The 55111-nt window shown below is 67.6% G+C and carries 56 protein-coding genes, 1 tRNA gene and 1 other RNA gene (1 of these 58 only partly in view); 33 read left to right on the top strand and 25 right to left on the bottom strand.

Annotation, left to right across the window (positions count from 1 at the left end):
- The 5 genes from recG to gmk form a co-directional block, all read right to left on the bottom strand.
- A protein-coding gene (gene recG, locus ACMZPQ_RS09670; RefSeq protein ID WP_197584466.1) for an ATP-dependent DNA helicase RecG crosses the window boundary here: on the bottom strand, nt 1-907 show its start. 1205 nt of this gene lie to the left of the window's left edge; only the first 907 of its 2112 coding nucleotides appear in the window; its start codon is at nt 905-907; the stop codon falls past the left edge of the window.
- Between the two features lie 7 nt (nt 908-914).
- Nucleotides 915-1301 (bottom strand): RidA family protein, encoded by a 387-nt coding sequence (locus ACMZPQ_RS09665; protein ID WP_005410875.1) that lies wholly within the window; start codon nt 1299-1301, stop codon nt 915-917.
- Nucleotides 1302-1520: 219 nt separating this feature from the next.
- A complete protein-coding gene (locus tag ACMZPQ_RS09660) occupies nt 1521-3683 on the bottom strand; it encodes a RelA/SpoT family protein (RefSeq protein ID WP_197583956.1) in 2163 nt (720 codons plus the stop codon).
- A 105-nt stretch (nt 3684-3788) separates the two neighbouring features.
- Entirely contained in the window at nt 3789-4088 is a 300-nt protein-coding gene (gene rpoZ / locus ACMZPQ_RS09655; RefSeq protein WP_005410877.1) for a DNA-directed RNA polymerase subunit omega, read from the bottom strand.
- A gap of 110 nt (nt 4089-4198) precedes the next feature.
- Nucleotides 4199-4864: a guanylate kinase gene (gene gmk / locus ACMZPQ_RS09650; RefSeq protein WP_014038334.1), complete on the bottom strand. Its 666-nt coding sequence runs from the start codon at nt 4862-4864 to the stop codon at nt 4199-4201.
- Between the two features lie 292 nt (nt 4865-5156).
- Here gmk and fdnG point away from each other — a divergent pair, with 292 nt between their 5' ends.
- From fdnG to selD, 8 genes are all read left to right on the top strand, one after another.
- A complete protein-coding gene (gene fdnG / locus ACMZPQ_RS09645) occupies nt 5157-8225 on the top strand; it encodes a formate dehydrogenase-N subunit alpha (RefSeq protein WP_197583954.1) in 3069 nt (1022 codons plus the stop codon).
- A 10-nt stretch (nt 8226-8235) separates the two neighbouring features.
- The gene (gene fdxH, locus ACMZPQ_RS09640) at nt 8236-9153 is read left to right on the top strand and encodes a formate dehydrogenase subunit beta (protein ID WP_053450686.1); all 918 of its coding nucleotides are present in this window, start codon (nt 8236-8238) and stop codon (nt 9151-9153) included.
- Complete coding sequence (locus ACMZPQ_RS09635; protein ID WP_197583953.1) at nt 9150-9797, top strand: formate dehydrogenase subunit gamma; 648 nt, start codon at nt 9150-9152, stop codon at nt 9795-9797. The genes fdxH and ACMZPQ_RS09635 overlap by 4 nt, the downstream gene beginning before the upstream one ends.
- A gap of 375 nt (nt 9798-10172) precedes the next feature.
- A complete protein-coding gene (gene fdhE, locus ACMZPQ_RS09630; protein ID WP_197583745.1) occupies nt 10173-11156 on the top strand; it encodes a formate dehydrogenase accessory protein FdhE in 984 nt (327 codons plus the stop codon).
- Nucleotides 11157-11160: 4 nt separating this feature from the next.
- On the top strand, nt 11161-12585 hold the full coding sequence (selA, locus tag ACMZPQ_RS09625) for an L-seryl-tRNA(Sec) selenium transferase (protein WP_197583741.1): 1425 nt from the start codon (nt 11161-11163) through the stop codon (nt 12583-12585).
- Entirely contained in the window at nt 12582-14519 is a 1938-nt protein-coding gene (gene selB, locus ACMZPQ_RS09620) for a selenocysteine-specific translation elongation factor (protein WP_197583739.1), read from the top strand. The genes selA and selB overlap by 4 nt, the downstream gene beginning before the upstream one ends.
- 24 nt (nt 14520-14543) lie before the next feature.
- Nucleotides 14544-14639, top strand: a tRNA-Sec gene (locus tag ACMZPQ_RS09615).
- 26 nt (nt 14640-14665) lie between these two features.
- Nucleotides 14666-15745: a selenide, water dikinase SelD gene (gene selD / locus ACMZPQ_RS09610; RefSeq protein WP_197583738.1), complete on the top strand. Its 1080-nt coding sequence runs from the start codon at nt 14666-14668 to the stop codon at nt 15743-15745.
- 41 nt (nt 15746-15786) lie between these two features.
- Here selD and ACMZPQ_RS09605 read toward each other — a convergent pair whose 3' ends face one another.
- A complete protein-coding gene (locus ACMZPQ_RS09605; protein WP_197583737.1) occupies nt 15787-16647 on the bottom strand; it encodes a YicC/YloC family endoribonuclease in 861 nt (286 codons plus the stop codon).
- Nucleotides 16648-16771: 124 nt separating this feature from the next.
- Here ACMZPQ_RS09605 and rph point away from each other — a divergent pair, with 124 nt between their 5' ends.
- From rph to pepQ, 7 genes are all read left to right on the top strand, one after another.
- Nucleotides 16772-17497 carry a ribonuclease PH gene (rph, locus tag ACMZPQ_RS09600; RefSeq protein ID WP_010484035.1) on the top strand — a complete coding sequence of 242 codons (726 nt, stop codon included), beginning with the start codon at nt 16772-16774 and terminating at the stop codon, nt 17495-17497.
- Nucleotides 17494-17883, top strand: a complete 390-nt coding sequence (locus ACMZPQ_RS09595; protein WP_197583735.1) for a VOC family protein — start codon at nt 17494-17496, stop codon at nt 17881-17883. Before rph ends, ACMZPQ_RS09595 begins: the two co-directional genes overlap by 4 nt.
- Nucleotides 17880-18476, top strand: coding sequence for an RdgB/HAM1 family non-canonical purine NTP pyrophosphatase (gene rdgB, locus ACMZPQ_RS09590; RefSeq protein ID WP_414486176.1), 597 nt, complete (start codon nt 17880-17882; stop codon nt 18474-18476). Before ACMZPQ_RS09595 ends, rdgB begins: the two co-directional genes overlap by 4 nt.
- 57 nt (nt 18477-18533) lie before the next feature.
- Nucleotides 18534-19760, top strand: coding sequence for a radical SAM family heme chaperone HemW (gene hemW, locus ACMZPQ_RS09585; protein ID WP_312647201.1), 1227 nt, complete (start codon nt 18534-18536; stop codon nt 19758-19760).
- 199 nt (nt 19761-19959) lie between these two features.
- Entirely contained in the window at nt 19960-22236 is a 2277-nt protein-coding gene (locus ACMZPQ_RS09580; protein ID WP_197584328.1) for a DUF1631 family protein, read from the top strand.
- Nucleotides 22233-22607, top strand: a complete 375-nt coding sequence (locus tag ACMZPQ_RS09575) for a PilZ domain-containing protein (protein ID WP_197584331.1) — start codon at nt 22233-22235, stop codon at nt 22605-22607. The genes ACMZPQ_RS09580 and ACMZPQ_RS09575 overlap by 4 nt, the downstream gene beginning before the upstream one ends.
- Nucleotides 22608-22682: 75 nt before the next feature.
- Complete coding sequence (gene pepQ / locus ACMZPQ_RS09570; protein WP_197584332.1) at nt 22683-24014, top strand: Xaa-Pro dipeptidase; 1332 nt, start codon at nt 22683-22685, stop codon at nt 24012-24014.
- Nucleotides 24015-24642: 628 nt separating this feature from the next.
- On the opposite strand, the gene ACMZPQ_RS09565 is transcribed toward pepQ, so the two are convergent.
- Both ACMZPQ_RS09565 and ACMZPQ_RS09560 read right to left on the bottom strand, forming a co-directional pair.
- Complete coding sequence (locus tag ACMZPQ_RS09565) at nt 24643-25965, bottom strand: aminopeptidase P N-terminal domain-containing protein (protein WP_197582401.1); 1323 nt, start codon at nt 25963-25965, stop codon at nt 24643-24645.
- 5 nt (nt 25966-25970) lie between these two features.
- Nucleotides 25971-26519: a YecA/YgfB family protein gene (locus ACMZPQ_RS09560; protein ID WP_197582372.1), complete on the bottom strand. Its 549-nt coding sequence runs from the start codon at nt 26517-26519 to the stop codon at nt 25971-25973.
- Between the two features lie 154 nt (nt 26520-26673).
- On the opposite strand from ACMZPQ_RS09560, the gene ACMZPQ_RS09555 reads away from it, so the two are divergent.
- The 8 genes from ACMZPQ_RS09555 (at nt 26674) to ACMZPQ_RS09520 (ending at nt 30787) form a co-directional block, all read left to right on the top strand.
- Nucleotides 26674-26895, top strand: a complete 222-nt coding sequence (locus ACMZPQ_RS09555; RefSeq protein ID WP_058980528.1) for a TIGR02449 family protein — start codon at nt 26674-26676, stop codon at nt 26893-26895.
- The gene (locus ACMZPQ_RS09550) at nt 26892-27188 is read left to right on the top strand and encodes a cell division protein ZapA (RefSeq protein WP_006467013.1); all 297 of its coding nucleotides are present in this window, start codon (nt 26892-26894) and stop codon (nt 27186-27188) included. The genes ACMZPQ_RS09555 and ACMZPQ_RS09550 overlap by 4 nt, the downstream gene beginning before the upstream one ends.
- 97 nt (nt 27189-27285) lie before the next feature.
- Nucleotides 27286-27471, top strand: a non-coding RNA gene (gene ssrS / locus ACMZPQ_RS09545) — 6S RNA.
- Between the two features lie 83 nt (nt 27472-27554).
- Complete coding sequence (locus ACMZPQ_RS09540) at nt 27555-28148, top strand: 5-formyltetrahydrofolate cyclo-ligase (RefSeq protein ID WP_197582373.1); 594 nt, start codon at nt 27555-27557, stop codon at nt 28146-28148.
- A complete protein-coding gene (locus ACMZPQ_RS09535; RefSeq protein WP_057497626.1) occupies nt 28145-28624 on the top strand; it encodes an EVE domain-containing protein in 480 nt (159 codons plus the stop codon). The genes ACMZPQ_RS09540 and ACMZPQ_RS09535 overlap by 4 nt, the downstream gene beginning before the upstream one ends.
- Before the next feature lie 22 nt (nt 28625-28646).
- The gene (rpiA, locus tag ACMZPQ_RS09530; RefSeq protein ID WP_197582375.1) at nt 28647-29294 is read left to right on the top strand and encodes a ribose-5-phosphate isomerase RpiA; all 648 of its coding nucleotides are present in this window, start codon (nt 28647-28649) and stop codon (nt 29292-29294) included.
- Nucleotides 29295-29315: 21 nt separating this feature from the next.
- Complete coding sequence (locus ACMZPQ_RS09525) at nt 29316-29759, top strand: DUF192 domain-containing protein (protein WP_197582376.1); 444 nt, start codon at nt 29316-29318, stop codon at nt 29757-29759.
- A gap of 182 nt (nt 29760-29941) precedes the next feature.
- Nucleotides 29942-30787, top strand: a complete 846-nt coding sequence (locus ACMZPQ_RS09520) for a SirB1 family protein (RefSeq protein ID WP_197582377.1) — start codon at nt 29942-29944, stop codon at nt 30785-30787.
- A 71-nt stretch (nt 30788-30858) separates the two neighbouring features.
- Here ACMZPQ_RS09520 and ACMZPQ_RS09515 read toward each other — a convergent pair whose 3' ends face one another.
- Nucleotides 30859-31083, bottom strand: a complete 225-nt coding sequence (locus ACMZPQ_RS09515; protein ID WP_197582378.1) for a rubredoxin — start codon at nt 31081-31083, stop codon at nt 30859-30861.
- Between the two features lie 34 nt (nt 31084-31117).
- On the opposite strand from ACMZPQ_RS09515, the gene thiE reads away from it, so the two are divergent.
- Both thiE and hemL read left to right on the top strand, forming a co-directional pair.
- Entirely contained in the window at nt 31118-31744 is a 627-nt protein-coding gene (gene thiE, locus ACMZPQ_RS09510) for a thiamine phosphate synthase (RefSeq protein WP_197582379.1), read from the top strand.
- A gap of 16 nt (nt 31745-31760) precedes the next feature.
- Nucleotides 31761-33050, top strand: coding sequence for a glutamate-1-semialdehyde 2,1-aminomutase (gene hemL / locus ACMZPQ_RS09505; RefSeq protein WP_197582380.1), 1290 nt, complete (start codon nt 31761-31763; stop codon nt 33048-33050).
- 236 nt (nt 33051-33286) lie between these two features.
- On the opposite strand, the gene azu is transcribed toward hemL, so the two are convergent.
- A complete protein-coding gene (azu, locus tag ACMZPQ_RS09500) occupies nt 33287-33736 on the bottom strand; it encodes an azurin (RefSeq protein ID WP_053450701.1) in 450 nt (149 codons plus the stop codon).
- Nucleotides 33737-33859: 123 nt separating this feature from the next.
- On the opposite strand from azu, the gene ACMZPQ_RS09495 reads away from it, so the two are divergent.
- The gene (locus ACMZPQ_RS09495) at nt 33860-34462 is read left to right on the top strand and encodes an HAD-IA family hydrolase (RefSeq protein WP_197582381.1); all 603 of its coding nucleotides are present in this window, start codon (nt 33860-33862) and stop codon (nt 34460-34462) included.
- Between the two features lie 88 nt (nt 34463-34550).
- Here the strand turns inward: ACMZPQ_RS09495 and ACMZPQ_RS09490 are convergent, their stop codons facing one another.
- Nucleotides 34551-35777, bottom strand: coding sequence for an acetylornithine transaminase (locus ACMZPQ_RS09490; protein ID WP_197582382.1), 1227 nt, complete (start codon nt 35775-35777; stop codon nt 34551-34553).
- Nucleotides 35778-35840: 63 nt separating this feature from the next.
- On the opposite strand from ACMZPQ_RS09490, the gene ACMZPQ_RS09485 reads away from it, so the two are divergent.
- Nucleotides 35841-36713: an ion transporter gene (locus ACMZPQ_RS09485; protein ID WP_197582383.1), complete on the top strand. Its 873-nt coding sequence runs from the start codon at nt 35841-35843 to the stop codon at nt 36711-36713.
- 69 nt (nt 36714-36782) lie between these two features.
- On the opposite strand, the gene ACMZPQ_RS09480 is transcribed toward ACMZPQ_RS09485, so the two are convergent.
- The 3 genes from ACMZPQ_RS09480 to ACMZPQ_RS09470 all read right to left on the bottom strand — a co-directional run bounded on the left by ACMZPQ_RS09480 (nt 36783) and on the right by ACMZPQ_RS09470 (nt 39797).
- A complete protein-coding gene (locus ACMZPQ_RS09480; protein WP_197582384.1) occupies nt 36783-37733 on the bottom strand; it encodes a YiiG family protein in 951 nt (316 codons plus the stop codon).
- A 159-nt stretch (nt 37734-37892) separates the two neighbouring features.
- Complete coding sequence (locus ACMZPQ_RS09475; RefSeq protein ID WP_197582385.1) at nt 37893-38885, bottom strand: YiiG family protein; 993 nt, start codon at nt 38883-38885, stop codon at nt 37893-37895.
- A 93-nt stretch (nt 38886-38978) separates the two neighbouring features.
- Entirely contained in the window at nt 38979-39797 is an 819-nt protein-coding gene (locus ACMZPQ_RS09470; RefSeq protein WP_197582386.1) for an SDR family oxidoreductase, read from the bottom strand.
- Nucleotides 39798-39905: 108 nt separating this feature from the next.
- Between ACMZPQ_RS09470 and ACMZPQ_RS09465 the strand changes: the two genes are divergently transcribed.
- Nucleotides 39906-40589, top strand: a complete 684-nt coding sequence (locus ACMZPQ_RS09465) for a hypothetical protein (RefSeq protein ID WP_197582387.1) — start codon at nt 39906-39908, stop codon at nt 40587-40589.
- A 56-nt stretch (nt 40590-40645) separates the two neighbouring features.
- Here the strand turns inward: ACMZPQ_RS09465 and ACMZPQ_RS09460 are convergent, their stop codons facing one another.
- Entirely contained in the window at nt 40646-41152 is a 507-nt protein-coding gene (locus ACMZPQ_RS09460; RefSeq protein WP_197582388.1) for a DUF2867 domain-containing protein, read from the bottom strand.
- Nucleotides 41149-41811, bottom strand: a complete 663-nt coding sequence (locus ACMZPQ_RS09455) for a serine/threonine-protein kinase (RefSeq protein ID WP_197582390.1) — start codon at nt 41809-41811, stop codon at nt 41149-41151. Before ACMZPQ_RS09455 ends, ACMZPQ_RS09460 begins: the two co-directional genes overlap by 4 nt.
- Nucleotides 41812-41896: 85 nt before the next feature.
- Between ACMZPQ_RS09455 and ACMZPQ_RS09450 the strand changes: the two genes are divergently transcribed.
- Complete coding sequence (locus ACMZPQ_RS09450; RefSeq protein ID WP_197582391.1) at nt 41897-43894, top strand: VTT domain-containing protein; 1998 nt, start codon at nt 41897-41899, stop codon at nt 43892-43894.
- Nucleotides 43895-44031: 137 nt separating this feature from the next.
- Here ACMZPQ_RS09450 and ACMZPQ_RS09445 read toward each other — a convergent pair whose 3' ends face one another.
- From ACMZPQ_RS09445 to ACMZPQ_RS09435, 3 genes are all read right to left on the bottom strand, one after another.
- Nucleotides 44032-44610: an LON peptidase substrate-binding domain-containing protein gene (locus ACMZPQ_RS09445; RefSeq protein WP_197582392.1), complete on the bottom strand. Its 579-nt coding sequence runs from the start codon at nt 44608-44610 to the stop codon at nt 44032-44034.
- Nucleotides 44607-45971, bottom strand: a complete 1365-nt coding sequence (gene mpl / locus ACMZPQ_RS09440) for a UDP-N-acetylmuramate:L-alanyl-gamma-D-glutamyl-meso-diaminopimelate ligase (RefSeq protein ID WP_197582393.1) — start codon at nt 45969-45971, stop codon at nt 44607-44609. The genes ACMZPQ_RS09445 and mpl overlap by 4 nt, the downstream gene beginning before the upstream one ends.
- A gap of 329 nt (nt 45972-46300) precedes the next feature.
- On the bottom strand, nt 46301-46864 hold the full coding sequence (locus ACMZPQ_RS09435) for an adenylate kinase (protein WP_197582394.1): 564 nt from the start codon (nt 46862-46864) through the stop codon (nt 46301-46303).
- 136 nt (nt 46865-47000) lie between these two features.
- Between ACMZPQ_RS09435 and ACMZPQ_RS09430 the strand changes: the two genes are divergently transcribed.
- Together ACMZPQ_RS09430 and ACMZPQ_RS09425 are read left to right on the top strand one after the other, a co-directional pair.
- Nucleotides 47001-48257, top strand: coding sequence for a 6-phosphofructokinase (locus tag ACMZPQ_RS09430; protein WP_197582395.1), 1257 nt, complete (start codon nt 47001-47003; stop codon nt 48255-48257).
- 114 nt (nt 48258-48371) lie between these two features.
- Nucleotides 48372-48761, top strand: a complete 390-nt coding sequence (locus tag ACMZPQ_RS09425) for a DUF488 domain-containing protein (RefSeq protein ID WP_197582396.1) — start codon at nt 48372-48374, stop codon at nt 48759-48761.
- A gap of 131 nt (nt 48762-48892) precedes the next feature.
- Here the strand turns inward: ACMZPQ_RS09425 and ACMZPQ_RS09420 are convergent, their stop codons facing one another.
- Entirely contained in the window at nt 48893-49396 is a 504-nt protein-coding gene (locus ACMZPQ_RS09420) for a hypothetical protein (protein WP_197582397.1), read from the bottom strand.
- A gap of 276 nt (nt 49397-49672) precedes the next feature.
- Between ACMZPQ_RS09420 and ACMZPQ_RS09415 the strand changes: the two genes are divergently transcribed.
- Nucleotides 49673-51700, top strand: a complete 2028-nt coding sequence (locus ACMZPQ_RS09415; RefSeq protein ID WP_008266593.1) for a sodium-translocating pyrophosphatase — start codon at nt 49673-49675, stop codon at nt 51698-51700.
- A gap of 37 nt (nt 51701-51737) precedes the next feature.
- Here the strand turns inward: ACMZPQ_RS09415 and ACMZPQ_RS09410 are convergent, their stop codons facing one another.
- The 5 genes from ACMZPQ_RS09410 to ACMZPQ_RS09390 are packed head-to-tail and all read right to left on the bottom strand — an operon-like array spanning nt 51738 to nt 54690.
- Nucleotides 51738-52457, bottom strand: coding sequence for an energy transducer TonB (locus tag ACMZPQ_RS09410; protein WP_197582398.1), 720 nt, complete (start codon nt 52455-52457; stop codon nt 51738-51740).
- Nucleotides 52454-52879, bottom strand: coding sequence for a TonB system transport protein ExbD (exbD, locus tag ACMZPQ_RS09405; protein WP_197582399.1), 426 nt, complete (start codon nt 52877-52879; stop codon nt 52454-52456). The genes ACMZPQ_RS09410 and exbD overlap by 4 nt, the downstream gene beginning before the upstream one ends.
- Before the next feature lie 9 nt (nt 52880-52888).
- Entirely contained in the window at nt 52889-53617 is a 729-nt protein-coding gene (exbB, locus tag ACMZPQ_RS09400; RefSeq protein ID WP_197582400.1) for a tonB-system energizer ExbB, read from the bottom strand.
- On the bottom strand, nt 53604-54071 hold the full coding sequence (locus tag ACMZPQ_RS09395) for a YbaN family protein (RefSeq protein WP_197582402.1): 468 nt from the start codon (nt 54069-54071) through the stop codon (nt 53604-53606). Before ACMZPQ_RS09395 ends, exbB begins: the two co-directional genes overlap by 14 nt.
- Nucleotides 54072-54102: 31 nt before the next feature.
- Entirely contained in the window at nt 54103-54690 is a 588-nt protein-coding gene (locus ACMZPQ_RS09390; protein WP_008267425.1) for a biliverdin-producing heme oxygenase, read from the bottom strand.
- 106 nt (nt 54691-54796) lie between these two features.
- On the opposite strand from ACMZPQ_RS09390, the gene ACMZPQ_RS09385 reads away from it, so the two are divergent.
- Nucleotides 54797-55054, top strand: coding sequence for a DUF2789 domain-containing protein (locus tag ACMZPQ_RS09385; RefSeq protein ID WP_040007137.1), 258 nt, complete (start codon nt 54797-54799; stop codon nt 55052-55054).
- Nucleotides 55055-55111: the final 57 nt, after the last annotated feature.

The raw sequence follows: 55111 nt of genomic DNA, 5'->3' as shown, positions 1-55111 counted from the left end.
GCAGCATCGGACTGGGCCGCGACAGGTCTTCGCGGATCTGCTTGAACACGCGCGCCTGCGCACCGGTCAGCGCAAACGGCAGCTGCTTCAGCAGCGCCTTCGCCAGCTTGCCGGGGCCGGCCAGCGGCGGCGCATGGTGCGCCTGCAACGCGATGCGCTGGCGACGCAGGCTGAGGTGGTGCGCCAGCAGCTCTTCCATCGCCAAGCGACGTTGTGCCGGATGGGTGCCGGCGGCCAGCGCGGCCAGATCCGCGTCCGGCGGCGGCCGGTGCACGGTCAGCAGCGCGCTGCGCAGCGAGGGGAGCTTGAGGCCATCCAGCCAACCGCTGGGCAGCAGTTCCAGCGTGCTCTCTTCGGGCAGGCGGTCCAGGGCCTGGCCGATCAGCTTGCGCATGGTCATCGGGCCAACGCCTTCGACGGTGGGATACACCGGGTCGAGGCGGTCGCCGAGTTCGGGATCGTCGTTGCGGCCCAGCACCTGGTAGCTGGGATGGACGATTTCCAGGCCGAGGTGGCCCGGCTTGGGCGTGCCAAAGCAGCGCAGCCGGTTGCCGACCGCGAACTGGCCGACCTGCTGCTGGCGGAAATGGAAGAAGCGCAGCACCAGGGTGCCCTGCCCTTCGTCCTCCACCGCCACCTTCAGCATCGGCCGGTAGCGCATGCCGCGTTCGACCGCGACCACCCGCCCTTCCACCTGCGCCGGCACGCCGTTGCGCAGGTCTTCGATGCGGGTCAGCCGGGTGCGGTCTTCATAGCGCAGCGGCAGGTGAAGCCAGAGATCCTGCAGGGTGGCCAGGCCACGCGCCTGCAGTTTGGCGGCCACGGCCGGGCCCACGCCAGCGAGCATCGCCAGGGATGCTTCGCCGGACGGTGACAGGACCGGGGTGACCGCCGCCTTGCGTGCCACGTGGCGGTCAGTCGATGACCATCACCGCGTCGACCTCGAAGTTGGCGCCCTTCGGCAGGCCGGACACTTCGATGGTGGAACGGGCCGGGTACGGCGCCTGGAAGTAGTCCTGCATGACCGCGTTGACCTTGGCGAACTCGCCCAGATCGGTCAGGTACAGGCCCAAGCGCACGACCTTGTCCAGCGAGCCGCCAGCGGCTTCGGCCACGGCCTTGAGGTTGTCGAAGGCGCGACGGGCCTGGGCTTCGACATCACCGGCGCCGACGATGTCGCCGGTAGCCGGGTCGAGCGGGATCTGCCCGGAGAAGTACACGGTGTTGCCGGCGCGCACGGCCTGCGAGTACGGGCCGATGGCGGCGGGAGCCTTTTCGGTGTTGATGATCTGGCGGGACATGGGTCGCTCCGGAGCTTGGGGGAAACAGAGCGGTGATTGTACCGGGTGGGCGCGACGTCGGCTGGGGTCGGATCCGTTTCCCTGCGGGAAACGGCTTTGCCCCCCGCACGGTGATGGTAGTGCCGGCCGCTGGCCGGCAACTCCATGAACGGTTGCCGGCATCGCGCGGTTGCCGGCCAGCGGCCGGCACTACCGGGAGCATCCACGCATGGCGTGGATCTACTGGCGGCGTACCGACTGCACGACCGACAGGCGGCGCAGGCGGCGCATCACTTCGGCCAAGTGGTTGCGGTCGCGCACCTGGATGTTGAAGGCCAGCACGGCGGCATTGAAGTCGCGGTCCAGGTAGTCCACGCGCTCGATGTTGGAGTGGCTCTGGGCGATGGCGGCCGCCAGCTGCGCCAGCACGCCGGTGCCGTTCTCCACTTCCACCACCAGCGAGGTGTCGTAGTCGCCGGAGACGGTGGTGTCCCAGCCGATCGGCACCCAGCGCTCGGGCGACTTGCGCAGTTCGGCCAGGTTCGGGCAGTCCATGCGGTGCACCACGATGCCCTTGCCGGCGGTGTGGTAGCCCATGATCTCGTCGCCGGGAATCGGCTGGCAGCAGCCGGCGAAGGTGACCACGCCGCGTTCGCTGCCGTTGATCAGGATCTTTTCCTGCGAGTGGTGGCGCGAATGCGGGCCACCGCGCAGTTCGGCGTAGGCCATCAGTGCCTGTGCGGCCTGTGTCGGCATCCAGTTGCCCAGCGCGACTTCGGCCAGCAGGGCCTCCAGGCGCGGGAAGCGGTGCTCGGCCAGGAACGCGTCCAGGCGCCCCTTCGGCAGCCGCTCCAGCGAGGAATCCATGGCTTCCAGCGCGCGGTCGAGCATGCGATGGCCCAGCTGCACGGCATCTTCGTGTTCCAGCTGCTTGAGCTGGTGGCGGATGGCGGTGCGTGCCTTGCTGGTGACCACGAACTCCAGCCACTGCGGTTTCGGCGTGGCCGAGCGTGCGGTGATGATTTCCACCGACTGGCCCGACACCAGCTTGGTGCGCAGCGGCACCAGCTTCTTGTCCACCCGCGAGGCCACCGCCATGTTGCCGACATCGGTATGCACGGCGTAGGCAAAATCGAGCGCGGTGGAGTTGCGCGGCAGGGCCAGGATCTTGCCCTTCGGGGTGAACAGGTAGACCTCGTCCGGGAACAGGTCGACCTTGACGTTGTCGAGGAACTCCAGCGAGGAACCGGCGGCGCGCTGCGAATCGATCAGCTCGACGATCCAGGCATGCGCACGGCTCTGCGCGCTGTTGGGCGAATCACCGCCGAACTTGTAGGTCCAGTGCGCGGCCACGCCGCGTTCGGCGATCAGGTCCATCTCTTCGGTGCGGATCTGCACTTCGATCGGCGAACCATAGGGCCCGAACAGCACGGTATGCAGCGACTGGTAACCGTTGGCCTTGGGAATGGCGATGAAATCGCGGAAGCGGCCATCCAGCGGCTTGAAGGTGGCATGCACCGAACCGAGCGCGTGGTAGCAATTGGGTACGCTGCGCACGACCAGGCGGAAGCCGAACACGTCCATCACCTGGTCGAAGGATTTGTTCTCGTCGCGCATCTTGTTGTAGATGCTCCACGGGGTCTTGATGCGGCTGACCAGGCGATGCTCGATGCCCTCCTTGGCCAGGCGCTGCGACAGCTGGACTTCGACCTGCGCCAACGCCTCGCGACGTACCACTGGCTGGCTGCGGATGTGCTTTTCCAGGATCGCATGGCGCCACGGGTACAGCGCCTTGAAGCCCAGGTTCTGCAGCTCGCTCTTGACCAGGCTCATGCCCAGGCGCTGGGCGATGGGCGCGTAGATCTCCAGCGTCTCGCGGGCAATGCGGCCGCGCGCTTCGCGGCTCTGCGCGCCCAGCGTGCGCATGTTGTGCAGGCGGTCAGCCAGCTTGATCATGATTACGCGCAGGTCGCGCGACATCGCCAGCAGCATCTTGCGGAAGCTCTCGGCGGCCGCTTCCTGGCGGTCGCGGAACTTCAGCTTGTCCAGCTTGGTCACGCCGTCGACCAGCTCGGCCACGGCTTCGCCGAACTCGGCAGCCAGTGCCTCACGGGTCAGCGGGGTGTCTTCGATGGTGTCGTGCAGGATCGCGGCGATCAGTGCTTCCACGTCCAGGCCCAGCTCGGCCAGCACCTGGGCCACGGCCACCGGGTGGGTGATATAGGGCTCGCCCGACTTGCGCGTCTGCCCAGCGTGCGCGGCGGCTCCGACTTCCCAGGCACGGCGCAGCAGCGGCAGCTGCTCGGGCGGCAGGTAATGGGCGGCGCGTTCAAGCTGGAGGACGTAGTCGGGTACGGCGGCAGTGGCGGCTGCGGCGACCTTGGCAGTGGGGCCTGGGTTCATGCCCGAAGCCTATTCCAGCGCGACGTTTACGGCAAATCCTGAATGCGAAACAGCCCGCGCGGGGCGGGCTGTTCGGCTATCCAGCAATGACTCTGATCGATGCGATCAATCGTCGTTCTTGGACATGTCTTCGTCGGCGACCACTTCAGCGGCGGCCCACTCCAGCGCTTCGCGCTCGGCGCGCTCACGCTCGGCCTTCTCGACTTCGTCGATCAGCGCGTTGTCGATCTTGCGGGCGGCGATTTCACGCAGCGCCAGCACGGTCGGCTTGTCCTCGGTCTCGCTGTTGTCCAGCGTGGCCTGCACGCCGTTGGCGAGCTGGCGGGCACGCTTGGAAGCCATCATGACCAGTTCGAAACGGTTGTTAACGACTTCCAGGCAATCTTCTACGGTGATGCGGGCCATACGGGCTCCCGGCGACCGGTCGGCCGCTCAGTCGAATGAGGGAAAGGGGACGGAGTGTACTGGCAGGGGCTGGACAAAATCAAGCCAACCCCCATCCGATTCTTTTGGAATCAGTCAGTTGCACCCGGATCGGGGGTCAGCAGGGCCTGGATCAGGCCGGCGTGGCGGACCTTCTGGGCTTCCCGGCGCAGGCGGCTGGCGGTGAAGATGGCGCACAGCTCGTCCACGGCGGTGTCGAACACCTCGTTGACGATCACGTAGTCGAACTCGTTGAAGTGCAGCATCTCGTCACGCGCCGCGCCCAGGCGCTGGGCGATGACCGCCTCGCTGTCCTGGCCGCGCTTGCGCATCCGGTCCTGCAACGCCTGCTTGGACGGCGGCAGGATGAACACGGTAACCGTGCCCGGCACCAGCTGGCGCACCTGCTGCGCGCCCTGCCAGTCGATTTCCAGCAGCACGTCCTGGCCGGCAGCCAGCTGCGGCTCCACCGACTGGCGGGCGGTGCCCTTCCAGTCGCCGTGAACCCACGCATGCTCGAAGAAATCGCCAGCGGCGATCATTTCCTCGAACTTTTCCGCAGAGACGAAATGGTAGTGCTGGCCGTTCACTTCGCCCGGGCGCATCGCGCGCGAGGTGAAGGAGATCGACAGGGCGATCTGCGGGTCGCGCGCCAGGGTGGCATTGACGATGCTGCTCTTGCCGGCGCCGGACGGGGCCGCAACGATGTACAGCGTGCCGCGCGCAACGGCGTCCGACGGCTTCGACGGGGCGCTCATGCGCGGAACCCAACTGGTTGATTTCGCAAAATTTTTCCTCGATGTTCCAGATCCGGCGCGGAGGATCGCGCCAGGACGGCGGGGGCTGCGCGGAACATCCTGGAACCAGGCCCGGCAGACGCTTCCCCAGGGTGCGGGCACGCAACTTTAACAGAGCGGCCCCTTTGCGCGCCCGTCCGACGGGTGCCGGCCCTAGTGCCACATGGGCATCCGGCGCCCTGTGCTATAACCGGCCCGTACCTACCGACAGCCGGGTGGTCTGCGTGCCGCCCCGCCATCCAAGGAGAACGGCATGCCCTCGATGAGTCGCCGCCAGTTCCTGAAGGTCACCGGGACAACCCTGGTGGGCTCCAGCCTGGCCCTGATGGGCTTCGCGCCCGGCATCGCGCTCGCGGAGGTCCGGCAATACAAGCTGACCCGCGCGACCGAGACCCGCAACACCTGTACCTATTGTTCGGTGGCCTGCGGCATCCTGATGTACAGCCTCGGCGATGGCGCCAAGAATGCCGAGCCGAGCATCTTCCATATCGAAGGCGACCCGGACCATCCGGTGAACCGCGGCACGCTGTGCCCGAAGGGTGCCGGCCTGGCCGACATCATCCACAGCAAATCGCGCCTGCTCTACCCCGAGTACCGCGCACCGGGCTCGAACGAGTGGAAGCGGCTGAGCTGGGACGATGCGCTGGACCGCATCGCGCGGTTGATGAAGGAAGACCGCGATGCCAACTTCGTGCAGCAGAACGAGGCCGGGCAGACGGTCAACCGTTGGCTGACCACCGGCATGCTGGCGGCCTCGGCCACCAGCAATGAAACCGCGGTGCTGACCCACAAGGTCGTGCGCTCGCTCGGCATGCTGGCATTCGACAACCAGGCACGTGTCTGACACGGCCCGACGGTGGCAGGTCTTGCCCCGACACTAGGCCGTGGTGCGATGACGAATCACTGGGTCGACATCAAGAATGCCGACCTGATCCTGATCATGGGTGGCAATGCCGCGGAAGCGCACCCGTGCGGCTTCAAATGGGTGACCGAAGCCAAGGCCCACAACAAGGCCCGCCTGATCGTGGTCGATCCGCGCTTCAACCGCTCGGCCGCGGTGGCCGACGTGTATGCGCCGATCCGTACCGGCACCGACATCGTGTTCCTGGGCGGCCTGATCAACTACCTGTTGACCGAGGACCGCATCCAGCACGAGTACGTGCTGAACTACACCGACATGTCGTTCCTGGTGAAGGACGAATTCGCCTTCAAGGACGGCCTGTACTCGGGCTACAACGAAGAGAAGCGCAGCTACGACCGTTCCAGCTGGGACTACGTCTATGGCGATGATGGCTTCGTGCGCAGCGACCCGACGCTGAAGGACCCGCGCTGCGTCTACACCCTGCTGAAACAGCATTACGCGCGCTACACCGTGGAGATGGTCGAACGCATCTGCGGCACGCCGGCCGACAGCATCCGCCAGGTCTGGGACATGATCGCGTCCACCGCCGGCAAGGACAAGGCGATGACCATCCTGTACGCGCTGGGCTGGACGCAGCACTCGGTGGGCGCGCAGAACGTGCGTGCCGGCACCATGGTGCAGCTGCTGCTGGGCAACATCGGCGTGGCCGGCGGCGGCATGAACGCACTGCGTGGGCATTCCAACATCCAGGGCCTGACCGACATCGGCCTGATGTCCGACCTGCTGCCCGGCTACCTGACCTTGCCGAAGCAGGAGGAACAGGACTACGACGCCTACATCGCCAAGCGCACGCAGAAGCCGTTGCGCGCCAACCAGATGTCGTTCTGGCAGAACTATCCGAAGTTCCACGTCAGCCTGATGAAATCGTGGTGGGGCGACGCCGCCACCGCCGACAACAACTGGTGCTTCGACTACCTGCCCAAGCTCGACAAGCCGTACGACATGCTGCAGGCGTACGAGCTGATGAACGAAGGCAAGATCCACGGTTACATCTGCCAGGGCTTCAACCCGCTGGCCTCGGCGCCGAACAAGGGCAAGCTGATCAGCGCGTTCTCCAAGCTGAAGTTCATGGTCAGCATGGACCCGCTGGAAACCGAGACGATTGCCTTCTGGCAGAACCACGGCGCGCTGAACGACGTCGACCCCCGCGCCATCCAGACCGAAGTGTTCCGCCTGCCGACCACCTCCTTCGCCGAGGAAAACGGCGCGGTGGTGAACTCCTCGCGCTGGCTGCAGTGGCACTGGAAAGGCGCCAATCCACCGGGCGAAGCGCGCAGCGACATCGAGATCATGTCCGAGCTGTTCCACCGCATCAAGGCGATGTACGAGAAGGACGGCGGCGCATGGTGGGAACCGGTGCGCGACCTCGCCTGGAAGTATTCCAACCCGGAGGTGCCGACGCCGGAAGAACTGGCGATGGAATACAACGGCAAGGCGCTGGTGGATGTGTTCGATCCGAAGGACCCGACCAAACTGGTGCGCAAGGCCGGCGAGCAGCTGGCCGCGTTCGGCGACCTGCGCGACGATGGCAGCACCTCGTCGGGCTGCTGGATCTACATCGGCGCCTGGGGACCGACCGGCAACATGATGGCGCGGCGTGACAACAGCGACCCGACCGGCATCGGCAATACCCTCGGCTGGGCCTGGGCGTGGCCGGCCAACCGCCGCGTGATGTACAACCGCGCCTCCTGCGACGTGGCCGGCCAGCCGTTCGACCCACGGCGCACGCTGCTGGCGTGGAACGGCAAGAACTGGGGCAGCGTGGACGTGCCTGATTTCAAGGCTGATGAGGATCCGGCTGGCGGCATGGGCCCGTTCATCATGAACCCGGAAGGCATCGCCCGCTTCTTTGCCAAGGCCGGCATGGCCGAAGGTCCGTTCCCGGAGCACTACGAGCCGTTCGATACGCCGCTGCGCAGCAACCCGCTCAGCCCAGGCCAGGCGCAGACGCTGAACAACCCGGCCGCGCGCGTGTTCGCCAGCGACCGTGCGCAGATCGGCTCGCCGGACGAGTTCCCGCACGTGGCCACCACCTACCGCCTGACCGAGCATTTCCACTTCTGGACCAAGCACGGCAAGCTCAACGCCATCATCCAGCCCGAGCAGTTCGTCGAAATCGGCGCGGCACTGGCCGACGAGCTGGGCATCAACAACGGCAGCCGCGTACGCGTGAGTTCCAAGCGCGGCCATATCGAAGCCGTCGCGATGGTGACCAAGCGCATCAAGGCCCTGCAGATCGATGGAAGGACCGTGCACCAGGTGGGCATACCGATCCACTGGGGTTTCCTCGGTGCAGCCAAGCCCGGCTACATCGCCAATACGCTGACCAACGCCATCGGTGACGGCAACTCGCAGACGCCCGAGTCGAAGTGCATCCTGGTCAAGGTCGAGAAGGTGTAGGAGACACGCCATGTCACTGCAATCGCTGGACATCATCCGCCGTTCGGCCACCACCACGCCTTCGCCGGAGGCGCGTGGTGCGCACACCGGCCAGGTCGCCAAGCTGATCGACGTGAGCAAGTGCATCGGCTGCAAGGCCTGCCAGGTCGCCTGCATGGAATGGAACGACCTGCGCGACGAGGTCGGCAGCTGCGTTGGCAGCTATGACAACCCGCCGGACCTGAGCGAGCAGTCGTGGACGGTGATGAAGTTCCGCGAGTACGAGGACGAGAAAGGCAAGCTGGAATGGCTGATCCGCAAGGAAGGCTGCATGCACTGCAGCGACCCGGGTTGCCTGAAGGCCTGCCCGTCACCGGGCGCGATCATCCAGTACGCCAACGGCATCGTCGACTTCCAGGAAGAGAACTGCATTGGCTGCGGCTACTGCGTGACCGGCTGCCCGTTCGACGTACCGCGCATTTCAAAGAAGGACCACAAGGCCTACAAATGCACGCTGTGTTCGGACCGGGTAGCGGTGGGTCAGGAGCCGGCCTGCGTGAAGACCTGCCCGACCGGTGCGATCACCTTCGGCAGCAAGCAGGCGATGACCGAGCATGCCGCCGGCCGCGTCGAAGACCTGAAATCACGCGGCTACGAGAACGCTGGCCTGTATGACCCGCAGGGCGTCGGTGGTACCCATGTGATGTACGTGCTGCAGCACGTGGACAAGCCCGAGCTGTACGCCGACCTGCCCAAGGACCCGCGCATCAGCCCGATGGTGGAAGTGTGGAAGGGCGTGGCCAAGCCGCTGGGCGTGCTGGCCATCGCCGCTACCGCCTTTGTCGGCTTCCTGCATTACATCGGTATCGGCCGCAACACGGTGAACGACGAGGAAGAGGAAGAGGCCGAGCACGAGGCGAAGAAGATCGAAGAGGAGCAGCGGCCATGAAGTACGCACCGCACCCGCGGCAGATCATCCGCTACCGCGCGCCGACCCGCATCAACCACTGGATCGTGGCGATCTGCTTCGTGCTGACCGCGCTGTCCGGGCTGGCGCTGTTCCACCCTGCCCTGTTTCCGTTGACCCAGCTGTTCGGCGGCGGGCCGTGGACGCGCATCCTGCACCCGTTCATCGGCCTGGCGATGGTGGTCGGCTTCGCCTTGCTGGCCTTCCGCATGTGGCGCGACAACCTGCCCACTGCCGACGACCGCGCGTGGCTGCGCGGCATGCGCGATGTGCTGCGCAACGAGGACGAGAAGCTGCCGCCGGTGGGCCGCTTCAACGCCGGCCAGAAGCTGCTGTTCTGGGCCATCATCGGCTGCCTGTCGGCACTGCTGCTGACCGGCTTCGTGATCTGGCGGCAGTACTTCAGCCACCTGTTCCCGATCGGGGTGATCCGCTTCTCGGTGCTTGCCCATGCGCTGTTTGGCTGGGTGCTGGTGTGCGCGATCGTGGTGCACATCTATGCGGCGATCTGGATCAAGGGCTCGGTGCGGGCGATGACCCAGGGCAAGGTGACCTATGGGTGGGCGTACAAGCACCACCGGCAGTGGTTCCGGGACATCCTGCGCGGACGGCGGGAAGAGGGTTAGTGGCAGGGCCTGCGGCCCTGCACCCGCTGCAAGCCAAAGCCACAGCAGCTATCCAGGGGATGGCGGGGCACTGTGGGTTTGCGGGGACGCCGTGAACCCGTCCCTGGGGGCTTGGCCGCGGCATCCATGCCGCGGACACCCCGCAAACCCACAGTGCCCCGCCTTCGACAGTTTCCCGCTGCTGTGGGTTTCCCGCTGCTGTTGGTGGGTGTCGACCTTGGTCGACACGATGAACACGGCAACAACCGATGGGGTCAGATCCGTTTTCCATGGGAAAACGGATCTGGCCCCAACCATTTCAAATGGCCGGCAGTGCGCTGGACGCCAGCGCCGACAACGGCGAGGATGGAGGCTGGTTCTTCCGGCTGGCCCTGCATGGCGCAACGCATCCTTGAACCCGGTGAGATCGAGACGCTGGCCTCGCGCGATGTTCCGCGCATCATCCTGCCCGATACCGCGTCGCTGTTCGCCGGACGTGCGACGCGCTTGCGCAGCCTGGCTGCGCACAGCGCCATCGGCGGCTACCTGCAGCTGCTGGCGGCGCTGGCCGATGCGCAGCAGTCGCTGCTGGACGAGCTGACGCCGCAGCATCGCGAGCCCCTGCAGGCGCAGGCGCGTTCCCAGCAATCGAGTGCGGCGGCCGGTGCCGGGATGCCGTTGCGGCCGGCCAACACCCTGCAACTGGACGGCTGCTGGCGCGACTGGCTGCGCACGCTGTGCCGGCACTGCGCCGATGAGGCCGGACTGCCGGCGGAGACCCGGCAGGAATTGCAGCGGGTTGCCGCTGCCGATGACGCATGGCTCGATGCACAGGCGCATGCGGTGCTGGAACGCGATGACGCGCCTTCGCTGGATGCGGTGGCCGCGCTGCTGGTGATGAACGCGCTGCAGGTGTACTGGGCGGTGCTGGCGGACAACTTCCGTCCCACCGACCTGAAGCCGCTGCCCGATGCGCCGGGGTTGTGCCCCCTGTGCGGCACGCTGCCGGTGGCCAGCGTGGTACAGGCGCGCCCGCCGTATGCGTCCTACCGCTACCTGTCGTGCTCGCTGTGCGCCTGCCAGTGGCATTACGTGCGCGTGCAGTGCAGCCAGTGCGGCGCAGCCGGCAAGGACATCGCCTACCGCGCGCTGGCCGACAAGGACGGCGATACCGGTGAGGTCGTGCGCGAGAGCGCCATACGCGCCGAGACCTGCGACCACTGCCACAGCTACCGCAAGATTTTGTACCTGGAAAAGGACCCGGCACTTGAGCCGGTGGCCGATGACCTCGGCACGCTGTCGCTGGACCTGCTGCTGTGCGAGGAAGGCTATGCACGCGCCAGCCAGAATCCGTTGCTGTGGCAATCCGACGGCGACTGAGGCGATGACAGCCACGCCCCACGCCCCGGCATCGGCGTCCGCCCTGCCCTCGCTGGATCGGCTGCTGCGCCTGCCGGCGTTGGCGGGGCTGATGGAAGGCCATGGTCGCAGCCGCATCACCCAACTGCTGCGTGCGCACCTGCAGATGCTGCGTGACCGCACCAGTGCCGGTCAGCTTTCGACCGCGCAACTGCAGGAGGCGATCGACGGTCCGGCGCTGACCGCAGCGATCAACGCCGCACTGGCCAACGATGCGCGGCTGGACCTGCAGCCGATGTTCAACCTGACCGGCACCGTATTGCACACCAACCTCGGTCGCGCCCTGCTGCCCGAAGCCGCCGTGCACGCGGTCAACCGCGCGATGACCGCACCGGTCGATCTGGAATTCGACCTCAGCCGCGGCCGTCGCGGCGATCGCGATGCACGGGTACAGGCGCTGGTCTGCGAACTTACCGGCGCCGAAGCCGCCACCGTGGTCAACAACAATGCGGCGGCGGTCCTGCTGCTGCTCAACAGCCTGGCCAACCGTCGCGAGGTGGTGGTCTCACGCGGCGAACTGGTGGAGATCGGCGGGGCCTTCCGCATTCCTGATGTGATGCGTAGCGCGGGCGCCCGGTTGCTGGAGGTGGGTACCACCAACCGCACCCACCCGGCCGACTTCGCCAACGCCATCGGCGCCCGCACCGCGCTGCTGATGGAAGTGCACGCGAGCAATTATGCAATCACCGGCTTCACCGCCAAGGTCGATACCGCTGCGATGGCCGCCATCGCGCACCAGCATGGTCTGCCGCTGGCAGTGGACCTGGGCAGTGGCAGCCTGTGTGATCTGGCCCTGTTCGGCCTGCCACACGAGCCAACCGTGCAGGACGCACTGGCGGCCGGTGCAGACCTCGTGTCGTTCAGCGGCGACAAGCTGCTGGGTGGGCCGCAGGCCGGCATCATTGCCGGCCGCGCCGATCTGATCGCGCGGATCAACCGCAACCCGCTCAAGCGCGCGCTGCGCATGGACAAGATGGGCCTGGCCGCGCTGGAAGCCGTACTGGCCCTGTATCGTGAACCGGAACACTTGGCACAGCGGCTGCCGACCCTGCGCAGCCTGTCGCGCACGCAGCAGGAGATCGAAGCGCAGGCGCAGCGCCTGCTGCCGCCGATGCGCGAAGCGTTGGCGGCCGGCTACATCCTTGAACATGCCTCGATGCACAGCCAGATCGGCAGCGGCGCGCAGCCACAGGCGCAGCTGGCCAGTGCCGGGCTGCGCATCACAAGTGCCCGTCGTGGCGGTCTTGATCACCTGGCCAAGCGCCTGCGCCAGTTGCCGCAGCCGGTGCTGGGCCGCATCGCCGATGATGCATTGTGGCTGGACCTGCGCTGCCTCGAGCCCGTCGACGAAGCGCGCTTCCTCGCGCAATGGAGCGCGCTGCAGGCATGATCGTCGGCACCGCCGGGCATATCGACCATGGCAAGACGAGCCTGGTACGGGCATTGACCGGCATCGAGACCGATCGCCTGCAGGAAGAACGCACGCGCGGCATTTCCATCGAATTGGGCTACGCATACGTCCCCCTTGAGGGCACCGAAGCGCAGGGTCCCGCAGCAACGCTGGGCTTCGTGGACGTGCCAGGCCACGAGCGCTTCGTGCATACGATGGTGGCCGGCGCCACCGGCATCGACGTCGCCTTGCTGGTGGTCGCTGCCGACGATGGGGTGATGCCGCAGACCCGCGAGCATCTGGCGATCCTGCAGCTGCTGGGCGTGGATCGCGGCGTGGTGGCGCTGACCAAGATCGACCGCGTGGATGCCGCGCGCATCGCACGGGTCGAGATCGAGATCGCCGCGCTGCTGGCCGGCACGCCGCTGCAGGATTCCCCCGTGTTTGCCTGCAACAGCACCGCGCCCGATGATGCAGGCATCGGCGCGTTGCGCGCCCACCTGCACGCGTGGGCCGCGGGCGATGCCAACGCGCGCCAGGACGCGCTGCGCGGTGAACTGTTCCGCATGCCGGTGGACCGCGTGTTCTCGCTGGCGGGCCACGGCACGCTGGTGACCGGCGCGGTGCACGGCGGTATCGCCGCGGCAGGCGAACACTTGCAGCTGATGCCGGTTGCCACCGACGTGCGCGTGCGCAGCATCCATGCGCAGAACCAGGCCAGCGACCACGCGATGGCCGGTCAGCGCTGTGCACTGAACCTGGCGGCCATCGCCCGCGACGATATCCATCGTGGCGACTGGATTGCCGATCCGCGTGCGATGCGGGCCACCACCCGCGTCGACGTGCGCCTGCGGCTTTCCGCGTTGGCGCCGCCGCTGCGCGACCGGGCGCCACTGCACATCCATTGGGGCACGATGCACCGGCAGGCCCACGTGGTCCTGCTGGAAGACCCCGACCCTGACCACGGCATCGGCCAACGCGTGCAGTTGGTCTTCGATGCCCCGGTCTGCGCGATGTGCGGTGACCGCTTCATCGCCCGCGACTCGGCTGCGACCCACACGCTGGGAGGCGGCATCGTGCTTGACCCGGCGCCCCCGCAACGGCGGCGACGCAGCCCGGCCCGGCTCGCGTGGCTGGCAGCGCTGGAGCTACTGGCGGCCGGCACCGGCATCGGCCCGCTGTTGCAGCAGGCTCCAGCCGGTGTGTCCGTCGCCGCCCTGCAACGCTACTGCCGGCGTGCCATCGAGCAGATCGACCTGCCCGAGGGTGCACGGAGCATCGCGACCCGCGAAGACACGGTGGTCATCCTCGCCTCACACTGGCAGGCGCTTCGCGAGCAGGTGATCACTTCGCTGCGGGGTTGGCACGAGCGACGACCGGACGAACCCGGTGTCGACAGCGGACGCCTGCAGCGCAGCACCCTTCCTGCGCTGGCGACCAGCCTGTGGAACGCGCTGCTGCAGGACCTGCTCGATGACGGCGGCGTGCAGCGCGTGGGCGCGTGGTGGCGCCTGCCCGGCCACGACCACGCACCACCGGAACGCGAACGCCAGCTGCTCGAACGCGTGCAGCCACAGCTGCACGCCGGCGGTTTCGATCCGCCCTGGGTGCGTACCCTGGCCGACGGGCTTGGCCTCGCCGAAGACGAGGTCCGCGCCATCCTGCGCCGCGCCGCCGCGCGCGGCGAACTGTTCCAGGTGGTGCCGGACCTGTTCTATGCACCGGCCCGCATCGCCGAACTCGCCGCGATCGTCGCGCAGCTGTCACGGGCTACCGGCACCGTGGATGCGGCCGCGTTCCGCGATGCCATCGGCCTGGGCCGCAAGCGCAGCATCCAGATCTTGGAGTTCTTCAATCGCGTTGGCTACACTCGACGCGTCGGTGACCAGCATCGGCCGCGCGGCGATCTGCAATGGAACGCCCCGCACGGTTGAGCAGACCGGCATCGCCGTACTTTCGGAAGGCATGCGCATCCGGGCATGCGGCTGGGCTTCAAACCCAGTAGGGGGCGTCGATCGTTCCCTGGTAGGTTCGACTCCTGCTGCCTTCCGCCATTGGTGTTTCCGCAGGAGATGTCGGCATGGCCACGCGCGCGCAGTCCCCCGCTCCCTCAGCGACCGATGCCCCGCAACGGCTGACCTCGCTGGCCCATGGTGGCGGCTGCGGCTGCAAGATCGCGCCGGGGGTGCTGTCCGAGCTGCTGCGTGGGGTTCCGGCATTTCCCGCGCCGGTCGAACTGCTGGTCGGGCGTGAGACCAGCGACGACGCGGCGGTGTACCGGCTCGATGATCGCCAGGCGATCGTGGCCACCACCGATTTCTTCATGCCGATCGTGGACGACCCGTTCGACTTCGGCCGCATCGCTGCGACCAATGCGCTGTCTGACCTGTATGCGATGGGCGCGCGGCCACTGTTCGCGCTGGCCATCGTCGGCATGCCGATCAATACCCTGCCGCAGGACACCATCCGCGGCATCCTGCAGGGTGGCGAACGCGCCTGCGCCGATGCCGGCATCGTGGTGGCTGGTGGCCACAGCATCGATTCGGTGGAACCCATCTACGGCCTGGCCGCGATCGGTGTGCTCGATCCGCAGCGGCTCAAGCGCAACGCCGATGCCCGCGCCGGCGACGTGCTGGTGCTGGGCAAGCCGCTCGGCGTGGGCGTGTATTCGTCGGCGTTGAAGAAAGAAGTGCTGGCTGCCGAGGGCTACCGGCAGATGATCGAATCAACCACCCGCCTGAACACCGTTGGCGTGCCGCTGGCTGCATTGGACGGCGTGCACGCGATGACCGACGTCACTGGCTTCGGCCTGCTCGGCCATCTGCTGGAAGTGTGCCGCGCCAGCGGCGTCGCTGCCGAGGTGGACAGTGCACAGGTGCCGCTGCTGCCACAGGCCCTGGCGTTGCTGCAGCGTGGCTGCGTGACCGGCGCCTCCAGCCGCAACTGGGCCTCGTATGGCGCCGAGGTGCAGTTCGCCGAGGGCCTGGCGGCGCATTGGCAGCCATTGCTGACCGATCCGCAGACCAGCGGCGGCCTGCTGGTGTCGTGTGCACCGGAAGCGGTGGAGGCAGTGCTCGCCTGCTTCCACGACACCGGGTTCGGCCACGCGGCCGTGGTGGGCCGCCTGAACGCGGGAGCGCCGGGCGTCAGCGTGGTCTGAGTGCCGGAACGAAGAAGGCGCCCGAAGGCGCCCCTGTCGTCTCACTCGATGTTCTGCACCTGCTCGCGGATCTGGTCGATCAGCACTTTCAGTTCGACCGCCGCATTGGACGTACGGCTGTCCACCGACTTCGAGCCCAGCGTATTGGCTTCGCGGTTGAATTCCTGCAGCAGGAAGTCCAGGCGGCGGCCGACCGGCTCGCGCTGCTTGAGCACGCGGCGGATCTCGACGATGTGGCTGCCGAGGCGATCCAGTTCCTCATCCACGTCCAGCTTCTGCAGCCACAGCACCAGTTCCTGCTCGGCGCGGCCGGGGTCGACCGGGTGCGGCAGATCGGCCAGGCGTGCGGCCAGCTTGGCGCGCTGGCCGTCGCGAATGGCCGGAATCAGGGTGCGCACTTCGGCGGCGATGCGCTCGATGCCATCCACGCGCTCGGCAATGGCCGTGGACAGCTTGTCGCCTTCGCGCTCGCGGGCGGCGACGAAGCCGTCCAGCACCTGGTCCAGCAGCGACAGCGCCTCGGCTTGCAACGCCGCTGCGTCAGTGGCCTCGCCCTGGGTCACGCCCGGCAGCTGCAGCAGTTCGGTGAAGCTGACCTGCAGGTTGGGGAAATCGGAGGTCAGCCGGTGGGCCAGTTGGCCCAGCTGCCCCAGCAGCACCTCATTGACCTGCAGGCTGCCCGCCACTTCCGGCGCGCGCAGGCGCATCACCAGATCCAGCTTGCCGCGGCTCAGGCGCGCCGCAATGCGTTCGCGCAGCTGCGGCTCCAGCGCCCGCAGTTCCTCGGGCAGGCGGGTGCCGACCTCCAGGAAGCGGTGGTTGACCGAGCGCAGCTCACAGCCCAGCGTGCCCCACGGGGTGACCCGCTCGCCGCCGGCATAGGCGGTCATGCTTCGAATCATGGAATGTGTCCGGTGCGTGCAAAGGGGGAATGGTACCCTAGCGCCCTCACCAGAGCCCCCTTGCCCGCCCCGTGAAGGCCGCGGGCATGGCGGCGTACTCCCACGCCATTACGGAACCTGCACCATGTCCGATTCCCGCCCCAGCGGCCGCCAGCCCGACCAGCTCCGCCCGGTCGTCATCCAACGCGGCTTCACCCGCCACGCCGAAGGTTCGGTACTGGTGTGCTTCGGTGAAACCCGCGTGCTGTGCACCGCCAGCGTGGAAAACCGCGTGCCGGGCTTCCTGCGTGGCAAGGGCGAAGGCTGGGTGACCGCCGAGTACGGCATGCTGCCGCGTGCCACCCACACCCGCAGCGACCGTGAAGCGGCGCGTGGCAAGCAGGGCGGCCGCACCCTGGAGATCCAGCGCCTGATCGGCCGCAGCCTGCGTGCCTGCGTGGACCGCAACGCGCTGGGCGAACGCACCATCACCCTGGACTGCGACGTGCTGCAGGCCGACGGCGGCACCCGCACCGCCGCCATCACCGGCGCCTACGTGGCCCTGGTCGATGCGGTGAACGTGCTGATGAAACGCGGCGACATCAAGCGCAACCCGATCCTGGGCGCGGTCGCGGCCGTATCGGTCGGCGTGTACCGCGGCACGCCGGTACTGGACCTGGACTACGCCGAAGACAGCGACTGCGACACCGACATGAACGTGGTGATGAACGACGGTGGCGGCTTCATCGAGCTGCAGGGCACCGCTGAAGGCCACGCCTTCCGCCGCGACGAGCTCGACGCGCTGCTCGGCCTGGCCGAGAAGGGCGTGACCGAACTGCTGGCCGCACAGCAGGCGGCGCTGTCGGCATGAACCGCCGCATCGCCCTGACCACCCTCGTGGTGGCCGATTACGACGAAGCCATCGCCTGGTACACCGGCAAGCTCGGCTTCTCGCTGCTGGAAGACGTCGACCAGGGCAGCAAGCGCTGGGTAGTGGTCGGGCCGACCGACGGCAGCGCCGCCGCCCTGCTGCTGGCCCGAGCCAGCAACGAGGAACAGCGCAGCCGCATCGGCAACCAGACCGGTGGCCGGGTCGCCTTCTTCCTCAACACCGACAACTTCCACCGCGACCACGCGGCGATGCTGGCCGCCGGGGTCGAGTTCCTGGAGGCGCCGCGCGAAGAAGCCTATGCAACGGTCGCGGTATTCCGCGATCTGTATGGCAACACCTGGGACCTGCTGGAGCCCCGCCAATGAAGAAACTGGTACTGGCCAGCCACAACGCCGGCAAGCTGGTGGAGATGCAGGAGATCCTGGCCGATCTGCCGCTGCAGATCACCTCGGCCGCCGAACTGGGCCTGGGCGACGTGGAAGAGACCGGCCTGACCTTCGTCGAGAACGCGCTGCTGAAGGCGCGCGCGGCCTGCGAAGCGACCGGCCTGCCGGCGCTGGCCGATGATTCGGGCTTGATCGTCGATGCCCTCGGTGGTGCGCCGGGCCTGTACAGCGCGCGCTATGCCGGCCACCCGACCGATGCCGCCGCCAACAACGCCAAACTGCTGCAAGCGCTGGCCGAGGTACCCGACGGCCAGCGCAGCGCCCGCTTCTACGCGATCATCGTGCTGCTGCGCCATGCCACCGACCCGCAGCCGCTGATCTGCGAGGGCCGCTGGGAAGGGCAGATCATCCGCGAGCTGCGCGGCACGAATGGGTTCGGCTACAACCCGGTGTTCCTGGATACCACCCACGGCCTGACCGCTGCGGAAATGGAGCCGGCGCTGAAGAACGCCATCAGCCACCGCGCCCTCGCCCTGCAGCAGCTCAAGCAGCAGCTTTCCACGCTGTATTGATGCGTTCCTGATTACCCAAGGGAAGCCGGCCAGCGGCCGGCACTACCGATGAAGCCCATGCCGCACGCCCACGATCACTGCAACCACCTGCCCGGCGAAGCCTGTCCGGGTGACCACGACACCGCCGTGCGGCTGGTACCGCCGCCGCTGTCGCTGTATGTGCACCTGCCGTGGTGCGTGCGCAAATGCCCGTACTGCGATTTCAATTCGCACCAGGCCAAGGGTGAGCTGCCGTTCGACGCTTACATCGACGCATTGCTGCGCGACCTGGACCAGGACCTGCCGCTGGTCTGGGGCCGGGTGGTGCACAGCGTGTTCTTCGGCGGCGGCACGCCCAGCCTGTTCCCGCCGGAAGCGATTGATCGTTTCCTGCAGCAGGCCAGCGCGCGCCTGCGCTTCGCGCCCAATGCCGAGATCACCCTGGAGACCAATCCCGGCACTGCCGAACACGGTCGCTTCGACCGCTACCGCGCGGCCGGCGTGAACCGCCTCAGCTTCGGCATCCAGAGCTTCGACGATGCCATGCTCAAGCGCCTGGGCCGCATCCACGACAGCGGCGAAGCCGAGCGCGCGGTGAAGATGGCGCAGGACGCGGGGTACGACAACTTCAACATCGACCTGATGTACGCGCTGCCCGAACAGACCCTGGCCGGTGCCGAGGCCGATCTGGAGCGCGCGTTCGCCCTGCAGCCGGCGCACATCTCGCACTACCAGCTCACGCTGGAGCCGAACACGGTGTTCTTCGCGCGGCCGCCGCAGGGCATTCCCGATGAAGACAACGCCTGGGACATGCAGGAGCACTGCCAGGCATTGCTGGCACAGGCCGGTTTCGGCCAGTACGAAGTCAGCGCCTATGCGCGCCCGGGCCGGCAGAGCGCGCACAACCTGAACTACTGGCGCTTCGGCGACTACCTGGGCATCGGCGCCGGTGCGCACGGCAAGATCAGTTCCGGTGCCGGGGAACATGTGCTGCGGCGCTGGAAGCTGAAGCATCCGCAGGCCTACCTGGACAGCGCCGGAACCGCGGCTTCGTTCGGCGGCGACGACGTGATCGCGCCCGAGCGCCTGCCGTTCGAGTACATGCTGAACCTGCTGCGCCTGCACGAAGGTTTCAGCCTGCGCGATTTCGAGTCGCGCACCGGCCTGCCGCGCAGCGTGCTGGATGCACCGCTGGCCGAGGCCGTGCGGCGCGGTTGGTTGCAGACCGAGAATGGGCACGTGCAACCTACAGAACTGGGGCGCCGCTTCACCAACGATGTGGTGAGCCTGTTCCTGGAGGAGTAAGGCCTCCGCCGTAACGGGTAGTGCCGGCCGCTGGCCGGCAATCCGGTGCGGATCGCGTTGCCGGCCAGCGGCCGGCACTACCGCGCATCGGGGCCATGCCCGGCAGATGCATTTCACGTTCAGCCTAAAGTAGCGCCGGCATCGGCCGACACGGTAGATTCACCAGATCGATCCGCGGGAATCCGGGTACCACTCGCAGATGTCAGCTGTCTTTTCCTCTACTCCTGCCGACAAGGCCCGCCTGGCCGCTGCCGACCTGCCGCCGCGGGTGCGCGAGCTGCTGGGAGCGTTGATCGGGCTGTGCCGGCAGACGCTGGCCGCCCCCCTGATCCTGACCGTGGAAGCGCTGGAACAGGCCCTGCTGCACGACGCTGATCGCGCGCGCAACCCCATGCAGCAGGCGGAACTGATGGCCCAGCGCGGCCAGTTGCATGCCTTTGCCGGGCATTTCCCCGACCGCATGCTCGATGCGCTTGCCGAGGCGCTGACGCGCCTGCGTGAGCCCACCGCGGCAATCGCGCCCGGCGTCGCGCCTCCTCCACTTCCGGGCCTGCTGGGCCTGTCACTGGTGGCCGAGCACGATGTCGACCGCGACCTGCTGCTGACCGAGATGGTGCGGCGGGAGACCCTGCGCTCGGCCAATTCACTCAACCTGCTGGGCCAGCGCATGGGCGTGCTGGCGGCAGCGCCCGCACTGGACACCGATACCTTGCCGCTGGCGCCGCAGGCCTTGTGCGCGATGGTGCGCAGGCTGGCTGAACAGGATTCGCTCGGCACCGACGTACAACTGGCGCTGTACCGCAGCTTCGAACGGCAGGTGCTGGATCGCCTGGGCGATGTGCTCGACCGCGCCAATGCACTGCTGGCCCAGCAAGGCGTGCTGCCGGGGCTGGTCTACACCCCGTACCTGGCGCGCTCGTCCAGCACCCGGCGCATCATCACCCAGTCGGTGGGTGGCGGCCGTGCGACCCAGCCGGCCAAGCGCAGCGCTGCGCCGCTGACCGGCTGGAACGGCCCGTCCGCTGCCGGTTCGTGGTCGAACCTGGTGCAGGACGCCGTACACGAGGCTGGCGCCACCGGCACCGCCGTGCCCGGGCTGACCACCTCCGCCGGCAGTGCATTGCACGAACTGCTGCAACAGGCGCGGCGCGCCAGCGGCTCGTCCGAGCAGGCCGCGGCCGTTCCCAGTGCTGCGGTGGACGCGGTTCTCGCCCGCCTGCAGGCACAGTCCAGCGCAGCCACCGGGGTGGCCGACCTGCAGGCTGCGGTGGTCGCGCAGCTGCGCAGCGAGCATGGCGCGCAGGCCCAGTTGGGCAGCCACGACCGCGACAACCTCGAGCTGCTGCGGCTGCTGATGCAACAGGTGCAACAGCAGCAACGCCCCGACCCGGTACCGGCGGCGCTGCTGGCACGCCTGCAGGTGCCGCTGGCGCGCGCGGCAATGGCCGACCCGGGCTTCTTCGTGCGCGACGAGCACCCCGCCCGCGAACTGCTCAACCAGATCGCCGAAGTCGGCGCCCACTGGCTGGGCGACGACGATGTCGACCCGCAACTGCTGCAGCGCATGGCGCAGAGCGTGCAGGGCCTGCTTGGCGAGGACGCACGCGCACCGGAGGTCTTCGCCGCCGCCAACGACGACGTGCAGCAGCACCAGCGCGCAGCGGCACACCGCGCCGAACTGGCCGAACGTCGCCACGTGGAAGCCGCGCGCGGCAAGGAACGGCTGGAACTGGCCCGGCGCCAGGCCAACCTGCAGATCGATCAATGCTGCGATGCGCAGGTACCGCCGCGCTTCGTGCAGACCCTGCTGCGCCAGGCCTGGGCCGATGCCCTGACGCTGACCCGCCTGCGCCATGGCGATGATTCGCCGCAATGGCAGGAACGCCTGCAACAGACCGAACGCATTGCGACGGTGACCGCGCAGGCAGTGGATGCCCCGGGCGGCACCGACACCGCCTTGGCCGCCGAGGTGGAGGCTGCGCTCGTGCAGGTTGGCTACCATGCCGAAGAAGCCGCTGCGGTTGCGCGTCGCCTGGCCACGCCCGGCGGCGAGGATGCCATCACCTCACGTACCGAACTCAGCGCCCGCCTCAAGGCGCGCGTGCGGCTGGGAGAACAGGCCGGCACAATCGCGGCCGCTCCCGCCAGCACCCGCAGCAATGCCGAAGAAGCGGCCTACCAGCAGCTCTGTGCCCTGCCCTTCGGCAGCTGGTTCGACATCGACGACGGTGACGGCACGCTGCGTCGCCAGCGGCTGTCCTGGTACAGCCTGTTGACCGGCCATGCACTGCTGGTCAATCCACGGGGTCAGAAGATCGCCGATACCGACCTGGATACGCTGGCCCGGCAGATCAGCGCCGGCCGCGCGCAGCTGGTCACCGAAGACAACGGCCGGCTGGTCGACCGCGCGTGGCAATCCAGCCTCGATGCCTTGCGTGCCCTGGCCGGCGGCCCTTCCCGGGAGGCCTCCGAATGACTACCCCGCCGCCGCAGGACACGCGCCGTGCGCCCCGCCGTCAGGTCTCGGACCTGGTGCCGGTCACCGACCAGATGCGCGACTGCGTGATCGGTCGTCTCGGCAACGTCTCCGAGACCGGCATGCTGATGCTGTCCAGCGCGGTGCTGCGCGAGGATGCGCTGTACCAGCTGCGCTTCCCGTTGCCGATGGGCGATGGCCGACATGAGGCCATCGACGTCGGCGTGCACCTGTTGTGGAGCGAACCCGCGCACGCGCCCGGGCAGAGCTGGACCGGGTTCCGCTTCCTCACCCTGTCGCGCGAACACCGCCAGCTGCTGCGCCAGTGGGTGGGCGAGGACAGCGACGAGGAACCGCTTTCGACGGCCTGAGTGCCGGTTCCGGCACAGCGGTTTTTCGCGGTATGCGGCAGAATCTAGGGCCGTTTTCCGTGTCGAGCCACCGCAATGATCCAGCAAGACCCCGGCGCCCTGTATCCCGACCACCTGGCCGTGCTGTGCCGACGCGCCGAACAGGCGCTGGCGCGCGGCGGCTTCGATCACCTGGTCGTGCCCAGCGGCACCTTGCACTACCAGGTGTTCGACGATCGCGACTACCCGTATGCGGTGAACCCGCAGTTCAAGGCGTGGCTGCCGCTGACCCGGGTGCCGAACAGCTGGATCGTGTTCACGCCCGGCAAGCGCCCGGCGGTGATCTTCCACCAGCCCTTCGACTACTGGCACGTGGTGCCGGATGCGCCGAGCGGCTGGTGGGTGGACCACTTCGATATCCACATCATCCGCAAGCCCGAAGAGGCGCTGGCCCTGCTGCCGGCCGATCCGGCGCGCTGCGCGATCCTGGGCGAGCCGCAGAGCGCGCTGGGTGCCTTCGTGCCGAACAACCCGGCGCCGGTGGTGAACTACCTTGAATGGCACCGTGGCAGCAAGACGCCGTACGAAATCGCGCTGATGCGCCAGGCGCAGGTGCTGGGCGTGCGCGGCCATCGTGCCGCCGAAGCCGCGTTCCGCAATGGCGCCGACGAGTTCAGCATCCACATGGCCTATTGCCAGGCCGTCGGCCAGGATGCCAATGAGCTGCCCTACGGCAACATCGTGGCCTTGAACGAGCATGCCGCCGTGCTGCACTACACCGAACTGGGGCGCAAGGCGCCGCAGCCGCTGCGCAGCTTCCTGATCGATGCCGGCGCCAGCGCGCACGGCTATGCCAGTGACATCACCCGCACCTACGCCGCGCATGGCCATGACGAGTTCGCCGCCATGATCGCCGCCGTCGACGGCGCCCAGCAGCAGATGTGTGCGGCGGTGCGGCCAGGCTTCGACTACAAGCAGCTGCACGTGGACGCACATCTTTCGCTCATGGGCGTGCTGAAGGACTTCGGCGTGATCAAGGTCTCGCCGCAGACCGCGGTGGAAACCGGCGTCAGCGCCGCCTTCTTCCCGCACGGCATCGGCCACCTGATCGGCCTGCAGGTGCACGACGTGGCCGGTTTCGCGGCCAGCGACGAAGGTGGCCGCATCGAGCGCCCCAGTGGTCACCCGTACCTGCGCCTGACCCGCGTGCTGGAGCCGGGCATGGTGGTGACCATCGAACCGGGCCTGTACTTCATCGACATGCTGTTGAACGAAGTGAAGGACGCCGGCCATGGCGATGCGATCAACTGGGACCGCGTGGACTTCTTCCGTCCGTATGGCGGTATCCGCATCGAGGACGAAGTGCTGTGCACCGAGGGCGAGGCGGACAACCTGACGCGGCCGGTGTTTGCGGCGGCCAACGGCTGAGCCCCTCGTGGTTGGCCCTTGAATCAAAAGCCGTGCTTGGCGGGGCGGGGTGGGTTCGCGGGGGACGCCGTGAACCCATCCATGGGGGCTTGGCCGCGGCATCCATGCCGCGGACACCCCCGCGAACCCACCCCGCCCCACCTCTGACAGTTTCCTGCGCGCGTCCAACCACGGAAAAGAAAAAAGATAAGCAAAAGCGGGTCGCTCGCTGCGCTCGCTCTGTGTCGACCGAGGTCGACACCTACCAACAGCCGCAGTGGCCAGTAGATCCACGCCATGCGTGGATGATTCATTCGATATCTGACAGATGTGCCGACCAACGGTCGGCACCCACCAACAGCCGCGTGAACCTGTCGAAGGCGGGGCACTGTGGGTTTGCGGGGTGTGAGCCGCATGGATGCGGCGACCAAGCCCCCATGGGTGAGGGTGCTTTGCTTGCGAAGCACTGCTTCGCAAGCGCCCGAACGCACAGCCGCCAGCGGCTGGGCCGGACCGCGGAGGGGGGTTTACGGCGTCCCCGCAAACCCACAGTGCCCCGCCATCCCACGGAATGCCGCTTCGGCTTTTGCCGTCGCCGTTGCCGTTGCATTGAGCAGGTGCAGGGCTGCAAGCCCTGCAGAAAAGCCCCTTACCCCGCCATCACCGCTTCGATCTCGTCGGCGCTGCGCGCCAGGCCTTCGGTCAACACGCGATGGCCATCGTCGGTAATCAACACGTCATCCTCGGTGCGGATGCCGATACCGCGCCAGCGCGGTTCCACCGTCGTGTCGTCCACGCCGATGTACAGCCCCGGCTCGATGGTGAATGCCATGCCCGGCTCCAGCAGGCGCGAGTCGCCGGCCAGGCGGTAATCGCCCACATCGTGCACATCCATCCCGATCCAGTGCCCGGTCTTGTGCCGGTAGAAGCGCTGGTACAGGCCTTCGGACAGGTTCTTTTCCAGCGTGCCCTTCAGCAGGCCCAACCGCAGCAGGCCTTCGGTCAGCGTCTGCACTGCGGCCAGATGGCCGGTCTCGTACGGCACGCCCGGCTTGGCCTGGGCCAGTGCCGCGGCCTGTGCCTCGCCGACCAGGTCATGCAGTGCACGCTGCTCGGCACTGAAGCGGCCGTTTACCGGGAAGGTGCGGGTGATGTCGCTGGCATAGCCGCGATACTCGGCACCGGCATCGATCAGCACCAGCTCGCCGTCGCGCGACCGCGCGTTGTTGTCGCGGTAGTGCAGGATGCAACCGTTGCGGCCGGCACCAACGATGCTCGAGTACGCCGGCACCGCATCGTTGGCGCGGAACACGCGTTCCAGCTCGGCCTGCAGTTCGTACTCGTGGATGCCCGCCTTCGCCGCCTGCATCGCCGCCAGGTGTGCACGCACGCTGATCTGCGCAGCGTGGTGCATCAGCGCCACTTCGGCACCGGACTTGAACAGGCGCTGCTCGTGCAGCAGGTGGCCCAGCTCCAGGAACTCATGCGGCGGCTGTGCGCCGTGGCGCACCTGCGAACGCACGCGGTTGACCCAGCCAATCAGCTTCAGGTCGAAGTCGGCATCGCGGCCAAAGTGGTAGTAGACGCGCGACCGCCCTTCCAGCAGGCCCGGCAGGATGTCGTCCAGATCATCGATCGGATAGGCATCGTCCATGCCGAACTGCGATACCGCGCCTTCCTGGCCGGCACGACTGCCGTCCCAGGCCTCGCGCTCGGCGTCACGCTCGCGGCAGAACAGGATGGCCTCGCCGTGGCGACGGCCGGGAATCAGCACCAGTACCGCTTCCGGTTCCGGAAAGCCGCTCAGGTACTGGAAGTCCGAATCCTGCCGGTACGGGTAATGGGTATCCAGGCTGCGCACCTTCTCGGCTGCGGCCGGCAGCACCAGGATCGCGTCCTCGCCGGCCATGTCCATCAGCTGGCGGCGGCGACGCTTGTACTCGCCGGCCGCGATGCCGGTGCGCTGCTTGATATCCATCAGTTCAGGCGCTGCCGATGGCGCGCGGCCAGCACCACGTCACCGTGCAGCAGCAGCACCGCCACGCGGATGAACTCCTCGATCTCCGACAGGGCTTCGTCATCGTCGTCACCACCGGCTTCGAAATCCTCGCTGGAGGCACGCGCCAGGCTGGCCATGTCGGTCAGCGCTTCTTCGCCCTCTTCTGACAGGGCCGGGCGGTGGCCGCCACTGCCCAGGCCGAAGCCGCCGAGGAAGGAACGGGTCCAGCTGAACATGGCATCGGCCTGCGCGGACACGTCATCGCTGTCGGACAGCAGCAGCTCGAAGGCGAAATCGCGGTCTTCCAGCTGCTTGATGGTGGCCTGCAGCAGCTGGCCCAGCACGCTGTCGGCGGCCACCGGCGGCAGGTTGTCGTCGGCCAGTACGCGCGCCGGCCAATCATTACCGGGGGCACCGCCGGCGGCCAGCCAGCCACACAGCGCACCATGCAGCTCGGCAGCAGTGGCGCCCAGTCCCAGCTCCTGGCTGGCGCGGGAAACGTCGTCGACGGAGGGGAGTTCGGTCATCGTGCGGCTCGTTCGGATAAGGAAAACCGGAGCGCGCACGCGCGCGCCCGTGAGACCCCGTAGTGTAGCAACCCGACGGCATCCTTCCCGTGGCCGCCCAGCCTTGCTGCGACAACGCTTGACCGCCCTCACCCGGCTTGCCTATCGTGCCCGCATGGAACCCGCCAATCCCCTCGCCCAGTTGCAGGACTTCGCCGCCCGGGTGGAGGCGCTGCTTGAACGCAACCAGCGTCTGGCCGAGGAGAATCGCAGCCTGCGCCACCAGCAGGAACAGCTGGTGGCCGAGCGTTCCACGCTGCTGGCCAAGAACGAGCAGGCGCGCTCGCGGGTGGAAGCGATGATCAGCCGGCTCAAATCCCTGGAGCAGCACACATGAGTGCCGAACCGGTCAGTGTCCGGATTCTCGATCGTGAATACACGGTGGGCGTCGGTGGCGACGAACGCGACAGCCTGATGGCCGCCGCCCGGCTGCTCGATGCGCGCATGCGCGAGATCCGCGGCAGCAACCGCATGGCGGCCGTGGATCGCGTGGCGGTGCTGGCCGCGCTGAACCTGGCCCACGAACTGCAGCTGCTGCGCGATGAGAACGCCCGCCAGGCGGTCGCCCTGCAGCAGACCTTGGCCGACCTGAACCGGCGCCTGGACCGCGCGATCGACGGCGGCGCGTGAATATCGCGCACAACGCGTCTTCTCATATCTGAATTGGCACGGACTGTTGCCGACGAACGGCCTATCCAGAATCTGCGCGCTGGCTATAATGGCCACGCGTTCTCTGCGGTACTCGACGGCATGTGCAAACATTCGCCTTGTCCCTTAAGAACGACACCGGGAGCGCGACAGCGCCGGGAGTGCAGGTCCGCCTTGTAGCGGGAAGCCCGATGGTTCTCCAGCGTTCCCACTTGAGCCCCCGGGTTCAAGGTCGTTTCGCATGCATCGACATTGCGGAGAATGCAATATTCCAGCAAGGGCGGCGTCTTCGGGCGTCGCCCTTGTTCTTTGCGGCACAATGTCGGCTGTTCCTTGCCGCACGCTGCCATGACCGACCCGCGCCAGGCCCTGCGCCACGACCTGCGGCAACGCCGCCGCGACCTTTCCGCCGCTGCGCGCATCGCCGCCGCCGAATCGCTTGCCGATGCCCTGCTGGCATTGCCGTTCGCGCCGCGCGAAGGTGCCGTGGCCGGCTACTGGGCGCTGGACGGCGAAATCGCCCTGCATCGCTGGCAGCTGCAACTGCCCGAAGGCCTTACCTACTGCCTGCCGGTACTGGCCGGCGACGTGCTGCGCTTCGCGCCGTGGCGACCCGGGCAGCCACTGACCAGCAACCGTTACGGCATTCCCGAGCCGGACATCGCACTGGAAGACACCCTGGAACCGGCACAGATGGCGCTGGTGGTGGCCCCGCTGGTGGGCTTCGACACGCAGTGCCGGCGGCTGGGCATGGGAGGCGGCTGGTATGATCGCAGCTTCGCCTTCCGCCACCAACGGCCGGCGCCGCCCTGGCTGGTCGGTGCGGCGTTCGCGGTGCAGCAGGTCGAGTCCTTGCCGGTGGCGTCGTGGGACGTGCCGGTGGACGCGATCTGCACCGAAGGCGGCACCCTGTTCCCCTCCGCTGCCCCCGTGAACGCATGACCGCCCGCAAGCGCTACTGGCTGATGAAGTCCGAACCGGACGCCTTCTCCATCGATGACCTGGCCAAGGTCAAGGTCGAACCCTGGAACGGGGTACGCAATTACCAGGCGCGCAACTTCATGCGCGATGGCATGCAGGTCGGCGACGGCATCCTGTTCTACCACTCCAATACCAAGGTGCCGGGCATCGTCGGCGTGGCCACGGTGGCCAGCCCGGCCTACCCGGACGACACCCAGTTCGACCCGACATCCGACTACCACGACCCCAAGAGCACGCGCGAGAACCCGCGCTGGATGCTGGTGGACGTGGCCTTCGACCGCAAGCTCAAGCAGGTGATCGCGCTGGACGAGATCAAGCTGCACGCCGACGAGCTCGGCGAAGGCTTCCCGCTGGTTGCCAAGGGCAACCGCCTGTCGGTGTTCCCGGTGACCGCCGCGCAGTGGAAGCTGCTGCTGTCGCTGGAAAAGAAATCCTGATTCCCTGCCTGAGAGTTCTCCCATGTCCGAAGCCAAGCGCCTGGCCGCCGAGAAAGCCATCGAGTACGTCCAAGACGGCATGATCGTCGGTGTCGGCACCGGTTCCACCGTGGCCTACTTCATCGATGCCCTGGCCCGCATCCAGCACCGCATCAAGGGCGCGGTGTCCAGCTCCGAGCAGAGCACCGCGCGCCTGAAGCAGCACGGCATCGAGGTGATCGAGCTGAACCACAGCGGCAACCTGTCGCTGTACGTGGACGGCGCCGACGAGTGCGACCCGAACAAGTGCCTGATCAAGGGCGGCGGTGCCGCACTGACCCGCGAGAAGATCATCGCCGAGGCCAGCGAGCGTTTCATCTGCATCGTCGACCCGAGCAAGCAGGTGCCCGTACTGGGTGCGTTCCCGCTGCCGGTGGAGGTGATCCCGATGGCACGCAGCCTGGTCGCCCGCCAGATCCGCGACATGACCGGCGGCCAGCCGACCTGGCGCGAAGGCGTGGTCACCGACAACGGCAACCAGATCCTGGATATCCACAATCTGCAGATCACCGATCCGGAAAAGCTGGAGCGCGAGCTCAACCAGCTGCCGGGCGTGGTCTGCGTGGGCCTGTTCGCGCGCCGTCGCGCCGATGTGGTGATCGTCGGCGGCGAGCCGCCGGTCGTGCTCTGACCCTTTCCAAGGATCCTGACGATGTCGCTGTTGCGTTCGCTGCTGATGCTTCCGCTGCTGGCCCTGGCCGGTTGTGCCACCGATGCGGCCCGCCACTGGGTCGAACTGGATGGCGCCCGCTACCGGGTCGAGCTGGCCACCAACGATGAAACCCGCGCCCGCGGCCTGATGTTCCGAGACCAGATGCCTGCCGACCACGGCATGCTGTTCGTCCACGACCGCGAGGAAATGCAGGCGTACTGGATGAAGAACACCAAGATCGCGCTGGACATCCTGTACTTCGACAGCGAGCGCAAGCTGGTCAGCCAGCAGCGCGACGTGCCGCCGTGCTCGGCCGGCGACATGTGCCCGCCCTACCCCAGCGGCGGCCCGGCGCGCTACGTGCTGGAACTCAATGCCGGCCAGGCCGAGAAGCTGAAGCTGAAGGACGGCACCGCGCTGACCTTCGGCCCGGGCATCGAGTAGATCCACGCCATGCTTTGAGGAGGATCGGTAGGTGCCGACCTTGGTCGGCACTGGCTTGCCGCGCACGGGCAGGCTGTGGTGTGGACCAAGGTCCACACCCACCGGAAGCCCATCGACCCAACCCATGGCTTTTTCACGCGGCACTGCTTGAAACCGCCTGCGAATGACGCCAGTCTGTGACCATGCAGGACCGGATCACACTCCCCGACTGGGATGCACTGGCCGACCTCGAAGACGAGGCGCTGCCACTGTTGCCGACCGCGCTGCTGATCGCGCGGGATGAGTATCCCGATCTGCAGCCGTCCACCTACGACGCGCTGATCCAGAGCCACGTCGACCACCTCCGCTCGGAAGTGGAGAGCATCGACAACAGCCCCCTGAAGATGGCGGCGATCAACCGCCACCTGTTCGACGAACTGGGCTACAGCGGCGACCACGACGAGTACTACGACCCGCGCAACAGCTACCTCAACCAGGTCTTCGAGCGGCGCCTGGGCAACCCCATCTCGCTGGCGCTGGTGCAGATGGAAGTCGCACGCCGGCTGGGCATTCCGCTTGACGGCGTGTCCTTCCCCGGCCACTTCCTGGTGCGCCTGCCGGTGGACGACGGGGTGCTGGTGATGGACCCGTTCAACGGCGGCCGGCCCTTGGACGTGGACGAGCTGCGCGAACGCGCCAAGTCGCACCTGGGCGGGCAGATGCCCGACGACCAGGTGCTGGCGCAGATCCTCGACCCGGCGCCGTCGCGCGCGATCCTGATGCGCATGCTGCGCAACCTGCACGGCGTCTATGCCGAGGCCGGCGAGTGGGACCGCGCCGCACGCAGCGCCGACCGCCTGCTGAAACTGGCCCCGGAACAGGACGACGCGCTGCGTGATCGCGGCCTGGCCTATCTGCAGCTGGAGTACCTGGCCGGGGCCCGCCACGATCTGGGCCAGTACCTGAAGCGCAATCCCGAGGCCAGCGATGCGCAGTGGCTGCGCGAGAAGCTGATCGACCTCGGCGGACCGATGCCGCGGCTGCATTGATTCAGTCAGGTGTGCGGACCAACGGTCCGCACCCACCGGTAGTGCCGGGCCATGCCCAGCGGCCATTGCGGTCAGTTGACCTCGACCATCTCGAAATCGGCCTTGGTCACCCCACAGTCCGGGCAGGTCCAGGTCTCGGGAATGTCCTCCCAGCGCGTGCCCGGCGCGATGCCTTCTTCCGGCAGGCCGTCCGCTTCGCTGTACAGGAAGCCGCAGACCACGCACATCCAGGTACGCAAGGTGGTGGGGGTGGCATCACTCATCGGATAATCGGGGCTGGATTCACGGGCCGCCATTGTCCCATCGCGGCCCACGCACCGGTAGCCATCGATGACCTCTGCTTCCCCCGCGCCCCGCGGCGTCTACCTGATCACCCCGGATGAGCCCGATAGCGCACGCCTGCTGGCGCGCACCGCACCGCTGCTGGCCGCAGGTGCCACCTGGCTGCAATACCGCAACAAGACCGCCAGCGACGCGCTGCGGATGGAACAGGCCACTGCGCTGCAGGGCCTGTGCGCCGCCCATGGCGTACCGCTCATCATCAACGACGACCCGGTGCTGGCCAAAGCGGTCGGCGCCGCCGGCGTGCATCTGGGCGGCACCGACGGCGATATCCCCAGCGCACGTGCGCTGCTCGGTGCCGAGGCCATCATCGGCGCCTCCTGCTACGACCAGCTGGCCAATGCAGAAAAGGCCGTGGCCGCCGGTGCCAGCTATGTGGCATTTGGCGCCTTCTTCCCCACCACCACCAAGATCACCACCAGCCGCGCCCATACCGACCTGCTGCGGCAATGCGCCGCACTGGGCGTGCCGCGGGTGGCGATCGGCGGGCTGACGCCGGACAATGTCGGTCCCATCATCGATGCGGGCGCCGATCTGGTCGCCGTGGTCAGCGGTATCTACGCCGCGCCGGACCCGGTCGCGGCACAGCGCGCCTACCTCGCCCAGTTCGCGTAACACCCAGGAAAGCCCCATGAACCACGACCAGTCCCACGCCCTGTTCTCCCGCGCCCAGCAGCTGCTGCCGGGCGGCGTCAATTCGCCGGTGCGCGCGTTCAAGTCGGTCGGCGGCGAGCCGTTCTTCGTCGAGCGCGCCGACGGCGCCTACCTGTACGACGTCGACGGCAACCGCTACATCGACTACGTCGGTTCCTGGGGCCCGATGATCGTTGGCCACAACCACCCGGCGGTGCGCCAGGCGGTGAAGAAGGCCATCGACAACGGCCTCTCTTTCGGTGCGCCGTGTGCGGCCGAAGTGACCATGGCCGAGACCATCACCCGCCTGGTGCCGTCGTGCGAGATGGTGCGCATGGTCAACTCCGGCACCGAAGCCACGCTGTCGGCGATCCGCCTGGCGCGCGGCGCCACCGGCCGCAACCGCATCGTGAAGTTCGAAGGCTGCTACCACGGCCATGGCGACTCGTTCCTGGTCAAGGCCGGCAGCGGCATGCTGACCCTGGGCGTGCCGACCTCACCGGGTGTTCCGGCCGGGTTGAGCGAGCTGACCCTGACCCTGCCCTACAACGACTTCGACGCGGCCACCGCGCTGTTCGAGCAGCAGGGTGATGACATCGCCGGCTTGATCATCGAACCGGTGGTCGGCAACGCCAACTGCATCCCCCCGCGCGAGGGCTACCTGCAGCACCTGCGCGAACTGTGCACGAAGCATGGTGCGCTGCTGATCTTCGACGAGGTGATGACCGGCTTCCGCGTTGCCCTTGGCGGTGCGCAGGCGCACTACGGCATCACCCCGGACCTGACCACCTTCGGCAAGATCATCGGCGGCGGCATGCCGGTCGGTGCCTATGGCGGCCGCCGCGAGCTGATGCAGCAGATCGCCCCGGCCGGCCCGATCTACCAGGCTGGCACCCTGAGCGGCAATCCGGTGGCGATGGCCGCCGGCCTGGCAATGCTGGAGCTTGTCCAGCAGCCGGGTTTCCATGCCGACCTCGCCGAGCGTACCGCACGCCTGTGCGCGGGCCTTGAAGCCGCCGCCGCCGAAGCTGGCGTGGCGGTGACCACCACCCGCGTGGGCGCGATGTTTGGCCTGTTCTTCACCAGCGAAAAGGTCGAGACCTATGCGCAGGCCACTGCCTGTGACATCCCGGCGTTCAACCGTTTCTTCCACGCGATGCTGGAACAGGGCGTGTTCCTGGCACCGTCGGCGTACGAAGCCGGGTTCCTGTCCAGCGCGCACGACGACGCGGTGATCGAGGCGACGCTGGCCGCTGCACGCGTGGCGTTCAAGGCCGCCAAGGGCTGAGTGCTGCCCCGGTAGGTGCCAACCTTGGTTGGCACTGCCGTGTACGGCATCCACGCATGGCGTGGATCTACTGCCGTGGCCTATCCACGCATGGCGTGGATCTACTGCCGTGGCCTATCCACGCATGGCGTGGATCTACTGCCGTGGTCCATCCACGCATGGCGTGGATCTACTGCCGTGGCCTATCCACGCATGGCGTGGATCTACCCGTAGAGCCACGCCATGCGTGGCTGTATTCAACCGAAGACGAGCTTGCCCTTCATCATCGCGAAGTGGCCGGGGAACGAGCAGAAGAAGGTGTAGTCACCGCCCTTCTGCAGGCCCTGGGTGGAGAAGCGCACGCGCGTGGTCTCGCCACCTCCAATCACCTTGGTGTGGGCCAGAACGCGCTTGTCGGCCTTCGGCAGGTAGCTGTCGGCCAGGGTCATGCGCATGCCCGCCATCGCCACCGGCTGGTAGTCGGCCGTGCGGGTCAGCACCCAGTTGTGACCCATTGCGGTGGCGGCCAGCTTGCCGGTGTGGCGCAGGGTCAGGTCCACGGCACTGCAGTCGGCGGCAATCTTGATCTCGCGGCTGCTGAAGCTCATCTGGTCTGTGCTGTCGATGCTCACCGCACACACCCGCGCCATCGCCGACGGCGCCAGCATCAGCGCACCCAATCCCACTGCCACCGTCCAAGCCTTCATCGCTGCATCTCCTGCGGATTCAAACGTCATTCTAGGCAGGCCCATGCGCTCCCGTCTGCGACCGTCTGTCGCACGGCAGCTTCAGGGTTTCCCGCATGCGAGCCGCAATGGCATGCTCGGCCGATGCGGATCGACCTGCTGCTGCTGGATGTGGATGGCGTGCTGGTGCAGTACCAGCGCGCGCAGCGCGTGCTGCATCTCGCGCAGGCGCTGGATGTTCCCACCCAGGCCGTGCAGGCCGCGCTCTACGACAGCGGGCTGGAAGCCGCGCACGACCGTGGCGCACTGGAGGGCCCAGCCTATCTGGCGCAGCTTGGCGCACGTCTGGGCAGGACGGTCGATGTGGCCACCTGGCTCGCTGCACGGCAGGCGGCCAGCCATCCGCAGTCCGCCGTGCTGCATCGGCTGCAAACACTGCAGCTGCCGATGGCGGTGCTGACCAACAACGGTACGCTGATGAAGCAGGCGTTGCCCGCCCTGTTGCCGGGGCTGTTCCCTGCCCTGCAGGGTCGCGTGTTCTGCGGCGCCGATTTCGGCCTGCGCAAACCGGCGCCGGAGGCGTTCCTGCGCACACTCGACGTACTGGGCGTGGCGCCTGCGCGCACGCTGTTCGTCGATGATCTGTTCGCCAATGTGCGCGGCGCACGCGCGGCTGGTCTGCACGCGGAAACCGTGCGCGACGGACGAGGGTTGGGCAAGGTGCTGAAGCGCTACCAGATTGCGTGAACCACTGTAGAGCCGAGCCCATGCTCGGCTGGGCAACGGGATCAGAGCCCTCTCCGCAGGAGAGGGATCCGACTCCAGCGCCAGGGATTCAGCGCGCGGCGATGAACGCGGCGACTGCCGCGCGCAGGCGCTTGAGGCCTTCGGCCACTTCTTCGTCGGTGATGTTCAGCGACGGCACGAAGCGCAGCACGTCCGGGCCAGCCTGCAGGGTCAGCAGGCCCTGCTCGGCGGCATGGTCGAGGATCGCACCGGCCTGGCCGGCGAAGTCCTTGCTCAGCACCGCGCCCAGCATCAGGCCACGGCCGCGCACCTCGCTGAACACGCCGAACTCGTCGTTGATACGCGCAAAGCCATCGCGCAGCGCCTTCGACTGGCGGCTGACGTTGGCGGCGATCTCTGCCGAAGCCAGCTTGCGCAGTGCCACGCGGGCGACCGCGGCGGCCAGCGGGTTGCCGCCGAAAGTGGTGCCGTGCGCGCCGAACTGCATGGTCTCGGCCACCTTCGGGCCAGCCAGCATCGCGCCGATCGGGAAACCACCGCCCAGTGCCTTGGCCAGGGTGACCATGTCCGGCACCACATCGTCCTGCCAGTGCGCGAACAGCGTGCCGGTGCGGCCCATGCCGGCCTGGATCTCGTCCAGCACCAGCAGTGCGTTGTGCTGGTCGCACAGTTCGCGCACGCGCTTGAGGAAGCCGGACTTGGCCGGCATCACGCCGCCCTCGCCCTGGATCGGCTCCAGCATCACCGCAGCGACATCGCCGGCGGCCATCGCGGTCTCCAGCTGCACGTCATCGTTGAAGTCGATGTAGCGGAAGCCACCGGGCAGCGGCTCGTAGCCTTCCTGGTACTTCGGCTGGGCGGTGGCGGTCACCGCGCCCATCGTGCGGCCATGGAAGCTGCCACGGAAGGTGATGATCACCCGCTTGTCGGCCGGGCGGCCCTGGCTGGAGGCCCACTTGCGGACCATCTTGATCGCCACTTCGTTGGCTTCGGCGCCGGAATTGCACAGGAACACGCGCTCGGCGAAGCGGCTGGCCTTGACCAGCTCCTCGGCCAGATGCAGCGGCGGTGCGCTGTAGAACACGTTGCTGGTGTGCCAGAGCTTGCCGGCCTGCTCGACCAGCGCGGCCACCAGGTCCGGATCGTTGTGGCCCAGGCCACACACGGCGATGCCGGCGGCCAGGTCGATGAACTCACGGCCCTGGCTGTCCCACACGCGGGCGCCCTGGCCTCGCTCCAGTACCACCTGGCGGGGCTTGTAGACCGGCAGGTAGTAGTGCGAAAGGGAGATCAGCGGATCGGTCGCGGCGGTCATGGCAGTCGGCAGGATTCAGGAATGCCCATTCTCGCGCCGGAACCCCTGCGGCACAATGCGCCCATGCGACCGTTTTCCGCCCCCCAGCTGAACCCCGCCACCGAGACCGGCTGGCGCCGTCGGTGGTTTGACATCATCTACCGCCACGACTCGCGGCCCTCGCGCAACTTCGACCTGATCCTGGTGGTGGCGATCATCGCCAGCATCCTGGTGGTGATGATCGACAGCGTGCAGCACCTGCATGCCGAATGGTCCACCGGGCTGTACATCCTGGAATGGGGCTTCACCCTCATCTTCACCGCCGAGTACCTGCTGCGGCTGGCGGTGGTCAAGCGCCCGCTGCGCTACGCAGTAAGCATCTGGGGCATCATCGACCTGCTGTCGATCCTGCCCGCCTACCTGTCGATGTTCATCCCCGGCGCGCAGAGCCTGCTGGTGGTGCGCGCGCTGCGCATCCTGCGCGTGTTCCGCATCCTCAAGCTGACCCGCTACATCGAAGAGAGCGGCGTCCTGATGACGTCGCTGTGGCGCAGCCGGCGCAAGGTGCTGGTGTTCCTGTTCACGGTGATCACCATCACCATCATCGCTGGCGCGCTCATGTACGTGATCGAAGGGCCGGAACATGGCTTCACCAATATCCCGGCCAGCATGTACTGGGCGGTGGTGACCATGGCCACGGTCGGCTTCGGCGACATCGTGCCGCAGACCGTGCTCGGCCGCTTCGTCACCTCGGTGCTGATCCTGATCGGTTACAGCATCATCGCCGTGCCCACCGGCATCTATACCGCCGAACTGGCCAGCACCATGCGCGAGGCCGAGCTGGCCGCACGCCGCGATGCACGCGGCTGCCCGCACTGTGGGCTGGAAGGCCACGAGCCGGATGCACGCCACTGCCGCAAGTGCGGCGGTCAGCTACCGGATGCGTTCAACCACTGAGGCGCATGCCGGCCAGCGGCCGGCACTACCTGTGGTGGATCCACGCCGTGCGTGGAGGACCGCCGTCACTCAACGCATGCGATTGCTGGTGGTCACCAGGTCGTTGTAGGCGTCCAGGATCGTCGACTGCGCGCCTTCAGGATCAGTGGTGAGCCGGCTGCCCGAGGCCTTGCGCTCGGCCGCCAGCGCTTCGGCGCTGATCGGCTTTCCCTGCTCCAGGCGTTCGACGCCGCGGCCTGCGGTACGCACCAGCTTGTCGGCCGAACGCTGCACGTGGCCCCACATCGGGTCGTCCTTGCCGACACCGCCGTTCTGCACTTCGGTCACCAGCGCCTGATAGTCGGCCAGCTCCTTGCGCAACGCCGCCAGGTCCGGCGCGTCGCCCTGGAATGCCATCGCCAGCTGCTTGCCATCACCGACGATGCGCAGGTGGTAATAGGCCAGCGAGCGGCCCTCGCTCGCTTCGATCTGCTTCAGCTGCGCGGCGCGGCGCTCGTTCTCGTTCTTCTCCAGCGCCACATCCATCGCTTCGCTGGCCTTGAAGAAGGCGGCATAGGCCTGCATCAGCGGCGCGTGCTGCGCGCGCATGCCTTCGCCGCCATCACGACGATAGTCTTCGCGGGTGAAGTAGCCATCGGCGCGCTCGGTCAGGGCATTCAGGGCCTGGAATGCCTGCTGATAATCGCGCGCGGGGCCATCCATCGGCAGTGCCGGGGTCTTCGCCAGCGCGTCGGTCATCGGCTGGCCGCAGTACTCGACGCGGTGCGACAGCACCTTGCCGGGCGAACGCGGTTGCGCTTCCTTGCCGGTCGGACCCGCTTCAGGATCCTTCATCCAGCCGGTGTAGGCCTGAAAGCCTTTGTGCACAGGCTGTTCAACGCCGTTGTAGCACTCGATGTAGGCGTTGATCTTGCCCAGGCTGGGGTCTGCCGCCGCCAGCGCCGGCACTTTGTCGCAGCCGGCCACAGCGGCCAGCGTGCCGAGCAGAAGAAGGGGAAGCAGGCGTGCAGAAGTGTTCAAATCGATTCCTTGCAGAAAATAGCGCCAGGTATCCTCACGCATGGCGCGAACATCGGCATCGGCGGCCTCGGGAAGGCCCCGCCGTTTGGGAGTGTGCGATGCGATGCATCGCAACCGACCTGTTCGATTGCGACACAAACAGCGCGAAGGACGCTGCGGCTACTGGCGATTGCTCTGGAAAACGAGCGTGTTGTATTCCTGCATCAGCTTGCTGGCAGAGCCGCGCGGCGCCATCGAAGGCGAGTCCAGCATGCGCCGCTCGAAATCGCTGTAGGGCGTTTTGCTGCTGACCCGCTGCAGGCGCTCCTTGCCTTCCCGGCGGAAGCTCTCGGCTTCGCGTTCAAAGCTGTTCCAGTCCAGCTTGCCCGGGTCCTGATCGGCCACCTTGGCATGCGCTTCGTCGGAAATGCGGTTGAACGCATCCAGCCGTTCGCGGGCCTTGGCCGTATCGAAATCGTCCTCGCTCATCAGCTCCACGATGGCCTTCGCTTCCAGCATCATCGCCAGCCGGTAATACTCGCGGGTACGCCCCTCGGCCTGTTCCAGCACCTTGAGCTGCTCGCGCTGTGCAGCGTCGTTCTGGCGCTCCAGCTCGGCGTTGAACGTCTCGCTGGCAACCACGAACGCCTTGAAGGCCGCCATCAAGGACGCGTGCATCTGCTTGCCCTTGGCGAACTGGTCGTCTTCGTAGTCCTGGCGATCGTAGTAATCGTGCGCCTCCTTGCTGACCGGAACGAGTGCCTTCAGTGCCTGCTGGTAATGACCCGCAGCGGCATCGAGTTCAGCCAGTGCCGGCTTGGCAGCGATCGCCCCGGTCACTGGAGCGTCGCATTGCTTCATGTCGTAATCGCTGATTTCGAACGGTCCGTACACCTGCGTCTCGCGCCCGCTCGGGCCGGCGTCGACGTCCTTGATCCAGCGCGTGTAGGACTCGAGGCTGCCGTGTGTTTTCGAGTCAAGCGCGTTGAAGCAGCCGATGTAAGCGTTGAGCTTTGCGGTCAACAGCTGCTGTGCGTCGGACGGCGCCGCGCTGGCCTCCTGCTTGCCAGAGGGGCCGGCGTCATCGGCGGCTGCGGGCGTCTTGCCCCCGCAGGCGGTCAGGGCCAACGACAGCGAAGCGGCCAGCGCCGCGATGGAAAGCGTACGTGTCATGTGTTCACATCCTTGTTGAAAACGATTACAGACCCGCATTCTAGCGCAGCATGGCGAAGGCGGCAGCCTTCGGCTGCCACTCGCACAACCAGTTCAATCCAGGAACAGGTCCGGCAGCAACGGCCGCGACGCATCCACGGCATAGCCCGACAGATCGGTGATGCCGGCCTGCGCCAGCACCTCGTCGTCGATCAGGAACTGGCCATGGAAGCCGGCCGCTTCGCGCACCAGCACGGCATGCGCGGCGTCGGCCATGATCTGTGGTGTGCGGCAACCGGCCGCATCGACGCCAGGGATCATGTTGATCGCATCGGTGGCAATTACCGTACGCGGCCACAATGCATTGACCGCCACGCCCTGCGGGCCGAACTCCGCGGCCAGGCCGAGGGTGACGAAACTCATGCCCATCTTCGCCAGTGTGTAGCCGGTGTGCGGCGCCCACCACTTCGGCGCCAGGCTCGGCGGCGGTGCCAACGTGAGGATATGCGGGTTCGGCGCCTGCAGCAGGTACGGCAGGCAGGCCTGCGCGCACAGGAAGCTGCCACGCGAATTGACCTGCTGCATCAGATCGAAACGCTTCATCGGCGTGTCCAGCGTGCCACGCAGCCAGATCGCACTGGCGTTGTTGACCAGGATATCGATGCCACCAAAGGTGTCGACGGTGGCCGCGACCGCGGCCTGCACCTGTTCTTCCTCGCGGATATCGCACTTCAGGGCCAGCCCCTGGCCGCCAGCAGCATTCACCGCTTCAGCAGCGGTGTGAATGGTACCGGGCAGTTTCGGATTGGCGACCGACGACTTGGCGGCGATGGCCACGTTGGCGCCGTCGCGCGCGGCGCGCAGCGCGATGGCCAGGCCGATGCCGCGCGAGGCACCGGTGATGAACAGCGTTTTGCCCTGCAGACTGCCCACGTTCCACACTCCAGCGTATGCAATGAGCCGCTAGTATGCCGCGCCAACACGGAGTTCACCTGGCCTTGACGATACTCGGGGCTCCAGTCAACGCACGAGGTCTACGCCATGCGCCGTTCCCGCCTGCTGCTGCCTGCCTTGGGACTTGCCCTGCTGACCGCCTGCCAGGATCGCTCGCCGGCGTCCGACAAGACGCCGCCCGCCGGGGACGCTGCAAGTGCGCAGAAAGCCGCCGCCGACGGCAAGATGCGCTGGAGCGAGGCAGTGGTCTGGGATGGCGATCTCAACGCGTGCCGCCAGGGCGAGAATGCCGCTACCCGCGATTGCCTGCGCGATGCGATGCGCGCCGGCGGTGCCAGCGCCGAGGCGATCACCGCGGCCGAGCAGTTGTCCAGCGCCGGCGAACTGGCCTACGTGACCGCCTGGCACGAGAACGAGGGCCTCGGCATCGCCACGGTCGAGTACCCGTTCCGCGCCAACACCAATGAAGGCACCCGCCTGGTCGATGCCGGCGGCAAACGCATCGACGTGGATGCGGTGCAGCTGGACGACACCCTGCGCGCCGACCCGACGGTGCAGGAACTGTTGAAGGCCAACCCGCAGGCCACGCCGTTCGCACCCGCGCAATCGGCCGGCGCGACGCCACTGGAGAACGGCGGCATCCGCCTGCTGTACCGCACACCGCTGCGCGACTGCCACGCCTGCCCGGATGTGGGCCAGCTGCAGATCGCCTACGACTTCGACGCCAAGCGCAACTTCATCGGCCAACAGGTGGTGCCGGCGGCACCGTAAGGTCACCGGCACTTACCTTCGTAAACGGCCTCGGCGCATCCACGCATGGCGTGGATCTACCCATACGCGCGGACCTGCTTCTGCAGCAGGTGCGGCACGATCCGCCGGTGCACCGGCGCCACCGGCAGCATGTACAGCCGCCCAAATGCATTGTGGGTGTGCACGACCGTCGCCACTTCCAGCACATCGCCCTGCCACTGCAATGCCAGCTGCACGCGCAGGTGGCGGTCATCGTCTTCCAGCACGATGGCATCGTCGTCCAGCGACTGCAGGGTGAAGATGCCCAACCGCTGGCCGGGAACGGGATCGACGGTGTCCTGCACCGCGCGCAGTGAACCAAGGTCCTTCATGCCCAGCAGGCGCATGCCGCGGTTGCGCAGCGCCATCAGCCCGTCGAACCAGCCGGGAATGCTCGCTGCCATGTCACGGTAGGCCTGCAACGCGGTTCGACCCTTGCGCTGTGTGCTGGCCTGGCAGGCATGCACGAAGTCGGCACCGGCCATCTGCGCGCGCAACACATTGCCCGCACTCGGCGCGGCGGTCACCACCTGCGATGCGCTCACGGCTTCGGCCCCTGCCCCTCGTTGTCTTCCCAATGCAGGATGCGGCGGGTGACGAAGCGATACACCGGCTTGCCGGTGGCGAACCACAGTTCGCGCACCCACGAGGTGCGCTTGAGCACGCGCTTCTCCACCGGGGTGAGCGACTCGCGGCAGTACATGCGCTTGTGCTTGAGCAGGTGGCGCAGGTCCTCGCGGGCCAGCAGGCGCATCCAGCGCGAGCGCGGGTTGCCGATCACCGCCAGCTGGAAGTCGATCAGCGCCGGGCGGCCATCGTCGGTGACCAGCCAGTTGGCTTCCTTGGCCAGGTCGTTGTGGGCCACGCCATTGCGATGCAACTGCTGCAGCAGGCGCCGCGCGGCGCGGAACCAGGCCAGGTCGCCGCGCGGCGGGCGCTGGTACATGGCGTCGCCGGCCATGAAGCTGCGGTCGAGATGGCGGCCATCCCACGCCAGCAGCTGCGGCACATCGGCCATGCCGTGGATATGGCGCAGCGCGCGTGCTTCGCGGCGTGCCAACCACCACGCGGGCAACCGCAACCACAGCGGTGTCGCGCCCAGGTCACGGCGCACGAAGGGGCCGTGCGGCCCTTCCACGAGAAGGATGCGGCCGAAGCTGTCGGCCTTCAAAGCATGCGGTTGAGCGTCGGGCGAGTGAGGCATGCCGCCATTCTAGGCGATGGCGCCGGTTGCAAACGGTCACGAAGCGGCTGGGAACCAGTCACCTACACGCCCCTATAATCGGGCAATGGACTCTTCATGGATCGACGCCACCCTCGCGTGGATTGCCGCCCACCCCGTGCTGGCCGGTGCCGTTATCTTCCTCATCGCCTTCTGCGATGCGGTCATCATTCTCGGCGCCATCGTGCCGGCCCTGCCGCTGCTGTTCGCGGTGGGCGTGTTCATCGGCCTGGGGCAGATCTCCGGGCCGTATGCGGTGGCAGCGGCGGCGCTGGGCGCGTTTGCCGGCGATGGCATCAGTTACTGGATCGGCCGTCGCTGGGGCGACCGGCTGCGCGGCGTGTGGCCGTTCAGCCGCTACCCGCAGCTGCTCGATCGCGGCGAGAACCTGTTCCGTCGCAATGCGTTCAAGAGCATCCTGGTGGCGCGCTACGTGGGAGCGATCCGGCCGTTCGTACCGGCCATCGCCGGCATGATGAAGATGCCCGCCAGCCGCTACGTGCAGGCCAGCGGTATCGCCAGCCTCTCCTGGGCGGTGCTGTTCCTGGCACCGGGCTGGATCCTCGGTGAAGCCTACGACGCGGTCGCGGCGGTGGCCGGGCGCCTGGTGGTGGTGGTCGGCCTGCTGGCGGTGATCCTCAGCCTGGTCTGGGCCATCGTGCTGTACGGCTACCGTTGGTCGGCCGCGCGCATGGACAGCTGGCTGGCGCGCCTGCTGGACTGGTCCAACCGCCACCCGACGCTGGGCCGCTACACGGTGGGCGTGCTCGACCCGAAGCGGCGTGAGTCGGTGCCGCTGGCGATGCTGGCGTTGATGCTGCTGGTGCTGGGCTGGGGCTGGTTCGCGCTGCTGACCGTGGTGGTCGCGCATGGCGAACCGCTGGCGATCGACCTGCTGGTGCACCAGGCCATGCTGGCGCTGCGCAACCCACTGGCCGATTACCCGATGGCCGCGCTGGCGTCGCTGGGTGCCTGGCAGGTGCTGTTGCCGGCCACCGCAGCAGCGATGGGCTACCTGATCTGGCGCCGGCGCTGGATGGCAGCTGCGCACTGGCTGGCCGCACTGGCCTTCGGCCTGGCGCTGACCATGCTGCTGGGCGCCACCGTGGATGTCGTGCGCCCGGTCGATGCCAGCAGTGGCTTCGGCTTCCCGTCGGTGTCGGTGACCATGGCCACCATCACCTTCGGCTTCTTCGCTGTGCTGATCGCGCGCGAGATGCCCGGCCGCACCCGTGTCTGGCCGTACCTGGTGTCGGGCATCGTGGTCAGCCTGATCGGCTTCTCACGCCTGTACCTGGGTGCGCATTGGCTGAGCGATGTGATCGGCGGCATGCTGTTCGGCACGTTCTGGCTGCTGGTACTGGGCATCGCCTACCGCCGCCGCTTCAACCGCTCGTTCTGGGTGAAGCCGGTGGCCTGGCTGTTCTACGGCGTATTCGCCCTGGCGGCGATGTGGTACGCGCCACGCAACATCCCGGTGAAGCTGGAGCGCTTCGAGCCGACCCTGCCTGCCCCGCAGGCCATGGACATGCAGGCCTGGTGGCAGCACGACTGGGCGACGCTACCTGCGCGCCGCAACGAGTTCGACGACGATCAGCGCTGGCCGCTGGACGTGCAGGTGGCCGGCCCGCTGGCGCCGCTGCAGGCGCAGCTGGAGGCACGTGGCTGGAAGCGGCAGGACCAGGCCGGCTGGCAGCAGGCGCTGCTGATGCTGGACAAGAACACCGGCGCCGACGAGCTGCCGGTACTGCCGGCCACGCTGGAAACTCGGGTGGAAGCACTGCTGATGGTGCGCCAGGGCGCGCAGCCGGATGAGCGCTATGTGCTGCGGCTCTGGCCGGCGCCGGCACAGCTGCAGCCCGGCAACACGCCGCTGTGGCTGGGCAGCGCGCAGACCCTGCGCTACGAGCGCCACTTTGAATGGATCGGCATGTGGCACCCGCTGCGCGGCGTTGACCCGGCGATGAACGCGGTGAAGGAGGCCGTACAGGGCCTGCCGCAGCGCGAGGATGTACACAGCGAAACCGGATTGCCGGTGCTGCGGTTGAAGACCACCACGCCCTGACGGGTACCGGTGCGCGGTCACCCACGGTGGAGCCGAGCATGGGCTCGGCTCTACAGTAGATCCACGCCGTGCGTGGATGGCATTACACGGCTACCCCCACGTGTGCACCAAGGTGCACACCCACCCGTGGATGGCTTCTACGGCATCCAGCCCAGCAACTGCTGCAGGCGCTGGTGCGGGTCATCCAGCTGCAGCAGCTGCAAGCGCTGCTGCTCGCTCAGCGGCAGCAGCTCGGCCAGCCGCCAGCCAACCCAGCTGGCCTGGTCCAGCAATGCCGGATTGGCCGGCGCATAGGCCTCGCCCGCCTGTTCGATGATGTGTCCCAGCAGCGTGGCCAGCAGCGCATGCTGTGGCCGCAGTTCGTCGTCGGGATCTTCCTCGCACCAACTCACGTCGGCCACCACCAGCCCATTGTCACGCACGCGGGTGCGCTCGACATGAAAGCGACGGGTACCGCGCAGGCGCAGCTGCAGCACGCCATCGGCGCCGACATCGAAATCTTCGATGCGCACCTGCACGCCATACGCCGCCGGCGTCGCCGGAGCGCCCACTTCCTGGCCGTCGAGAATCAGGCAGACGCCAAAGCCCTCGCCACTGCGGCCGCTGTCGCGGACCAGATCCAGGTAACGCCGCTCGAACACGCGCAGGCCCACCGCCGCGCCCGGCACCAGCGTGGTATGCAGTGGAAACAGCGGCAGCGAGCTGTCGGCGCTCATCGCGCCTGCAACGCGGCGAGGAAGCGGCGCGGTGCGCCGTCGAAGCCGCCGTTGGACATGAACACCACGTGGTCGCCGCTGTGCGCGCTCGCCTGCAACTGCGCCAGCAACGCATCGGTATCCGGCACCGCATGGGCTTCGCCTCGCACCGCGGCGATCACCGCGGCGGCATCCCAGGCCAGCTCCGGGCGGTGCAGGAACACCACTTCATCGGCCAGCGCCAGCGACGGTGCCAGCGCCTGCGCATGTGCGCCCAGCCGCATCGAGTTGCTGCGCGGTTCCATCGCGACCACGATGCGCGCATCGCCCACCTTGGCACGCAGCCCTTCCAGCGTGGTGGCGATCGCCGTCGGGTGATGGGCGAAGTCGTCGTAGACGGTGATGCCGTCATGGCTGCCGATCACTTCCATGCGGCGCTTGACGCTGCGGAACCGCGCCAGCGCCGGAATGACGTCGGCCGGTGCCACGCCCACCGCATGCGCGGCGGCCAGCGCGGCCAGGCCATTGAGCACGTTGTGCCGGCCCAGCAGTGACCACTGCACGTCACCCAGCGCCTGCCCGCGATGGTGCACGCGGAACGCGCTGCCATCGGCAGCCAGCAGCTCGGCATGCCATTCCAGCGACGGGTTGAAGCCGAAGCGCTCGACCGGGGTCCAGCAGCCCATCGCCAGCACCTCGGCCAGGTGCTGATCCTCGCCATTGACGATCAGGCGGCCACGCGCCGGCACGGTGCGCACCAGATGGTGGAACTGGCGCTGGATCGCGGCCACGTCCGGGAAGATGTCGGCGTGGTCGTACTCAAGGTTGTTGAGGATGGCCACCAGCGGCCGGTAGTGCACGAACTTGCTGCGCTTGTCGAAGAAGGCGGTGTCGTATTCATCGGCCTCGACCACGAATTCGCGGCCCTGGCCCAGGCGCGCGGAAACGCCGAAATCCTCGGCCACGCCGCCGATCAGGAAGCCCGGCGAGCGCCCGGCGCTTTCCAGCAGCCAGGTAAGGATGGTGGTGGTGGTGGTCTTGCCATGGGTACCGGCCACGGCCAGGGTGTCGCGCCCCGGCAGCACCCGTTCGGACAGCCATTGCGCGCCGGAAATGTAGCGCTGGCCCGCGTCAAGCACGGCCTCCACGGCCGGATTGCCACGCGACAGCGCATTGCCGATCACCACCTCATCGGTGCCGGCCGGCACGCTGTCGGCGCGGTAGCCCTGGTCCAGGGTGATGCCCAGCTGTTCAAGCTGGGTCGACATCGGCGGATAGATGGCCTGGTCGCTGCCGCTGACCGGATGGCCCAGTTCCCGCGCCAGGGCGGCCACGCCGCCCATGAAGGTGCCGGCGATTGCAAGGATATGTACGCTGCTCATGACCGAGGATTGTGACCGATGACGACTGTATAGGGCCAATGTCTGCCTCCGGGTAAGACAACTCCTACACCGGATGTGAGAAAACTCCAATCTGCTGTCAGGGAATTCCCGATAGCGATGTTCTGTGAACCCGGACACAATTCGAACTGCCAGCCGCAGTACCCGAACCGGTCCTACTCCCCAAGAGGCCATCCCCAAGGGAGCTCATGCTGCGGGGCCCTGAGCAAGCCCTTCGCTGGCGCCTATCAAACGACACAGGCCTGATCCTCGCGGACCAGGCCTGTGTTTTTTTGCGCCGGGGGCCGGAACCGTGTCCCGGCCCCGCCGGATCACGACTTGATCGCCGCCAGGATGCGCGATTCGATCTCGTCCAGGTCGCCAACGCCGTCGACGCGGGCCAGGGTGCCACGGCCGGCGTAGAAGTCGACCACCGGAGCGGTCTGGTCGTTGTAGACCTGCAGGCGCTGGCGCACCGCTTCCGGGTTGTCATCGGCGCGGCCCTGCTCCTTAGCGCGACCGGCGATGCGGTCGACCAGCAGCTCGGTGGCCACGTCCAGCTGCACCACCGCGTCCAGCGGCTGGCCGATCTTGGCCAGCAGGCCGTCCATCGCATTGGCCTGGGCCACATTGCGCGGGTAGCCATCCAGGATGAAGCCCTTGGCGACATCGGCCTGGGTCAGGCGCGATTCCAGCATGCCCAGCAGGATGTCGTCCGACACCAGGTTGCCGGCATCCATCACCGTCTTGGCCTGCTTGCCCAGCTCGGTGCCGGCGGCGATTTCCGCGCGCAGCATGTCACCGGTCGAAATGTGGGCGATCCCCAGCTTTTCCTTCAGGCGCGTCGCCTGTGTCCCCTTGCCCGAACCGGGCGGTCCCAACAGAACCAATCGCATTGACCTGACTCCAACGTGTTGAAAACAAAGAAGGTTCGCGTCCCGGACGGACCGGTATCGCTGCACCGCAATAGCGCCACTTTACCGCATCCGGGTAATGTCCCTGCAATGTCCCCTCCCCCGAGCAGGTAGAAGCATGCGCAACGGTACTCTCCTCTATGCCCAGTCCGGTGGTGTCACCGCGGTCATCAACGCCACGGCCGCAGCGGTGATCGAACAGGCCCGGGCCAAGGGCATCAAGGTGCTGGCCGCCCGCAACGGCATCCTCGGTGCCCTGCGCGAAGAGCTGATCGACACCAGCAAGGAGAGCGCCGCGGCCATCCGCGCCCTCGCCCATACCCCGGGCGGCGCCTTCGGCTCGTGCCGGGTCAAGCTGAAATCACTGGACGCCGACCGTGCGCGTTACGACCGCCTGCTGGAGGTGCTGCGCGCGCACGACGTACGCTGGTTCCTCTACAACGGCGGCAACGACTCGGCAGATACCGCACTGAAGGTCTCGCAGCTGGCCAAGGCGTCGGGCTACGACCTGACCTGCATCGGCGTGCCCAAGACCATCGACAACGACCTGGCGGTGACCGACACCTGCCCCGGCTTCGGTTCGGCCGCCAAGTACACCGCGGTGTCGGTGCGCGAGGCGGCACTGGACGTGGCCGCCATGGCCGAGACCTCCACCCGCGTCTTCATCTACGAGGCGATGGGCCGCCATGCAGGCTGGCTGGCCGCAGCCGCCGGCCTGGCTGGCAACGGCGATGACGAAGCCCCGCACATCATCCTGCTGCCCGAGCGCGCCTACGACGAGGCGGCATTCCTGGCCAAGGTCAAGGCGGTGGTCGAGCGCGTTGGCTACTGCGTGGTGGTGGCCTCGGAAGGCATCGCCACCGCCGATGGCCGCTTCGTTGCCGACGCCGGCGGCGGCAAGGATTCGTTCGGGCATTCGCAGTTGGGTGGCGTAGCCGCGCACCTGGCCGGACGGGTCAAGGACCAGCTGGGCCTGAAGGTGCACTGGGCCCTGCCGGACTATCTGCAGCGCTCGGCCCGGCACCTGGCCAGCAAGACCGACTGGGAGCAGGCGCAGGCGGTGGGCAAGGCTGCGGTGCAGTTGGCAATGAAGGGCCAGAACGGCGTGATGCCGGTGATCGTGCGCAGCAGCGACGCGCCATACCGCTGGAAGATCGAAGCCGCGCCGCTGTCGAAGATCGCCAACCACGAGAAGAAGATGCCGGCCGGTTTCATTCGCCGCGATGGCTTCGGCATCACCGCCAAGGCGCGCGCCTACCTGTCACCGCTGATCAAGGGCGAAGCACCGCTGCCCTACGGCCCCGACGGCCTGCCGAAGTACGTCACCCTGAAGAACGTGGCCGTGAAGCAGAGGCTGCCGCCCTTCGAGGGCTGACTCGAAAAGGGGACGGGGGGGATTCAGTCGTAACCGCCCCTCCTTCATCACTCCCCATCAGCGTTGTGGGGGTTGCGACTGAATCCCCTCCGTCCCTTTTTTTGGAGGTGTGCCATGGCACTGCGAGTAGTTCGACTCGGTACGCCACGCGTCGCCGATGAGGGACTGCGCATCGGCACGGTGCGGCGTCCGCCGCGCGGCGTGCCGCGCAGCGAGTTCGCCCGCCAGGATTGGTACGACGTCTGGTTCCCGCCCCTGTCACCCAGCGCGGAACTGGTGAAGCAGGCGCACGAGGCGATAACCGCGGCCGACTGGAATGCGTTCTTCCGCCACTACAAGGCCGAGATGAAGGCGCCCGCTGCCGCCCACGCGCTGGACCTGCTGGCCGCGCTGTCGCAGCACAGCAACATCAGCGTGGGGTGCTACTGCGAGGATGAGGCACATTGCCACCGCATGGCGCTGCGCGAGTTGCTGGTGGCGCGGGGAGCGATGCTGGTCGAATGATGGATGGGTTGCCGGCCAGCGGCCGGCACTACCCGGTGCCGTGCCCGATGGCCTCAGTAGATCCACGCCATGCGTGGATGCTCAGTACCAGGTCACGGCAGTAGATCCACGCCATGCGTGGATGCACCAGCTCAATTACAGGCCTTGCCTTCCATCTGCAGCTGCGCGGCGAACATCGTCACCTGCGGAATCTGGCCGGCCGCAGCCTGCTTCTTTGCCTCTTCCAGGTAGATGCGCGACTGGCCCTGCCCATCCAGCTCGACCTTGTTGCTCGACGGCAGGCGCCACACCCGCACCACCGCCTGCTGCGCCGGGCACGCGGCGCTGGGCACGCGGATCACATCATTGAGCTTCCAGCCCTTGTCGGCACTCGGCTGTGCCTTGGCATAGTCGACAAAGCGTGCGCGTGGCTGGCACTGCTCGCTGGTACGCACGGCGGAGAAGCGGTAGGGCTCTGCCGCATCGCCGGTAAACACACCTTCCAGCCGCGCGCAGGCCTCGGGGATCTGGCGCAGCGTATGCGCTGCGCCCACCGCCTGCGGGGCACCCACCGCACGCTGCAGTTCCGGGGTTTCTGCGGCGAATGCTGGGGCGGCAGGCACCAGGACAGCAAGCATCAGCAGGGACAGGCGCATGGGGGATCTCCTTCGGGACTGTGCGCAGGCTTGCAGAGCATGGCTTAACGGGGTGCAAAGGGCGTGATCGCGCTTTGCGCCAGGGGACAGTCGAGCAAGCTCGACTCTACGGTGCGTCGAACGCATACTGCGGGAACCAGGGAATGCTGAACACCGCCATACGTCGGACGACCGCCAAGGTCGGTACGGGTTGGTTCCAGGCTGCAGCCCGTCGTCCCCCTCGTGGTGCGTTCATCGCCACTGGATGCTTGTCCATCCATTTTGCGGAGGGGTCTAATGCTGGAACGTCACGGGCTGTCACTGGCGCTGGGCTGCGCCATTCTCGCGATCCTGTTCGGAATCGTCTCGGCGCGCTGGATCCTGCGCCAACCCACCGGCAATGAACGCATGATCGCGATCGCTACCGCGATCCAGGAAGGCGCACGTGCCTACCTCAACCGCCAGTACCTGACCATCGGCATCGCCGGCGTGGTGCTGTTCGTGCTGGTCGGCATCTTCCTCAGCTGGTACACCGCCATTGGATTCGCAGTGGGTGCGGTCCTGTCCGGCGCGGCGGGCTACATCGGCATGAACGTGTCGGTACGCGCCAACGTGCGCACCGCCGAGGCCGCACGCCACGGCATCAGCGCGGCGATGGACGTCGCCTTCCGTGGCGGTGCGATCACCGGCATGCTGGTGGTCGGGTTGGGCCTGCTGGGTGTGGCCGGCTACTACGCGCTGCTGCTGCGCATGGGCCTGCCGATGGAGCAGGCACTGCATGCCCTGGTTGGCCTGGCCTTCGGCTCCTCGCTGATCTCGATCTTCGCGCGCCTGGGCGGCGGCATCTTCACCAAGGGGGCCGACGTCGGTGCCGATCTGGTCGGCAAGGTGGAAGCCGGCATTCCCGAGGACGACCCGCGCAACCCGGCGGTGATCGCCGACAACGTCGGTGACAACGTCGGCGACTGCGCCGGCATGGCCGCCGACCTGTTCGAGACCTATGCGGTGACCGTCATCGCCACCATGCTGCTGGGCAGCCTGATGCTGGCCGAGGCGGGCGCCAACGCGGTGCTGTATCCGCTGGTGCTGGGCGGCGTGTCGATCATCGCATCGATCATCGGCGCGCTGTTCGTCAAGGTGAAGCCGGGCGGTTCGATCATGGGCGCGCTGTACAAGGGCGTGATCGTGTCCGGCGTGCTGGCCGCGATTGCGTTCTACCCGATCACCACTGGGCTGATGGGTGACAACGTGCACGGCCCGATGGCGCTGTACGGCTGCGCGCTGATCGGGCTGGTGCTGACCGGCCTGATCGTGTGGATCACCGAGTACTACACCGGCACCCAGTACAAGCCGGTGCAGCACGTGGCACAGGCCTCGACCACCGGCCATGGCACCAACATCATCGCCGGCCTCGGCATCTCGATGAAGTCCACCGCACTGCCGGTGGTGGCGGTGTGCGCGGCGATCTGGGGCGCGTTCGCGCTCGGTGGCCTGTACGGCATCGCCATCGCTGCCACCGCGATGCTGTCGATGGCCGGCATGATCGTGGCCCTGGATGCCTACGGCCCGATCACCGACAACGCTGGCGGCATTGCCGAGATGGCCGAGCTGCCCTCGGAGATCCGCGACATCACCGATCCGCTGGATGCGGTGGGCAACACGACCAAGGCGGTGACCAAGGGCTACGCCATCGGTTCGGCGGCCTTGGCCGCACTGGTGCTGTTCGCCGACTACACCCACAACCTGCAGGCCGCGCATCCGGGGCAGGAATTCCGCTTCGATCTCAGCGACCACACGGTGATCATCGGCCTGCTGATCGGTGGCCTGATCCCCTATCTGTTCGGCGCGATGGCAATGGAAGCGGTCGGCCGCGCCGCCGGTGCCGTGGTAGAAGAAGTGCGCCGCCAGTTCCGCGAGATTCCCGGCATCATGCAGGGCACCGGCAAGCCGCAGTACGACAGGGCGGTGGACATGCTGACCCGCTCGGCCATCCGCGAAATGATCGTGCCGTCGCTGCTGCCGGTAGCGGTACCGGTGGTGGTCGGCCTGCTGCTGGGGCCACGCGCGCTGGGCGGGCTGCTGATCGGCACGATCGTGACCGGCCTGTTCGTGGCCATCTCGATGACCACCGGTGGCGGCGCCTGGGACAACGCCAAGAAGTACATCGAGGATGGCCACTTCGGCGGCAAGGGCAGCGAGGCGCACAAGGCCGCGGTGACCGGCGACACCGTCGGCGACCCCTACAAGGACACCGCCGGCCCGGCGATCAATCCGCTGATCAAGATCATCAACATCGTGGCGCTGCTGCTGGTACCGCTGCTGTAGATCCACGCCATGCGTGGATGACCGCCACCGATGCTGGTCAGCGCCCGCGCAGGAAGAACGACACCGGCACCATCACTTCCACCGGGTCGCCGGCCACTTCGGCCGGCGGCGCCGGCACCGGGCTGGCGCGCTGCACGGTATCGAGCGTCTCCTGGTCCAGCAGTTCGAAGCCGCTGCTGCGGCCCAGCTTCAGGCCAGACACCGCGCCATCGCGGGAGACCGCGAAACGCACATAGACCACGCCCTGCTGGCGCAGGCGCTCGGCCTGGCGCGGATAGCGGCGATGCTTCTGCAGGTGCCCGAGCAGGCGACCTTCCCAGGTCGCCTCCGCGCGACTGCGCTCACCGGCGGTGGTCTGCGGTGCGGTATAGCGCGCCGCAGCATCGGCAGCCACCTGCGGCGGCGCGCTGGTCTGCGCGACATTGGCGTCGGCGCTCTCCGGCGAAGGCGTGGGTTCCGGTGCTTTGGGCGGAGGCAGGTCGCCCTTCGGCTGCACGGGGGCTTTCGGCTGCTCGCGCACGGCCGGCGTCGGCGCCTGCCGCTGCTGTTGCTGCTGCAACGGACCGGTGGCCACCTCACGCGGGGGCACCGGCGGTGCCTGGGCCATCGGCGCCAATTCCAGCATCAGCGCTGCAGGCGGAGCAGCAGCCGCCAGCGCCGGCGCGCGCGCCGCCCACCAGCAGGCCGCGCCAATCAACAGCGCATGCAGCAGCAGCACGATCGCCAGGCTGGTCGCCCAGCGCCGCAGTCCGCTCATCGTGCGCCCTGCTCCAGCCCGACCAGCGCCACCTTCAGGTAGCCGGCTGCGCGCAGCGCATCCAGGGTCGCCATCAGTTCACCATAGGGCACGCGGGTATCGGCGCGCAGGAAGATGCGCTGTCCGCTGTCATCGTGGGTGGCCGCCTTCAATGCAGCGGCCAGCGCATCGCGTGCGACCGGTTGTTCGCCCACGCGCAGGGACAGGTCGGACTGCACGGTCACATACACCGGCGCCTGCTCCGGCGGCGTGGCGCTGGCGCTGCTGGCCGGCAACTGCACCGGCACCGACACGGTCGCCAGCGGCGCGGCCACCATGAAGATGATCAGCAGCACCAGCATCACATCGATGAAGGGCGTGACGTTGATCTCGTGCGCCTCTTCCGGCGCATCGTCGCGGTCGGACGCGGTCCTGATTGCCATCGGCGCGCCTCAGTGCACCGCGCGCAGCGGTGTCGCTGCGGCACGCGGCACGGCACGATCAAGATCGCGCGACACCAGCTGCTGCACGGCCGCGGACAGATCACCGAGCAGGCCGCGCAGGCCGGCCAGCACGCGGCTGAAATGGTTGTAGACCAGCACCGCGGGAATCGCCGCGACCAGGCCGAGCGCGGTGGCCAGCAGGGCCTCGGCGATGCCCGGTGCGACCACCGCCAGGTTGGTGGTGTTGCTGTGGGCGATGCCGATGAAGCTGTTCATGATGCCCCACACCGTGCCGAACAGGCCCACGAACGGCGCCACCGCACCGATGCTGGCCAGCACGCCGATGCCCCGTCGCTGCACGCGCGCTGTCTCCAGCTCGATGCGGTCCAGGCGCGACGCGACGCGTTCCTTGATGCCGTCGCGGCTGTCCAGGTCCTGCGACAGCCGCAGTTCGGTGCGTGCAGCCTCCAGCATAGCCAGCGCGGTCCCCTGCTGCGCGCTGGCCGCCGCACTTTCGGCCGGCAGGCTTGGTGCCTGCAGCAACAGCGCGCGCGCCGAACGCAGCTGGCGGGCCTGCCGGGCCAGCTCCCAGCCCTTGGCCAGCAGCACGGTCCAGGTGGCCAGCGATGCCAGCGCAAGCGCGATCATCACGCCCTTCACCACCACGTCGGCGGCCAGGTACATGCCCCAGGGCGTCAATGCGGGGGCGGCCACGGGGGCCAGGTCAGCAGGCAGCATCGTCTCGGTTTCCATCAGCATCGGGGGTCGCGGCACGGCGGCGGTCCGCGCGCGGATCATTGGCATCGTCCACTTCCACCAGAGGCGTGGGCTCCAGGCGGGGGGCCGGACGGCTGAGCACGTAGCCGGCGCTGACCGCGAAGAACAGGCCCACGCCCAGCAGCAGTCGCCACGACGGGTGCGCGCCCCAGCAGAACAGCGCGAAGCCCACCGCCATGCCAGCGCTGGCAAAGGCCTTGCCCTTGCGCGACACCGCGCCCTGCTCGCGCCACAGCCGCAGCGACGGGCCATAGCGCGGATGCGCCAGCAGGCGCTGCTCGAACTTCGGCGAACTGCGCGCGAAGCAGCCCACCGCCAGGATCAGGAAGATGGTGGTCGGCATCACCGGCAGCAGCGCGCCGATCACCCCGAGGCCGACCATCACCCAACCCAGCGCGAACCAGAGCCAGCGCATCAGCGTGGTGCCCGCAGGCGGCAGGCGTACATCAGGCGAATTCCACTTCGACGTGGCCATGCACGCTGCGGAACGCGGCATCGGCGGCATCGATCACCTGCTGCTCCTGTTCGGCGCTCAGCGGTACCGCGTCCAGTGCGGCGGTGAACTCCCGCCAATGGCGGGCGGCGCCATCAGGGTGCGCGGCCAGGTGGCGGGCACCGAAGTCGCGATCCAGGCCCAGCTTGGCGGCCATCTTGTACAGGATGGTGCCGCCGAGGTTGGAGCCTTCGGCCACGTACAGCCAGCCCAACGCCGCCGGCAGCGGCAGGTCGGCCGGCAGCGCAGCGATGTCCGCACCCGGCAGGGTCTGTTCCAGGTCCTGCAGGTCGCGCGACACCTGCTTCAGGCGACGGCGCTCGCCGAGGTCCGGCAGCAGTGCGTCCAGCGCAGGATTGGCATACAGCGCGTCGATGCTGCGGTGGAAGCGGTACTGCACGCGCAGGAAGCGGGCGAAGTTGCTGCGGTCGGCGAAGATGTCGCCGGCCATGATGCGCTTGTCCAGCGCGCCATGGCTGTCGCGGGTGGCGGCCTTGAGCCGCAGGCTGCGGCTGTCTTCAGGGGCGATGTGTGCGTTCATGGGGGATGCCAAGGGGGTCGTCGTGCTGTAGACGTTCGCCGCGGGGCTTTCCCCAAGGCCGTGTGCACCGATAATGGACCATCCCTTCTTCCAGCAGGAACCGATGATGATCACCACCGAACCGCGCATGACCAACCTGTTCCTGCAGCTCGGCCTGGAGGCCAGCGCCGAGGGCATCGCCCGTTTCATCCGCGAGCACCAGCTGGCCGCCGATGTGGAAGTGGTCGAGGCGCCGTACTGGAACGACGCCCAGCGCCAGTTCCTGTCCGAATCGCTGCAGGCCGATGCGGCGTGGAGCACGGTGGTGGATGAGCTGAACGAATCGCTGCACGAGGATGCGGTGAAGGCCGCGACCGGTCTGTAAGCGCGCGATGGGCAGCGATTCGTTCAGCTCATCCACCACCGTGCTCCACGCCGCATC

Source organism: Stenotrophomonas maltophilia (assembly GCF_047497515.2).
Classification (GTDB): domain Bacteria; phylum Pseudomonadota; class Gammaproteobacteria; order Xanthomonadales; family Xanthomonadaceae; genus Stenotrophomonas.
Note: the sequence above shows the minus strand (reverse complement) of the source record. Positions and strands in the feature narration are given on the sequence as shown.

Excerpts from the sequence above, each read along its gene's own strand:
- rpiA (WP_197582375.1), top strand. The coding sequence starts at position 28,647 with ATGTCCGAAGCCAAGCGCCTGGCCGCCGAGAAAGCCATCGAGTACGTC.
- ACMZPQ_RS09445 (WP_197582392.1), bottom strand. The coding sequence starts at position 44,610 with ATGAGCGCCGACAGCTCGCTGCCGCTGTTTCCACTGCATACCACGCTG.
- ACMZPQ_RS09430 (WP_197582395.1), top strand. The coding sequence starts at position 47,001 with ATGCGCAACGGTACTCTCCTCTATGCCCAGTCCGGTGGTGTCACCGCG.
- ACMZPQ_RS09540 (WP_197582373.1), top strand. The coding sequence starts at position 27,555 with ATGACCGACCCGCGCCAGGCCCTGCGCCACGACCTGCGGCAACGCCGC.
- ACMZPQ_RS09465 (WP_197582387.1), top strand. The coding sequence starts at position 39,906 with ATGCGCCGTTCCCGCCTGCTGCTGCCTGCCTTGGGACTTGCCCTGCTG.
- ACMZPQ_RS09555 (WP_058980528.1), top strand. The coding sequence starts at position 26,674 with ATGGAACCCGCCAATCCCCTCGCCCAGTTGCAGGACTTCGCCGCCCGG.
- ACMZPQ_RS09605 (WP_197583737.1), bottom strand. The coding sequence starts at position 16,647 with ATGATTCGAAGCATGACCGCCTATGCCGGCGGCGAGCGGGTCACCCCG.
- ACMZPQ_RS09385 (WP_040007137.1), top strand. The coding sequence starts at position 54,797 with ATGATCACCACCGAACCGCGCATGACCAACCTGTTCCTGCAGCTCGGC.
- ACMZPQ_RS09535 (WP_057497626.1), top strand. The coding sequence starts at position 28,145 with ATGACCGCCCGCAAGCGCTACTGGCTGATGAAGTCCGAACCGGACGCC.
- ACMZPQ_RS09475 (WP_197582385.1), bottom strand. The coding sequence starts at position 38,885 with ATGACACGTACGCTTTCCATCGCGGCGCTGGCCGCTTCGCTGTCGTTG.
- ACMZPQ_RS09395 (WP_197582402.1), bottom strand. The coding sequence starts at position 54,071 with ATGCGCTGGCTCTGGTTCGCGCTGGGTTGGGTGATGGTCGGCCTCGGG.
- pepQ (WP_197584332.1), top strand. The coding sequence starts at position 22,683 with ATGATCCAGCAAGACCCCGGCGCCCTGTATCCCGACCACCTGGCCGTG.
- ACMZPQ_RS09635 (WP_197583953.1), top strand. The coding sequence starts at position 9,150 with ATGAAGTACGCACCGCACCCGCGGCAGATCATCCGCTACCGCGCGCCG.
- ACMZPQ_RS09425 (WP_197582396.1), top strand. The coding sequence starts at position 48,372 with ATGGCACTGCGAGTAGTTCGACTCGGTACGCCACGCGTCGCCGATGAG.
- ACMZPQ_RS09485 (WP_197582383.1), top strand. The coding sequence starts at position 35,841 with ATGCGACCGTTTTCCGCCCCCCAGCTGAACCCCGCCACCGAGACCGGC.
- selD (WP_197583738.1), top strand. The coding sequence starts at position 14,666 with ATGGCCACGCGCGCGCAGTCCCCCGCTCCCTCAGCGACCGATGCCCCG.
- thiE (WP_197582379.1), top strand. The coding sequence starts at position 31,118 with ATGACCTCTGCTTCCCCCGCGCCCCGCGGCGTCTACCTGATCACCCCG.
- ACMZPQ_RS09420 (WP_197582397.1), bottom strand. The coding sequence starts at position 49,396 with ATGCGCCTGTCCCTGCTGATGCTTGCTGTCCTGGTGCCTGCCGCCCCA.
- ACMZPQ_RS09595 (WP_197583735.1), top strand. The coding sequence starts at position 17,494 with ATGAACCGCCGCATCGCCCTGACCACCCTCGTGGTGGCCGATTACGAC.
- mpl (WP_197582393.1), bottom strand. The coding sequence starts at position 45,971 with ATGAGCAGCGTACATATCCTTGCAATCGCCGGCACCTTCATGGGCGGC.
- ACMZPQ_RS09410 (WP_197582398.1), bottom strand. The coding sequence starts at position 52,457 with ATGAGCGGACTGCGGCGCTGGGCGACCAGCCTGGCGATCGTGCTGCTG.
- rpoZ (WP_005410877.1), bottom strand. The coding sequence starts at position 4,088 with ATGGCCCGCATCACCGTAGAAGATTGCCTGGAAGTCGTTAACAACCGT.
- hemW (WP_312647201.1), top strand. The coding sequence starts at position 18,534 with ATGCCGCACGCCCACGATCACTGCAACCACCTGCCCGGCGAAGCCTGT.
- ACMZPQ_RS09450 (WP_197582391.1), top strand. The coding sequence starts at position 41,897 with ATGGACTCTTCATGGATCGACGCCACCCTCGCGTGGATTGCCGCCCAC.
- exbB (WP_197582400.1), bottom strand. The coding sequence starts at position 53,617 with ATGCTGCCTGCTGACCTGGCCCCCGTGGCCGCCCCCGCATTGACGCCC.
- rdgB (WP_414486176.1), top strand. The coding sequence starts at position 17,880 with ATGAAGAAACTGGTACTGGCCAGCCACAACGCCGGCAAGCTGGTGGAG.
- ACMZPQ_RS09660 (WP_197583956.1), bottom strand. The coding sequence starts at position 3,683 with ATGAACCCAGGCCCCACTGCCAAGGTCGCCGCAGCCGCCACTGCCGCC.
- ACMZPQ_RS09455 (WP_197582390.1), bottom strand. The coding sequence starts at position 41,811 with ATGCCTCACTCGCCCGACGCTCAACCGCATGCTTTGAAGGCCGACAGC.
- ACMZPQ_RS09575 (WP_197584331.1), top strand. The coding sequence starts at position 22,233 with ATGACTACCCCGCCGCCGCAGGACACGCGCCGTGCGCCCCGCCGTCAG.
- ACMZPQ_RS09550 (WP_006467013.1), top strand. The coding sequence starts at position 26,892 with ATGAGTGCCGAACCGGTCAGTGTCCGGATTCTCGATCGTGAATACACG.
- hemL (WP_197582380.1), top strand. The coding sequence starts at position 31,761 with ATGAACCACGACCAGTCCCACGCCCTGTTCTCCCGCGCCCAGCAGCTG.
- selA (WP_197583741.1), top strand. The coding sequence starts at position 11,161 with ATGACAGCCACGCCCCACGCCCCGGCATCGGCGTCCGCCCTGCCCTCG.
- ACMZPQ_RS09495 (WP_197582381.1), top strand. The coding sequence starts at position 33,860 with ATGCGGATCGACCTGCTGCTGCTGGATGTGGATGGCGTGCTGGTGCAG.
- ACMZPQ_RS09560 (WP_197582372.1), bottom strand. The coding sequence starts at position 26,519 with ATGACCGAACTCCCCTCCGTCGACGACGTTTCCCGCGCCAGCCAGGAG.
- fdxH (WP_053450686.1), top strand. The coding sequence starts at position 8,236 with ATGTCACTGCAATCGCTGGACATCATCCGCCGTTCGGCCACCACCACG.
- ACMZPQ_RS09665 (WP_005410875.1), bottom strand. The coding sequence starts at position 1,301 with ATGTCCCGCCAGATCATCAACACCGAAAAGGCTCCCGCCGCCATCGGC.
- fdhE (WP_197583745.1), top strand. The coding sequence starts at position 10,173 with ATGGCGCAACGCATCCTTGAACCCGGTGAGATCGAGACGCTGGCCTCG.
- ACMZPQ_RS09435 (WP_197582394.1), bottom strand. The coding sequence starts at position 46,864 with ATGCGATTGGTTCTGTTGGGACCGCCCGGTTCGGGCAAGGGGACACAG.
- ACMZPQ_RS09515 (WP_197582378.1), bottom strand. The coding sequence starts at position 31,083 with ATGGCGGCCCGTGAATCCAGCCCCGATTATCCGATGAGTGATGCCACC.
- ACMZPQ_RS09525 (WP_197582376.1), top strand. The coding sequence starts at position 29,316 with ATGTCGCTGTTGCGTTCGCTGCTGATGCTTCCGCTGCTGGCCCTGGCC.
- exbD (WP_197582399.1), bottom strand. The coding sequence starts at position 52,879 with ATGGCAATCAGGACCGCGTCCGACCGCGACGATGCGCCGGAAGAGGCG.
- ACMZPQ_RS09415 (WP_008266593.1), top strand. The coding sequence starts at position 49,673 with ATGCTGGAACGTCACGGGCTGTCACTGGCGCTGGGCTGCGCCATTCTC.
- rph (WP_010484035.1), top strand. The coding sequence starts at position 16,772 with ATGTCCGATTCCCGCCCCAGCGGCCGCCAGCCCGACCAGCTCCGCCCG.
- selB (WP_197583739.1), top strand. The coding sequence starts at position 12,582 with ATGATCGTCGGCACCGCCGGGCATATCGACCATGGCAAGACGAGCCTG.
- ACMZPQ_RS09520 (WP_197582377.1), top strand. The coding sequence starts at position 29,942 with ATGCAGGACCGGATCACACTCCCCGACTGGGATGCACTGGCCGACCTC.
- ACMZPQ_RS09390 (WP_008267425.1), bottom strand. The coding sequence starts at position 54,690 with ATGAACGCACACATCGCCCCTGAAGACAGCCGCAGCCTGCGGCTCAAG.
- gmk (WP_014038334.1), bottom strand. The coding sequence starts at position 4,864 with ATGAGCGCCCCGTCGAAGCCGTCGGACGCCGTTGCGCGCGGCACGCTG.
- ACMZPQ_RS09490 (WP_197582382.1), bottom strand. The coding sequence starts at position 35,777 with ATGACCGCCGCGACCGATCCGCTGATCTCCCTTTCGCACTACTACCTG.
- azu (WP_053450701.1), bottom strand. The coding sequence starts at position 33,736 with ATGAAGGCTTGGACGGTGGCAGTGGGATTGGGTGCGCTGATGCTGGCG.
- ACMZPQ_RS09580 (WP_197584328.1), top strand. The coding sequence starts at position 19,960 with ATGTCAGCTGTCTTTTCCTCTACTCCTGCCGACAAGGCCCGCCTGGCC.